Annotated in this window: 54 protein-coding genes and 6 tRNA genes (1 of these 60 running past the window's edge); 45 read left to right on the forward strand and 15 right to left on the reverse strand. The window is 35.6% G+C overall.

Annotated features, from left to right (window positions below; genetic code table 11):
• Nucleotides 1-235: 235 nt before the first annotated feature.
• The 3 genes from FFS26_RS14830 to FFS26_RS14840 form a co-directional block, all read right to left on the reverse strand.
• Nucleotides 236-309 (reverse strand) — tRNA-Arg (locus FFS26_RS14830).
• 42 nt (nt 310-351) lie between these two features.
• A tRNA-Pro gene (locus tag FFS26_RS14835) sits at nt 352-426 on the reverse strand.
• A 14-nt stretch (nt 427-440) separates the two neighbouring features.
• Nucleotides 441-525, reverse strand: a tRNA-Ser gene (locus FFS26_RS14840).
• A 135-nt stretch (nt 526-660) separates the two neighbouring features.
• On the opposite strand from FFS26_RS14840, the gene FFS26_RS14845 reads away from it, so the two are divergent.
• The 4 genes from FFS26_RS14845 (at nt 661) to FFS26_RS14860 (ending at nt 5275) form a co-directional block, all read left to right on the forward strand.
• Nucleotides 661-1686, forward strand: a complete 1026-nt coding sequence (locus FFS26_RS14845) for an N-acetylmuramoyl-L-alanine amidase (protein WP_137905416.1) — start codon at nt 661-663, stop codon at nt 1684-1686.
• A gap of 72 nt (nt 1687-1758) precedes the next feature.
• Nucleotides 1759-3159 carry an aspartate ammonia-lyase gene (gene aspA / locus FFS26_RS14850; RefSeq protein WP_110010803.1) on the forward strand — a complete coding sequence of 467 codons (1401 nt, stop codon included), beginning with the start codon at nt 1759-1761 and terminating at the stop codon, nt 3157-3159.
• Between the two features lie 97 nt (nt 3160-3256).
• On the forward strand, nt 3257-4111 hold the full coding sequence (locus FFS26_RS14855) for a glycosyltransferase (protein WP_137905417.1): 855 nt from the start codon (nt 3257-3259) through the stop codon (nt 4109-4111).
• 123 nt (nt 4112-4234) lie between these two features.
• Complete coding sequence (locus FFS26_RS14860) at nt 4235-5275, forward strand: hypothetical protein (RefSeq protein WP_110010801.1); 1041 nt, start codon at nt 4235-4237, stop codon at nt 5273-5275.
• A gap of 19 nt (nt 5276-5294) precedes the next feature.
• On the opposite strand, the gene FFS26_RS14865 is transcribed toward FFS26_RS14860, so the two are convergent.
• From FFS26_RS14865 to FFS26_RS14875, 3 genes are all read right to left on the reverse strand, one after another.
• Nucleotides 5295-6773 (reverse strand): lipopolysaccharide biosynthesis protein, encoded by a 1479-nt coding sequence (locus FFS26_RS14865; RefSeq protein ID WP_110010800.1) that lies wholly within the window; start codon nt 6771-6773, stop codon nt 5295-5297.
• Nucleotides 6774-6782: 9 nt separating this feature from the next.
• A complete protein-coding gene (locus FFS26_RS14870; protein WP_110010799.1) occupies nt 6783-7577 on the reverse strand; it encodes an FkbM family methyltransferase in 795 nt (264 codons plus the stop codon).
• Nucleotides 7578-7819: 242 nt separating this feature from the next.
• Nucleotides 7820-8485: a DUF2461 domain-containing protein gene (locus tag FFS26_RS14875; protein WP_137905418.1), complete on the reverse strand. Its 666-nt coding sequence runs from the start codon at nt 8483-8485 to the stop codon at nt 7820-7822.
• Nucleotides 8486-8924: 439 nt separating this feature from the next.
• On the opposite strand from FFS26_RS14875, the gene FFS26_RS14880 reads away from it, so the two are divergent.
• The 7 genes from FFS26_RS14880 (at nt 8925) to FFS26_RS14910 (ending at nt 15957) form a co-directional block, all read left to right on the forward strand.
• On the forward strand, nt 8925-10622 hold the full coding sequence (locus FFS26_RS14880) for a DEAD/DEAH box helicase (protein WP_110010797.1): 1698 nt from the start codon (nt 8925-8927) through the stop codon (nt 10620-10622).
• 151 nt (nt 10623-10773) lie between these two features.
• Nucleotides 10774-11412, forward strand: coding sequence for a DUF47 domain-containing protein (locus FFS26_RS14885; RefSeq protein ID WP_027374906.1), 639 nt, complete (start codon nt 10774-10776; stop codon nt 11410-11412).
• A 13-nt stretch (nt 11413-11425) separates the two neighbouring features.
• Entirely contained in the window at nt 11426-12568 is a 1143-nt protein-coding gene (locus tag FFS26_RS14890; protein ID WP_110010796.1) for an inorganic phosphate transporter, read from the forward strand.
• A 102-nt stretch (nt 12569-12670) separates the two neighbouring features.
• A complete protein-coding gene (locus FFS26_RS14895) occupies nt 12671-13642 on the forward strand; it encodes a polyprenyl synthetase family protein (protein WP_110010795.1) in 972 nt (323 codons plus the stop codon).
• Nucleotides 13643-13717: 75 nt separating this feature from the next.
• The gene (locus FFS26_RS14900; RefSeq protein ID WP_137905419.1) at nt 13718-14668 is read left to right on the forward strand and encodes a GSCFA domain-containing protein; all 951 of its coding nucleotides are present in this window, start codon (nt 13718-13720) and stop codon (nt 14666-14668) included.
• Nucleotides 14669-15190, forward strand: coding sequence for a DUF4269 domain-containing protein (locus tag FFS26_RS14905; RefSeq protein WP_137905420.1), 522 nt, complete (start codon nt 14669-14671; stop codon nt 15188-15190).
• Nucleotides 15191-15195: 5 nt separating this feature from the next.
• On the forward strand, nt 15196-15957 hold the full coding sequence (locus tag FFS26_RS14910) for a TatD family hydrolase (protein WP_137905421.1): 762 nt from the start codon (nt 15196-15198) through the stop codon (nt 15955-15957).
• Between the two features lie 220 nt (nt 15958-16177).
• Here FFS26_RS14910 and FFS26_RS14915 read toward each other — a convergent pair whose 3' ends face one another.
• From FFS26_RS14915 to FFS26_RS14940, 6 genes are all read right to left on the reverse strand, one after another.
• Nucleotides 16178-17482, reverse strand: coding sequence for a DEAD/DEAH box helicase (locus tag FFS26_RS14915; protein WP_137905422.1), 1305 nt, complete (start codon nt 17480-17482; stop codon nt 16178-16180).
• Between the two features lie 178 nt (nt 17483-17660).
• Entirely contained in the window at nt 17661-18290 is a 630-nt protein-coding gene (locus tag FFS26_RS14920) for a porin family protein (RefSeq protein WP_137905423.1), read from the reverse strand.
• 94 nt (nt 18291-18384) lie between these two features.
• Nucleotides 18385-18876 (reverse strand): DUF6438 domain-containing protein, encoded by a 492-nt coding sequence (locus FFS26_RS14925; RefSeq protein ID WP_110010789.1) that lies wholly within the window; start codon nt 18874-18876, stop codon nt 18385-18387.
• Between the two features lie 258 nt (nt 18877-19134).
• Nucleotides 19135-20118 carry a GTPase ObgE gene (gene obgE, locus FFS26_RS14930; RefSeq protein WP_137905424.1) on the reverse strand — a complete coding sequence of 328 codons (984 nt, stop codon included), beginning with the start codon at nt 20116-20118 and terminating at the stop codon, nt 19135-19137.
• A gap of 62 nt (nt 20119-20180) precedes the next feature.
• On the reverse strand, nt 20181-20759 hold the full coding sequence (locus FFS26_RS14935; protein ID WP_110010787.1) for an adenylate kinase: 579 nt from the start codon (nt 20757-20759) through the stop codon (nt 20181-20183).
• Between the two features lie 151 nt (nt 20760-20910).
• On the reverse strand, nt 20911-21465 hold the full coding sequence (locus FFS26_RS14940) for a phosphoribosyltransferase (RefSeq protein WP_047374145.1): 555 nt from the start codon (nt 21463-21465) through the stop codon (nt 20911-20913).
• Nucleotides 21466-21862: 397 nt separating this feature from the next.
• On the opposite strand from FFS26_RS14940, the gene FFS26_RS14945 reads away from it, so the two are divergent.
• The gene (locus tag FFS26_RS14945) at nt 21863-23452 is read left to right on the forward strand and encodes an ABC-F family ATP-binding cassette domain-containing protein (RefSeq protein ID WP_137905425.1); all 1590 of its coding nucleotides are present in this window, start codon (nt 21863-21865) and stop codon (nt 23450-23452) included.
• A gap of 140 nt (nt 23453-23592) precedes the next feature.
• Here FFS26_RS14945 and FFS26_RS14950 read toward each other — a convergent pair whose 3' ends face one another.
• Genes FFS26_RS14950 through FFS26_RS14960 form a run of 3 tightly spaced genes read right to left on the reverse strand, consistent with a single transcriptional unit; the run spans nt 23593 to nt 25138 of the window.
• Nucleotides 23593-24540, reverse strand: coding sequence for an alpha/beta fold hydrolase (locus FFS26_RS14950; RefSeq protein WP_137905426.1), 948 nt, complete (start codon nt 24538-24540; stop codon nt 23593-23595).
• Between the two features lie 55 nt (nt 24541-24595).
• Nucleotides 24596-24889 carry a type II toxin-antitoxin system RelE/ParE family toxin gene (locus FFS26_RS14955; RefSeq protein WP_110010784.1) on the reverse strand — a complete coding sequence of 98 codons (294 nt, stop codon included), beginning with the start codon at nt 24887-24889 and terminating at the stop codon, nt 24596-24598.
• Entirely contained in the window at nt 24890-25138 is a 249-nt protein-coding gene (locus tag FFS26_RS14960) for a type II toxin-antitoxin system ParD family antitoxin (protein ID WP_110010783.1), read from the reverse strand.
• A 403-nt stretch (nt 25139-25541) separates the two neighbouring features.
• On the opposite strand from FFS26_RS14960, the gene FFS26_RS14965 reads away from it, so the two are divergent.
• The 33 genes from FFS26_RS14965 to FFS26_RS15125 form a co-directional block, all read left to right on the forward strand.
• Nucleotides 25542-26828: an adenylosuccinate synthase gene (locus tag FFS26_RS14965; protein WP_062676417.1), complete on the forward strand. Its 1287-nt coding sequence runs from the start codon at nt 25542-25544 to the stop codon at nt 26826-26828.
• A 323-nt stretch (nt 26829-27151) separates the two neighbouring features.
• Nucleotides 27152-28000 carry an energy transducer TonB gene (locus FFS26_RS14970; RefSeq protein ID WP_110010781.1) on the forward strand — a complete coding sequence of 283 codons (849 nt, stop codon included), beginning with the start codon at nt 27152-27154 and terminating at the stop codon, nt 27998-28000.
• Between the two features lie 164 nt (nt 28001-28164).
• Entirely contained in the window at nt 28165-28938 is a 774-nt protein-coding gene (locus FFS26_RS14975) for a ParA family protein (protein WP_002981269.1), read from the forward strand.
• A gap of 69 nt (nt 28939-29007) precedes the next feature.
• On the forward strand, nt 29008-29898 hold the full coding sequence (locus FFS26_RS14980; protein WP_110010780.1) for a ParB/RepB/Spo0J family partition protein: 891 nt from the start codon (nt 29008-29010) through the stop codon (nt 29896-29898).
• Nucleotides 29899-30537 (forward strand): DUF5683 domain-containing protein, encoded by a 639-nt coding sequence (locus FFS26_RS14985; protein WP_137905427.1) that lies wholly within the window; start codon nt 29899-29901, stop codon nt 30535-30537. It begins immediately after the preceding gene.
• Between the two features lie 62 nt (nt 30538-30599).
• Nucleotides 30600-31301 (forward strand): 4-hydroxy-tetrahydrodipicolinate reductase, encoded by a 702-nt coding sequence (dapB, locus tag FFS26_RS14990; RefSeq protein WP_137905428.1) that lies wholly within the window; start codon nt 30600-30602, stop codon nt 31299-31301.
• Nucleotides 31302-31436: 135 nt separating this feature from the next.
• Complete coding sequence (gene lepB, locus FFS26_RS14995) at nt 31437-33083, forward strand: signal peptidase I (RefSeq protein ID WP_110010777.1); 1647 nt, start codon at nt 31437-31439, stop codon at nt 33081-33083.
• Nucleotides 33084-33142: 59 nt separating this feature from the next.
• Entirely contained in the window at nt 33143-33766 is a 624-nt protein-coding gene (locus FFS26_RS15000) for a WbqC family protein (RefSeq protein ID WP_410493543.1), read from the forward strand.
• A gap of 78 nt (nt 33767-33844) precedes the next feature.
• The gene (locus tag FFS26_RS15005) at nt 33845-35527 is read left to right on the forward strand and encodes a S8 family serine peptidase (RefSeq protein WP_137905430.1); all 1683 of its coding nucleotides are present in this window, start codon (nt 33845-33847) and stop codon (nt 35525-35527) included.
• A gap of 124 nt (nt 35528-35651) precedes the next feature.
• A complete protein-coding gene (locus FFS26_RS15010; protein ID WP_047433063.1) occupies nt 35652-36143 on the forward strand; it encodes a lipocalin family protein in 492 nt (163 codons plus the stop codon).
• 26 nt (nt 36144-36169) lie between these two features.
• Complete coding sequence (locus FFS26_RS15015; protein WP_137905431.1) at nt 36170-36859, forward strand: OmpA family protein; 690 nt, start codon at nt 36170-36172, stop codon at nt 36857-36859.
• A 107-nt stretch (nt 36860-36966) separates the two neighbouring features.
• On the forward strand, nt 36967-37854 hold the full coding sequence (locus FFS26_RS15020; RefSeq protein WP_110010774.1) for a decaprenyl-phosphate phosphoribosyltransferase: 888 nt from the start codon (nt 36967-36969) through the stop codon (nt 37852-37854).
• Nucleotides 37851-39170 (forward strand): FAD-binding oxidoreductase, encoded by a 1320-nt coding sequence (locus FFS26_RS15025; RefSeq protein WP_137905432.1) that lies wholly within the window; start codon nt 37851-37853, stop codon nt 39168-39170. Before FFS26_RS15020 ends, FFS26_RS15025 begins: the two co-directional genes overlap by 4 nt.
• Entirely contained in the window at nt 39170-39895 is a 726-nt protein-coding gene (locus FFS26_RS15030; protein ID WP_137905433.1) for an SDR family NAD(P)-dependent oxidoreductase, read from the forward strand. Before FFS26_RS15025 ends, FFS26_RS15030 begins: the two co-directional genes overlap by 1 nt.
• Nucleotides 39896-39898: 3 nt before the next feature.
• On the forward strand, nt 39899-40486 hold the full coding sequence (locus FFS26_RS15035) for an HAD family hydrolase (protein WP_137905434.1): 588 nt from the start codon (nt 39899-39901) through the stop codon (nt 40484-40486).
• A 24-nt stretch (nt 40487-40510) separates the two neighbouring features.
• Complete coding sequence (locus FFS26_RS15040) at nt 40511-40978, forward strand: hypothetical protein (protein ID WP_137905435.1); 468 nt, start codon at nt 40511-40513, stop codon at nt 40976-40978.
• 2 nt (nt 40979-40980) lie between these two features.
• Nucleotides 40981-42156 carry a cysteine desulfurase family protein gene (locus tag FFS26_RS15045; protein WP_137905436.1) on the forward strand — a complete coding sequence of 392 codons (1176 nt, stop codon included), beginning with the start codon at nt 40981-40983 and terminating at the stop codon, nt 42154-42156.
• 81 nt (nt 42157-42237) lie between these two features.
• The gene (gene trxA, locus FFS26_RS15050; protein ID WP_027374941.1) at nt 42238-42555 is read left to right on the forward strand and encodes a thioredoxin; all 318 of its coding nucleotides are present in this window, start codon (nt 42238-42240) and stop codon (nt 42553-42555) included.
• A 126-nt stretch (nt 42556-42681) separates the two neighbouring features.
• Nucleotides 42682-42755: transfer RNA gene (locus FFS26_RS15055), tRNA-Asp, on the forward strand.
• Nucleotides 42756-42787: 32 nt separating this feature from the next.
• Nucleotides 42788-42861: transfer RNA gene (locus tag FFS26_RS15060), tRNA-Asp, on the forward strand.
• A gap of 32 nt (nt 42862-42893) precedes the next feature.
• Nucleotides 42894-42967 (forward strand) — tRNA-Asp (locus FFS26_RS15065).
• A gap of 947 nt (nt 42968-43914) precedes the next feature.
• Nucleotides 43915-44625 (forward strand): polysaccharide biosynthesis/export family protein, encoded by a 711-nt coding sequence (locus FFS26_RS15070; protein WP_228406537.1) that lies wholly within the window; start codon nt 43915-43917, stop codon nt 44623-44625.
• Between the two features lie 2 nt (nt 44626-44627).
• Entirely contained in the window at nt 44628-46970 is a 2343-nt protein-coding gene (locus FFS26_RS15075; protein ID WP_110010766.1) for a GumC family protein, read from the forward strand.
• Between the two features lie 54 nt (nt 46971-47024).
• Nucleotides 47025-48320, forward strand: coding sequence for a nucleotide sugar dehydrogenase (locus FFS26_RS15080; RefSeq protein WP_110010765.1), 1296 nt, complete (start codon nt 47025-47027; stop codon nt 48318-48320).
• 11 nt (nt 48321-48331) lie between these two features.
• Nucleotides 48332-49498, forward strand: a complete 1167-nt coding sequence (locus FFS26_RS15085) for a nucleotide sugar dehydrogenase (protein WP_110010764.1) — start codon at nt 48332-48334, stop codon at nt 49496-49498.
• Nucleotides 49499-49525: 27 nt separating this feature from the next.
• On the forward strand, nt 49526-50650 hold the full coding sequence (gene wecB, locus FFS26_RS15090) for a non-hydrolyzing UDP-N-acetylglucosamine 2-epimerase (RefSeq protein ID WP_137905437.1): 1125 nt from the start codon (nt 49526-49528) through the stop codon (nt 50648-50650).
• Between the two features lie 9 nt (nt 50651-50659).
• A complete protein-coding gene (locus FFS26_RS15095; protein ID WP_110010762.1) occupies nt 50660-52129 on the forward strand; it encodes an oligosaccharide flippase family protein in 1470 nt (489 codons plus the stop codon).
• Complete coding sequence (locus tag FFS26_RS22945; protein ID WP_137905438.1) at nt 52126-52680, forward strand: acyltransferase; 555 nt, start codon at nt 52126-52128, stop codon at nt 52678-52680. Before FFS26_RS15095 ends, FFS26_RS22945 begins: the two co-directional genes overlap by 4 nt.
• A complete protein-coding gene (locus FFS26_RS15105; protein ID WP_137905439.1) occupies nt 52670-53806 on the forward strand; it encodes a polysaccharide pyruvyl transferase family protein in 1137 nt (378 codons plus the stop codon). Before FFS26_RS22945 ends, FFS26_RS15105 begins: the two co-directional genes overlap by 11 nt.
• Nucleotides 53807-53812: 6 nt before the next feature.
• On the forward strand, nt 53813-54952 hold the full coding sequence (locus FFS26_RS15110; RefSeq protein ID WP_110010759.1) for a glycosyltransferase family 4 protein: 1140 nt from the start codon (nt 53813-53815) through the stop codon (nt 54950-54952).
• The gene (locus FFS26_RS15115; protein ID WP_110010758.1) at nt 54942-56165 is read left to right on the forward strand and encodes an O-antigen ligase family protein; all 1224 of its coding nucleotides are present in this window, start codon (nt 54942-54944) and stop codon (nt 56163-56165) included. The genes FFS26_RS15110 and FFS26_RS15115 overlap by 11 nt, the downstream gene beginning before the upstream one ends.
• Nucleotides 56119-56928 carry a hypothetical protein gene (locus FFS26_RS15120; protein WP_110010757.1) on the forward strand — a complete coding sequence of 270 codons (810 nt, stop codon included), beginning with the start codon at nt 56119-56121 and terminating at the stop codon, nt 56926-56928. Before FFS26_RS15115 ends, FFS26_RS15120 begins: the two co-directional genes overlap by 47 nt.
• Nucleotides 56925-57671, forward strand: the 5' portion of a protein-coding gene (locus FFS26_RS15125; RefSeq protein ID WP_110010756.1) for a glycosyltransferase. 387 nt of this gene lie beyond the right edge of the window; only the first 747 of its 1134 coding nucleotides appear in the window; the start codon lies at nt 56925-56927; its stop codon lies beyond the right edge, outside the window. The genes FFS26_RS15120 and FFS26_RS15125 overlap by 4 nt, the downstream gene beginning before the upstream one ends.

The following is a 57671-nucleotide window of genomic DNA, read 5'->3' on the forward strand; positions in this document are numbered from 1 at the left end:
TGATTCATTAAAATTGTTGGATTGTAAAATAAAATTGTAAGCTTTTAAAAACAAAAAACCTCACAATAAAAGTTGTGAGGTTTTTTGTGAGCGCGAAAGGATTCGAACCTTTGCCGTCCCGATTGAAATCGGGATGCTCTATCCTGTTTGATTCATTAAAATTGTTGGATTGTAAAATAAAATTGTAAGCTTTTAAAAACAAAAAACCTCACAATAAAAGTTGTGAGGTTTTTTGTGAGCGCGAAAGGATTCGAACCTTTGACCGTCTGCTTAGAAGGCAGATGCTCTATCCAGCTGAGCTACGCACCCTTAAAAGTTGATTCCCGCTTAGTTAATAAGCACATTAAAAAGTCGGGGCGGCAGGATTCGAACCTGCGACCTCCTGGTCCCAAACCAGGCGCGATGACCGGACTACGCTACGCCCCGAATATATAGAAGAGCGGAGGGTAAGGGATTCGAACCCTTGCGACACTTTCGCGTCGACAGTTTAGCAAACTGCTCCGTTAACCACTCCGGCAACCCTCCTTTTTGTTTATTTTTTAATGATCGTTGTTCCGTTATTGCGAGTGCAAATATAGAACAGATTTCTTTATTTACCAAATAAAATTCAAGAAAATTTTGTGTATTTTTGAACTAATAAATCATCCAAAAACCAAACTGATGCGTAAAACATTATATATCATCGGATTAAGCACATTTGTTTTTTCATGTACTTCTCAGCAAAATGTGAAAAAAAATACTTACAAACCGAAAACCCCAATAACACAGGCGAAACCAACAGTTCAGACAAAACCTCCGGTTGCTCCAAAACCCAAAGTTGTATCTGATCATGGAGTAGAATTTTTTACGACCAATATAGCAGATCCAACCAAAAATGATAATACGGCGAGTTATGGTTCTATTGTATCTGCAAAACCGGGCGGATATAAAGTGGTAAAAACTTATTTTCCTGCAGTGGCCCAGAATTTCAGACAGCGTTATCTGATATTACATTATACGGCTCTTGCAGATGATAAATCAATCAGTGTTCTTACCCAACAGGCAGTAAGTGCTCATTATCTGGTAAATAATACCGGAGATAACGAGATCTATCAATTGGTAGATGAAAATAAAAGAGCATACCACGCAGGGATAAGTGCATGGAGAAATGATAAAAATCTTAATGATAATTCTATCGGTATTGAAATTGTAAATACAGGATATACTACAGATAGTACCGGTAAAAGAACTTTTGCACCTTTTAGTGATGAGCAGGTGAAAAAAGTGGCTGCTCTGGTTAAAGATATTGTAACAAGATATCAGATCCAGCCAACAAACGTATTGGGGCATTCAGATATTGCTCCTACAAGAAAACAGGATCCGGGACCGATGTTCCCATGGAAAAAGCTCTATGACGAATATCAGGTTGGAATGTGGTATGATGAAGCTGCTAAACAGACTTATCTTGAACCTGCACAAGCCGACCTGGCAGCAAGATATAATGAGTCCAGCTTTATTTTCCTTATTCAGACTTCATTGCAGAAATTCGGATATGCAATTGATCCTAGCGGACAATGGGATGATGCTACCAAGAAAACAATTGAGGCATTCCAGTACCACTTCCGTCCACAGAATTATGACGGAATCATGGATGCTGAAACATGGGCAATACTCCAGGCTTTAAATCAAAAATATCCAGTAAAATAATTCAAATTAAAACGCATCGGTTAGATGCGTTTTTGCTATCTTTAAACGATCAAAAACAGTAAAATATCTGTAATGGAAAATTTCAGAAAAGAAAGTGATCTATTAGGCGAACTGAATGTGCCTTTAGATGCTTATTATGGGGTTCAGACACAAAGAGCTATCGACAATTTTAAAATCTCAGGACAGCTTTTGTCTTCGTATCCGGATTTCATAAAAGGGTTGGCTTTTGTAAAAAAAGCAGCCGCAAAAACCAATTATGAATTAGGACTTCTGGACGAAAACCTGTATTTTAAAATAGCAGAAGCGTGTGATGAAATTGTAGAAGGGAAATATCATGAGCAATTTCCGGTAGATATGATTCAGGGGGGAGCAGGAACTTCCATCAACATGAATGCGAATGAAGTGATCGCGAACATCGTATTGGAAAAATTAGGGAAAAATAAAGGAGAATACGAATTCTGTTCGCCTAATGATCATATCAACCTTTCTCAGTCTACCAATGACGCTTATCCTACAGCTATCAAAATGGGATTGCTTCAGATGAACATTGGGCTGGTAGAAAAATTAGAAAGAATTATCACTGCTTTCCGTGCAAAAGGACAGGAATTTCAGGATGTAATCAAAATGGGACGTACACAACTTCAGGATGCAGTCCCGATGACTTTAGGACAGGAATTTGAAGCATATGCAGCCACTTTGGAAGAAGACATCTCCAAACTGAATAACAATGCCAGCCTTTTTGTGGAAGTAAATATGGGAGCTACTGCCATCGGAACAGGAATAAATGCTCCGGTAGGCTATGCAGCCCTTTGTGCTAAAAACTTAGCTCAGATAACAGGATTTCCGATTGTTTCAGCACCAGACCTGGTGGAAGCTACCCCTGATACGGGATCTTATGTGATCTACTCATCAGCAATGAAACGCCTTGCTGTGAAACTGTCAAAGATCTGTAACGATTTAAGATTACTTTCATCAGGTCCAAGAGCAGGCCTTTTTGAAATTAATCTTCCGCCAATGCAGCCGGGTTCTTCTATTATGCCGGGGAAAGTAAACCCTGTAATTCCGGAAGTGGTTAACCAGGTATGTTTCAAAGTGATTGGAAACGATCTTACGGTAACTTTTGCAGCGGAAGCAGGACAGTTACAGCTGAATGTAATGGAACCGGTACTTTCTCATGCCATCATGGAAAATATTAACTTCCTTTGCAATGCTTTGGATACACTTCGCGACAAGTGTGTGGTTGGAATTACAGCCAATAAGGAAGTCTGCCTGAATATGGTGAAACACAGCATCGGAATTGTAACCGCATTGAATCCTTACATCGGGTACAAACAGTCTACACAGATTGCAAAAGAAGCTTTGGAAACCGGGAAAAGCGTTTACAATCTTGTTCTGGAAAAAGGAATTCTCTCTCAGGAAAAGCTGGACGAAATTCTTGATCCGAAGAACATGCTGAAACCGCATAACAAGTAAATTTTATAAACGATTAATGATCAGTGATAATAGATGCCCTCAGTGTTTTTTTATCATTGATCATTAATCATTAATCATTCATCAATTTATCATTTCCGTGAGGTTTTTAATCATTATTCCTGCCCATAACGAAGAAAACAACCTTCCATTTACTCTTGATTCTTTACAACAGCAAAGCAGCAAAGATTTTAAAGTAGTGGTAGTGAATGACGGTTCTACAGACAGAACAGCTGAGGTGATTAGGAAATATACGGAAGCTGATTCCCGTTTTGAAACGGTCAACCTTCAGAAATCTGAACATCAGCCGGGATCAAAAGTGGTTCACGCTTTCAAAAACGGACTTCAGACCCAGGCTATGGATGAATTTGATATTATCTGTAAATTTGATGCCGATATCATTCTTCCGGAAAATTATCTATCGGTAGTAGAAACAGCTTTTGCCACGCATCCGGAATTTGGATTGGTAGGAGGTCTTTTGTATATTGAAAGAGACGGAAACTGGGTATATGAGGGAAATTCCAATAAACATCATGTAAGAGGTCCTATGAAGGCCTACCGTAAAGAATGTTTTATTCAGATTGGCGGCATAAGGGAAACACTGGGCTGGGATAATATTGATTCCATTTTACTGGATAATCTTGAATGGAAAGAAGTTGTTCTTCCGGAGCTGCATGTAAAGCTGATTAAAGTAAAAGGAGCCGATTACACGATACGCCCTGCGGATTATTACGGAAAATATTTTTATTTCTTAGGACTGAACAGGTTTCTGGCATACATCGCCTCCTCAAAAGAAGCTGTGAAAAGTAAGTCTGCTTCATTTTTCTTCGATATTATCAGGTCTTATGAAAGCTGCAGATCAAAAAAATTAGAATTGAAAATTACAAAAGAAGAACAAAAAGCCGTTAATGATCAGCGTATGAAAATGTTGAAAAAGAAATGGCTGAAGATGTAAAAGATAAATTATTTTATACATTGTAAATGTGCATCAATAGAAACGGGCTTTAGCCCGTTTAATTAAAAAAAATAAAAATCCATTGGCTGTAGCCAAAACTTAAGATATAACTCCCGTTAACCCGTGAAAAAAATAGCTTACATAGAAATAGACACTCATGCGGAAATTGCTCAGGCTTTCATAGATATTATGGAGGGTTCTAAGGATTTTGCCGTAGACTATTATTTTTCAAAAAGGATAAAAGATCAGATCAGCCATCATGATGAAGCTGTTTTCTTATCAGACAGTTCCATGATTCTGGATCAGTTAAAAGGGAAAGGATATGACCTTGTGGTAATAGGAACTGTTCATCGTTATTTTAATACATTTTTTGCAGTAACAAAAAAGTACAATACAGCAGTTATTACCCATAATCTTAATTTCATAAAATCTTCAAAGCTGGATCTGATAAAAAGCGTTTTCAAAGGAGATGTTATTTTCAGGTTAAAATTGTGGCTGAAAGAAGGATTGTTGTACAAAACCAAAGTGTATCAGACATCCCGGTCACTTTTTGTACTGGATGAAGCAATGACTTCAGATCAATATCAGTATCTGCCACTGTTTTACACCAGAGATTTTGACAGGACAAAAAATGAAAATCTTATGGTCGTAATTCCCGGTGGGGTTTCACAAAAGAGAAGAGATTACGCCTATATTTTTAAAACTATTCAGAATCTCCATACAGACAGGATTTGCCAGTTTGTTTTCCTTGGAAAAGCAGGCGGACACGAGTTAAAACAACTTGAAAATCTGTCCGGAAAATTACCCGAAAACATTAAAATTACCTATTTTTCAGAAAGGGTGCCCTCCGGGGATTTTGAAAAATGGATGCAGAAAGCAGACGTTTTGTGGTGTCCGATTCAGCAGGATACAGAATTCTTCAGCATGAAAGAAACCTATGGGCTGACTAAAATGACAGGAAACCTGGGCGATGCCATAGCTTATGGGAAACTGGCTGTTTTTCCAGGAAATTATCCCTCAAAATTAGACTTTATTATTGCTGAAAAAGAAAATGTTCTTGAACAATTAAGCACTGTTTCGGAAACTCCATTTGACTTTTATACAACTTATGGCAGGAAAGAAGTTCAGAATAGACTGGAACAATTTCTAACATCTTTAATCTAAAAAAGTCTGAATTGTTCTCTTATTTTATCTTAAATACACTCTTGATAAACCTCATATTCAGATAGTCTTCAACCGGGAAAATCTTGGTGAAGTAATTTCCGATATAGATCAGTACCAAAACAACTGCAGGTTTGTAAACAAGATTAATCAGATTGCTGTTGAAATTAGGAAGAACAATGGCTACTGTAATGGCTAAAGTACAGATAATAGACACGAAAATCATTTCAATACTTAAAGGCGAAACTTTAAATACAATATAATTGAAAACAATTTTCACCACATTATAAATCGTAAGTGAAATAGCTGTAGATAAAGCAATTCCAATCAGTTTCAGAGATGTGTTTTTAATAAAATAATAATTCAGTCCGATCGTTAATCCGGCCAGTAAAAGCATGATCAGAATATTGAATCTGTAATATTTTGAGAGTGAAATAATATTTCCATTAAATCCCGTTGCAAGGTCGATCAATACGGCAGAGCCCCAGATCCATACTACCGGCTCGTACTCTCTCAGCATGGTTCCGTTCTTTGGCATAAACTGCGTCAGATATGGGAATCCCACCATAATACACGAGAACAACACAGCGCCCAGGAAATAGAGTGTTAAAGACGTCTTCTTATGGAATCTGTCCAGTTCTACCATATCTCCGTCTGCCAGATTTTTACTGATAATCGGAGCTGAAATATTGAATAGTCCCAATTGGGGGATAGAGATCAGAGAAATCAAAGCATAGAGAACGGAATATATCCCGTTTTCTTCCATTCCCATAAATTCGCCAATCATAAAACTGTTGATTGCCAGATAATTTCCAAACGTTCCCAGAAATCCAAAGAAACTGTAGTTCAGGAATTCCTTCCAGAAATTATTTTTTTTGAAATAATCTGTGCTGATGTCGAACTTTATTTTTTCCAGCTTATTGGTATAATAAATATACCCGAACAGCATGAGCGCAAATATTCCGAAGAAAAAAGCCAATGCAATATTCTGGGACAAAGAAAAATAGAAAAAAAGACAGAAAGCCCCTAGATTTGCTATTTTAGGGAAAAGATTGTCAAAGATATTCGAGACGACAATTCTTTTATAATTTGAAGTGTATTTATTGAAAATAGCACAGAGTGATAAAATTAAAATTAAGGGTAAAATAATTTTTTTAATTTTCCACGCTTCTGAATGTACAAATTTCGGATAAAAATAGGGGAGGATAAAAAATACAGTAACAAAAATGAGAAAATTGATCAGAACTGTCACAAGAGATAGTGAAAGCATATTCTGGTTTTTTCCTTCTTTCTGCAAAGCATTAAAAAATTTTACATTCGCATAAGAAATACCAAAAACAACAAAAGGAACAAGCATTTCAGCGGTTTGCATACTGTAGCGCAGCTTTCCGTAAAATTCAAAATCATTCGGAAATATGAATATTGCGGAAACGGTGCCCAGCAAAAAACCAATATAACCGATAATGGAATATTTGAAGCCTTGTCTCGCTACTACACTCATAAAGTTGTTTTAAATGTTTTTAGGTATAAAAATAATATTGTTGATGTACTGAGTTTTATTTTTTTCGTCGTTTGTATTTTGTGTAATAATATCTTCTGTAAGATCCTCCAGCGTAAAACTGTTTCTGTTCAGATATTTGGCGTCATATCCCCAGCTCATCACTTCGGATATCTCATTCCAGATCGGCGTTTCATGGTGTCTTTGTTCCATCTCAACCATCAGGGTTGGTTTGAACTGTCTGATAGTTTCTCTCGCTCCGGAAAGGGTCTTTATTTCATTTCCTTCAACGTCTATTTTGATAAAATCAAGTCTGTTGAAATGTTCAAGTGCTGCCCATTCATCCAGCTTGATCACTTTTACTTTCTCTGTATAACTTTTCTCTTCTCCCTTTTCTTTGTAAGCCGTGTTTAAAGTACCGCGGGAAGCAACCGTTTTTCCGTTTATAATAGGTACTTTGAACTCAGCAATTCTGTTTTCGTCAGAAAGAGCAAGAGGAAAGATATGCATGGCCGGAAACAGTCTTTTCAATCGTGTGCAAAGCTTTTTGTTAGGCTCAAAACCATAAATATGGTCATGATTTAACGTTTTTTCCAACTGATAAAGGAAAGTTCCTACATTCGCACCAATATCAAGGATTACAGCATTTTTAGAAAGGTATTCTTTGATCCATACCAGTTCCGGTTCTACATTACGTTCCGAAAAGTTGTTTTTATTAAGATTATTTAACGTTTTAAAATATCTTTTTTTGTAAAAATTCGGGCTTATGTATTGTAGTTTCTCTGCAATTTTTTGGTATAAAGACATTGTTGGCTTTTTGGCGAACAGCAAAGATACATAAAAATGTAAAACTTTTCTTAAAAAATGTTAATTGTAATAGCTTGATTTTCAGTACTGAATTTTAAAATTTATTTTTGTAACCCATTGAATTTTAAGATATTCTCAATTTGTCACAGAGACATCTTTATCTCTGCAACACATGTTTTAAACATCGTGGCCAGCGAGAATACACGCAGTTGTCTGTTGAATCTGCGATTTATGATCAGAAATTAAAGCAGAGGCGTATTCAGGAAATCATTGAAAGGTTTCATCAGCTTGAAAACTTGGGTCATATTTTTTACCGCATTTTTGTCCAGTACTTCCTCATCTTTCAGAGAGTATATCACAATAAAGTTTTTAAGCTTGAGGTATTCTGCCATAGGGTCTTCCTTTTCAAAACCTTGAGGGACTTTCTTCAGTTTATCGTCCTGATCAAGCTCCGGAAAATGTTTTTTAAAATCTTTATTATTGAGAATTTTCAGGAAATCATCTCCATACAAAGAAATTTCCTTACGGACTTCTTTCAGGACAGAAGATTCCGGCATATAGATTCCTCCGGCTAAAAAGGATTTCCCAGGTTCCAGGTGAAGATAATAACCTCCTTTCTGATTTCCTTTTCCCATTCCCAGGGACGCTCCGAAATTGGTTTTATAAGGTGACTTGTCTTTCGAAAAACGGGTATCCCTGTAAATCCTGAACAGGGCTTTTTTACTGTCTATTCTGGCAAGTTCTTCATCAAAACCGGACATCTCTCTGATGAGCTCATCCAGAAAGGAAACCACATTTTGCTGCGATTCTGTGTACAAGTTTTTATTTTCATTAAACCACTCGCGGTTATTGTTTTTGTTTAACTTTTTTAAAAAATCAAATGTTTGGGAAGAAATACTTGAAGACATATTGTAATAGGTGTTTTTTTGTTATTAAGTGAGATTCAAAATCTATCCTTAATCCTGGATTTCGTACCCAGGATCCCGAATCAAAGTCTCGATGTCGAATCTCGCAACCCGAACCCCGAATCCCACAACTCAAATGTACAAAAACTATTAACTTCGGGACAATGTTCAATAGCGATAAATAAGAATATGAAAAACAAAAATTTGCATTTCATGGCTTTATTTTTGAAAATTCATAAATAACACGGAAAAAATTAATCCAATTTAATAAAAAAAAATAATGTTTAACAACTTTTTAAACCAAGGCTTCTTTTTTTAGATTTAATTTTCCAAAAATCAAAGATATATTACAGGATTGTGAATTTAAGTTTGCATATTTAAAAATTTATTCAAAAACAAATCAAATATTTATTGTATCTTTGCAAAAATTTTAAAATAGTTAATGAATTTATTTACGGAAACCAATTTAAGTCCTGATATCCTTAAGGCAATTGGCGAACTGGGTTACGAAAGCCCAACAGAAATCCAAAAACAGACTATCCCTTTTATTCTTTCAGATATTCGCGACTTGATCGCACTTGCGCAGACAGGGACAGGCAAAACAGCAGCGTTTTCGCTTCCGATTTTGGATATGATTGACGATACGAGTCGCAAAATCCAATTATTGGTGCTTTGTCCGACACGGGAATTATGTCTTCAGATTTCGAAGGACATAAAGAATTACTCTAAGTATATGAAAGACATCAAGACAACTGCGGTTTATGGTGGAAGTAGTATTGTAGAGCAGATGAGATCTTTGAAGGATAAACCACAAATTATCGTGGGAACTCCGGGAAGAGTAATTGATCTTATCAACAGAAAAGCATTAGATTTTTCTGCTATTCATTGGTTAGTATTAGACGAAGCTGATGAAATGCTTTCTATGGGATTCAAGGACGAATTGGAAACCATTCTAAGCGAAACTCCGGAAACAAAACAAACTTTCTTATTCTCTGCAACGATGAATAAAGAAGTGGAAAGAATTTCCAAAAATTATCTTACAAAACCACATCGTATTTCAGTAGGTTCTATCAACGAAGTGAAGAAGAACATTACACACGAATACTATGTTGTAGGATACCGTCAGAAAAAAGAAGCATTGAAGAGACTTATCGATGCAAATCCAAACCAGTATTCCATTATCTTCTGCAGAACGAGAATGGAAACTCAGGAGGTTGCTGATTTCTTAATGCAGAACGGATATGCAGCTGATGCTCTTCACGGTGATCTTTCTCAGGCGCAGAGAGATACGGTAATGAAGAAATTCAGATTGAAAAACATCGATATTCTTGTAGCGACAGACGTTGCAGCAAGAGGATTGGATGTAAACTCTCTTACACACGTTATTCACTTCTCTTTACCAGATGATCCTGAAGTATTCGTTCACAGAAGCGGAAGAACAGGTAGAGCTGGAAAAGATGGTATTTCTATGGCTTTAATCAAGCCTGAAGAAAGCAGAAAGCTGAAACAGATCAAATCTGCAACGAAAATTGAAATCCACGAAAGATTTATCCCTACAGGTGATGATATTATCAAAGCTCAGGTAGGAGGTGTATTTGAAAAATTATTGACAGAGCACGAAGATCTTTTCGAATTTGATGATAGCTTGATCCCGGATCTGAGCAACTTTACAAAAGAAGAACTGGTACACCAGCTTCTACAGTTCCAGTTGAGAGATCTTGCTTTATACTACAAAGACAAGCACGACCTTGTTGAGCAGAAATTAAGCAGTAGAGATGACGATTACTCAAGAAGAGACCGTGGACGTGACAGAGACAGAGATAGAGGTCGCGACAGAGATCGTGGACGTGACAGAGATAGAGATCGTGGCGGAAAACCAAGAAGAAGAGATGAAAACATGGTAAGATTCTTCTTCAACCTTGGTAAAAAAGACCACCTGAAGAAACTTGATGTTTTAGATATTATCAACAAAGCTACTGCTGGAGGAAAAACCAAAAAAAGAGCGGAAATCGGTGATATTGAAATCTTAGAGAAATTCTCTTTCTTCGAAGTTGAAAAATCGTTCAAAGACAATGTATTGAGTAATATTCAATCTATGAAGTTCAAAGGAAAAGATATGCGAGCTGAAGTAGCTAACTAATCTCATCCTATACCATACAAAACCGGCATTAATGCCGGTTTTTTTGTTTGATAATCAGTAGTTAAGCGAATGTTAACAAAACTTAATGTTATATAGTTTCACGTGCAATCCTTTTTTAAGAAATTTGCACACGAATTATAAATACTAAAAAATGGGAATTGGTAATATTTTCCACGCTTTTCAACCAAAAGATAAAATCTTCTTTGTACTTTTCGAAAAAGTAACTGAAAATCTAGTTGCAATGTCAGAAGAATTCAACACTGGAATCAAGGATTTCGATCTTAATGACGATTCAATGTTGAAGAAAATGAGCGACTTCGAACACAAGAATGATGAACTTACTCACGAAATTTTCGTAGAATTAGGGAAAAACTTCATTACACCTTTTGACCGTGAGGATATCCACACATTGGCAACAGGACTGGATGATATCGCTGATTATATCTACGCTTCCACAAAATATATTTTCCTTTACAAATCACCGGAGATGAAGGCGTATTCAGACTTCTCTTTATTGATCCACAAAGCATGTCTTGAAATTCAGAATGCGATGAAAAACCTTAAAGGTTTCAAAAACATGGAGCAGGTGAAAGAAGCTTGTATTAAGGTGAACTCTATTGAGAATATTGCTGACGATTTGCTTTCCAACTCAATGGTAGAATTATTCGAAACCAATGATGCTATCAACATTATTAAAGTTTCATCCGTATTAAACTACCTTGAAATTGTAACAGACAAAGCAGAAGATGTTGCCAATACGATTGAGAACATCATGATTAAATACGCCTAATACATAGCAAAAAATGGAATTTCCGATTTTACTTGTAGTTATTATTGCGCTGGCCCTGATTTTCGATTATATCAATGGTTTTCATGATGCTGCCAACTCAATTGCAACTATAGTTTCTACAAAAGTTTTAACTCCATTCCAGGCTGTACTTTGGGCGGCGCTTTGGAACTTTGCCGCATTCTTTATTGCTGCTTATATTATTGGAGAATTCAAAATTGGTAACACGATTGCCAAAACAGTTAACGAGAATTTTATCACCCTTGAAGTTATATTTTCCGGCCTTGTGGCCGCTATTGCCTGGAACCTGCTTACATGGTGGTTCGGGATCCCTTCATCATCATCACACACGCTGATCGGAGGATTCCTGGGAGCGGCTCTTATGCATGCTTTCATGATGGATTATCATGATGTGGCAGCAGCGCAGCCGGATCTGGGAATGTGGGGTACTGTTAAAGAAGCTTTCAATCAGGTTACCCACCAGAGTGTAGTGAAATTTGATAAAGTAATTCCTATCTTCCTGTTCATTTTTATGGCTCCGATTATAGGGATGATTATTTCAATCATCATTACCCTGATCATTGTACACCTTTATAAAAGATCAAACCCGCACAAGGCAGACCAGTCTTTCAAAAGATTACAGCTGGCTTCATCCGCTTTATTCAGCTTGGGGCACGGTTTGAACGATGCACAGAAAGTAATGGGAATCATTGGTGCAGCAGTAATCTATTACCACGTTAATATGCTTCAGGATGTTCAGTATCTGAATATTCCTTCTGCAGAACGTTTTGATTATTTTGCGCAGCATTATATCTGGGTTCCTCTGGTTTCGTTCCTTGCTATTGGTTTAGGTACCATGAGCGGTGGTTGGAAGATCATCAAAACAATGGGTACCAAAATTACTAAAGTAACTTCATTAGAAGGGGTAAGTGCAGAAACTGCAGGTGCTATTACTTTATTCATCACAGACCACTTTGGTATTCCTGTATCTACAACCCATACGATTACAGGTTCTATCATCGGGGTAGGATTAACAAAAAGAATTTCAGCGGTAAGATGGGGAATCACTGTAAGCTTACTTTGGGCCTGGGTTCTTACCATTCCAATCTCTGCAATTGTTGCAGGAATTACCTATCTTGTGGTAACCTTCGTTTTCTAGAAAAACAAATCATATAATTATACAAACTTTGTCCTTTTGGGCAAAGTTTTTTGTTTTATAAAGCCTTGAAAAATCGTATTTTTGTTCAAATTATAAGATTTTATGGAATTTTTAGACAGATACCAGCAGATTGTTGCAGATGCCATCACTAAATATACTTTTAAAGATAAACCTTCGGAGCTCTACGAGCCGATGAATTATATTATTTCCCATGGTGGAAAACGTCTTCGTCCTATTATGGTGCTGATGGCATGTGAGATGTTCGGTGGAGATCTTAAACAGGCCATCAAGCCGGCGTTGGCTATCGAGTTTTTCCATAACTTCACCCTGATCCATGATGATATTATGGACGAAGCTCCTTTGAGAAGAAACAAGCCAACTATTCATACTTTACATGGTCTTAACGTAGGAATTCTTTCCGGAGACGGACTGATGCTGAAAGCCTATAAATTTTTTGAAGATCTTGAACCTGAAATTTTCAAGGCATGTATCAGAATATTTACCCACACAGGACTTTTGTTATGTGAAGGACAGCAGTATGATATCAACTTTGAAACTCAGAAGGATGTTACTTTTGATGATTATATCAGAATGATTACCTACAAAACCGGAGTGTTGAGTGCTTCTTCATTTGAAATCGGAGCTTTGATTGCAAAAGCAGATTTTAAAGATGCGAAAGCTATTTTCAATTTCGGAAAACATATCGGAATTGCCTTCCAGATTATGGATGATTATCTTGATGTATTCGGAGATCAGGCACAGTTTGGAAAAAAACATGCCGGAGATATTTATGAAAATAAAAAAACCGTTCTGTATCTGTTAGCAAGAGAACATGCTACCGATGAAGAAAGAAAAGAACTGGATTACTGGTATTCTAAAAAGACTGAAAATGTTGATAAAGTCTACGGAGTTGAAAAGATTTTCAGAAGAACAAAAGTGGATGAAAAAGCATTACGTCTGATTGAAAAGCATAATGAAATCGGACAAAGCTACCTTCAGAAAATAGATGTTCCTGAAGAAAAGAAAAAACCTTTTATCGAACTGGCCAATTATTTGTTGAGAAGAGAAAGTTAATATAGGTAACAGATGGCAGGCCGCAGGTAGCAGCAATTACCTGCAGCCTGTTTCCTGCAGCCTAACCCTTATACAATGAAATTCAGAACAGAAGTTGACATTCCCGCATCAGAAAAGAAGATTGAAATTGAAGATAAAATATTTTCAATAGGCTCATGTTTTGCCTCTGAAATGACAGATTTATTGCAGGACGGACAGCTTCAGACCCTCAATAATCCTTTCGGGACGATTTTTAATCCTTATTCCATCAATCATGCTATCAACAGATTACATGATTCTGCATTTTATGAAGAAGAGGAACTGATCACTTACAATGAAGAATATATCTCTCTGGATCATCATACCAGTTTTGATACCCGTTATATTCATCAGACCCTGGATAAGATTAACGGAGCTATTGAAGCGGGAAATGCCTTTCTTCAGGAAGCCGATTGGATTATTATCACCTACGGATCTTCATTTATCTATGAATTTCTTCCCAAGAAAAAGCTGGTAGCCAACTGTCACAAAATTCCGCAAAAGTTTTTTGAAAAAAGGCTGCTTTCCCATCAGGAGCTTACCAGCTCAATTTACCACACCATTCTGGATCTTAAAGATATTTGCAAAGAAGGAGTACAGATCCTGTTTACAGTTTCACCTGTAAGACATACAAAAGATGGAATGGTAGAAAATCAGTTAAGCAAATCGAAACTGATTACAGCCATTCATGAGTCAATCTCAATGTTTGAAGACTGTCATTATCTGCCTGTATATGAAATTTTAATGGATGACCTTCGGGATTACCGTTTCTATAAGGAAGATATGATCCATCCCAGCACACAGGCGGTTAATTATATTTTTGAAAAATTCGGAAGGTCTTATTTTTCAGAAGAAACCCAGAATTTTATCAAAGAAAACTTTAAGATTATCAAAGCTCTTGAACATAAAACCAGTGACAAGAAAGATCCAAAGTTTATAGAATTCAGAGAAAAACTGGATCAAAGAATTGAAGCCCAGCGCAAAAAGGTTAAACATAAAATATTTTAAATGCCTGATTTCACCAAGATTGATTATCTCAAAAATGGCAATGAAAGACAGAAAAGGGTTTACGAACTTCTTACAAAGCATCGCTTTTTTGAGAAATTAAAAGAGTATTCACCTATTTTAGCAGGAACTGTTCCTATAGAAATTGATATCAAAGGAAGTGATCTGGATCTTATTTTCGAGGTGGATTTAAAATTTGAACAAGACTTTCTGGATGATTTACTATTTTGTCAGCTCATTCCTCAAGACGCAGAAGTGGAATATCCTATCGTAAACGGTGAAAAATGCATTACATTAAATTTTATGCTTGATGGTTTCCCCATCGAGATTTTCGGACAGAATAAACCTACAATAGAGCAAAACGCTTATCTTCATATGGTTGCCGAATACAAAATATTACAGGAAAAAGGAGAAGAATTTAAACAGAAAATAATAGAACTTAAAAAACAGGGAATAAAAACAGAACCCGCTTTCGGATTATTGCTGGGACTTGAAAACCCTTATGAAGATCTATTGAAATTGTAAATAAAATGATTGATACACATACACATCTATACGCAGAAGAATTTGATGAAGACAGAAAAGAAGCTATTCAGAGAGCTTTAGATAAAGGAATTACAGAATTCTACCTTCCGGCTATTGACTCAGGGTCTCATGAGAAAATGCTGCAGCTGGAAACAGAATATCCGGGGCAGATTTTTTCTATGATGGGATTACATCCTTGTTATGTAAAACAGGAATCCTGGGAAAAAGAACTTGAAATCGTAAAAAATTATCTTGATCAAAGACATTTTCCTGCGATAGGAGAGATCGGAATAGATCTGTACTGGGATAAAACAACACTCGATATTCAGGTGAAAGCCTTTGAGCAGCAGATCGACTGGGCCATAGAAAAAGATCTTCCAATTGTCATTCATACAAGAGAAAGTTTTGATGAGACATTTGAGGTTTTAGAAAGAAAAAAACATCCTAAATTAAGAGGAATTTTCCATTGTTTTTCAGGGAATCTGGAACAGGCACAACATGCTATTGATCTTAATTTTATCTTAGGAATCGGTGGAGTAGTCACTTTTAAAAATGGAAAAATAGATCAGTTTCTGAACGAAGTTCCATTGGATAAAATTGTTCTGGAAACAGATTCTCCTTATCTCGCACCGGTTCCTCACAGAGGCAAAAGAAATGAAAGTTCTTATCTTGATCTGGTAGCCGGAAAACTGGTGAATATTTATGGAAAAGACTTTACAGAGATAGACCGTATCACAACAGAGAATGCAAAAAATCTTTTTAAGTAAAGCGGCTGGAAGCTGGAAGACAGAAGCTGGAGGTTACTGTTAGTCTTATAATTTCTGGCAGTTATTGTTATAACCTCAATAACTTCCCTCTTCCAGCTCCCAGCTTCCAGACTCTATTAAAACCTGCTATTCTTATCCCGAATTCAGCCAAGTTAAGCAGTATAAGCTTTAATAATAAGATAAATAAACCCCTTTTCAACACTGAAAAGGGGTTTGTTTTTTATTTTTTTCTTGTGAAATTCTTATTCTTAGGCTTTTTAAAACCTAGAGAAGCTCCCGCAGAAGGCTTTTTACGGTTATTATTAGACCTTGAATTATTGCTGTTTTCTGTTTTAGGCTTTCCACCGCCGGCAGGAACAGGTTTGTTATTCGAATCCCTCTTCTGTGCCACCAGATCATCTGTATGGAACGGATGATCCTTGATCACAGGAATTTTTTTGCCGATCAGCTTTTCTGTATTCTTTAAATTCAGAAGATCAAGTCCGTCTACAAAAGAAATAGAGGTTCCTTCAGCTCCGGCTCTTCCTGTTCTTCCGATTCTGTGTACATAGGTTTCAGAAACATCAGACAGTTCAAAATTGATTACGAACTTCAATTCATCAATATCAATTCCTCTGGCTGCAATATCTGTCGCCACAAGAACCCTTGTTTTTCCGGATTTGAAATTGTTCAACGCATTTTGTCGTGCATTCTGAGATTTGTTACCGTGAATCGCTTCTGCAGAGATATTATCTTTCTGAAGTTTTCTTGAAATCTTATCCGCGCCATGCTTCGTTCTGGCAAAAACCAGTACAGAATCTGAAATATCATTTTGAAGAATGTGAGAAAGCAAATTCAGTTTGTTATCTTTTTCTACGAAATATACAGATTGTTTGATGGTATCTGCTGTAGAAGAAACCGGAGTTACCTCCACTTTCACAGGATTATTCAGGATAGAATTAGCCAGTTTTTGGATCTCGCCGGGCATTGTTGCTGAAAAGAATAAAGTTTGTCTTTTCTGAGGTAAAAGTTTAATAACTCTTTTTACATCATGTACAAATCCCATATCCAGCATTCTGTCTGCTTCATCAAGAACAAAGATTTCAAGATTTTTCAGGCTGATGATTCCCTGAGCAATAAAGTCCAGAAGTCTTCCTGGTGTTGCTACCAGAATGTCAACTCCTTTTCTCAAAGCAGCTTCCTGATTTCCTTGTTTTACACCTCCGAAAATAACAAGCTGCTTTAACGGAAGATATTTACCGTAAGCATTAATGTTTTCCTCAATCTGGATAGCCAGTTCTCTGGTGGGGGTAAGGATTAAGGCTTTTATATGTTTATTGGGAATTTTATTTTTGGATAAATTCTGTAGGATAGGGATGGAAAAAGCGGCTGTTTTTCCTGTTCCTGTCTGCGCACAACCTAAAAAGTCTCTGCCTTCTAAAATGTCAGGAATAGATCTTTCCTGGATAGGAGTTGGAGTCGTGTAACCCTGCTCCTGGATTGCTTTTGCAATAGGTTCTATTAAGTTTAAGTCTGTAAAATTCAAATGAATTATTTTAAAATTTAAATAAAAATTCCTTCAGTCTGAAAGAATTACATTCTGCAAAGGTAGTCTAAATATTTTTAAGTATCTTTTTCCACTTTTTTAGACTTATTGCCTATTGAAAAACAGAAATGGCCACCCGAATATGAGCCGCCATTTTTTTCTGTTAGATATCTGTAGTTTATTTAAATCTATATCCTACGCCAGCCTGAAGAAATCCCATTTTAATGGGAACTGCATTGCTTTTATTCATTTCTATAAAATTGAAATTGTATCTGGCGTCAACAAAAAACTTTTGATTAATCTTATATTCTGCACCCAGAAAAGGAAATAAATTCAAGGTTTTTAAAGATTCGTAATTGTGCGTTTCAGCCTCATCAAAAACAGTATTCATTTTTACTTTGGATGATATATTAAATCCTAAGTTCATCCCTACAGAAGCAGAAAGCTCCGAAACAATATAATATTTTACTGAAATGGGAACCTGTATCTGGTTGAATTTATAATTAAAGTTCATGTTACCCATGTTTACCACTTCGTTGCCTACCAGCTCATACCAGGGATAAGCGTCTTTACCACCCAGTTGTGTATATAATACTTCAGCCTGCAAGCCAAATTTAGAGGACAAAGGTTGCTCGGCCAGGATTCCGGCGTAGAAATAAGATTTTGAATCGAGTTGTGTGTTAAAGAATTTCATGCTGGATAAGGTATATCCTCCTTTTACTCCAAAGCTCATCGATTCGGAAGTTGTTTGTGCATTACTTATTGTTGATAAAACAAATGCCAGAGCGATAAAAATGTTCTTCTTCATGTTTTTTTGAATGGTTAATAGTTCTGTAAAATAATAATTCCTCCCAAAAGAAGGAATTATTGCGGTAAAGATAGTTTAAATATTTTTATAAGGCTTATTTCACTTTAGTCCATTCCTGGTTTTTTCTCAGATTTTCAAAAAACTGGTACACTTCTGAGAGTTTCTCGCTTCCACGTTTTCCATAATCTTCTACATTTTTTGAAGTTCCGTCAGCAAATTTGATTCTTAAATAGGAAGTTGGAAGATCGGTAATATTGTGTTCACCGTATTTATCATTCAAACCTTTTACATTTAATCCGTCCAGTAAAGTGATTAATTTATTGTAATCCTCTTCCTTAATGGTTCCTTTAAAAGTTCCTTCACGTGGCTTTGAAAACTCATCTTTCGAAGGTTTATCATTAAAATTAAAATGTTCTGCTTCAAAAACCGCAGTTCTGTCCGGATTGATCGTCATTTTAAAAACAGGACAGAATCCAAAACATGGAGTCGCCTCATATTCAATGGCAGCATATTTTGAATTTACTTTTTGAGAAGTTGTACAGGATGTCAAAAACACAAATGCACAAATGGCTAGCAAATATTTCATAGTTTTTTCAATTTCAGAGGATCTCCCAATAATTGTTCCAAAAGAGAAAATTTCTTTTGTTTTTATGTTAAATCAGTTTAAATTTTTATTGAACAATTAAGATCCAATGAAAATGTTAAGAAAAATCCATTCTTAATGGTTTAAAATGTAGAAAAATATCAGAATTATATACAGAAAAATAGCCTCAGGAAAACCTAAGACTATTTTGTATGTTGCAGTTTTATTTTATGAAAAAACAGAACTGATGAATCAATATTTCTATCCGTGCAATTGTTTCCAGATGGCATCCTTAAGTTCCATAAGGCCTTCTCCGGTAACACCTGAAAAGAATAAAGGCTTCTTGTTCTCCGGGAACTCTGCTGCAATTTCCTTTTTCAGTTCATCATCCAGAAGGTCAGATTTTGAAATAGAAACAATGAAGTCTTTATCCAGAAGTTCAGGATTGTACTCCTTCAGTTCATTTTCAAGTATCTTAAACTCGTTGAAATGATCTTCGGAATCAGCCGGAATTAAGAATAAAAGGATGGAATTTCTTTCAATATGTCTCAGGAATCTGTGTCCTAAACCTTTTCCTTCCGCTGCTCCTTCAATAATTCCCGGAATATCAGCCATTACAAATGATTTGTAATTTCTGTAATCAACAATTCCGAGGTTAGGAGTCAGTGTCGTAAAGGCATAATTGGCAATTTTTGGTTTTGCCGCAGAAACAGATGCTAAAAGTGTAGATTTTCCGGCATTCGGAAACCCAACCAGACCTACATCTGCCAAAATTTTAAGTTCGAAAACGATATACCCTTCTTCTCCCGGAAGACCTGGCTGTGCATATCTGGGGGTCTGATTCGTAGAAGACTTGAAGTGCTCGTTTCCTAGACCTCCTTTACCACCATGCATCAGGATGATTTCCTGTCCGTCTTCTAAAATTTCACCAATAATTTCGCCTTCTTCATTTTTGGCAATAGTTCCCACTGGAACCTCAATATAAACATCAGCTCCGTAGGCTCCGGTAAGCTGGTTTTTTCCTCCGTTTTCACCACGTTCTGCTTTTACGTGACGGGTGTATCGGAGTGGAAGCAAAGTCCATTCATTGGCATTTCCTTTCATAATGATATGACCTCCGCGACCTCCGTCGCCTCCGTCAGGACCACCTTTAGGAATATACTTTTCACGGCGAAGGTGGGCAGAACCAGCACCTCCGTGTCCGCTTTTACAATGGATCTTTACGTAATCTACAAAATTAGACATATAGTTTGTGTTGCGGGCTGAGGATTACAGGATGAAATTTCAATCCCGTACCCATATCCCGATTATTTAATTTTCTCTACCTCAGCGAAAAGTTTTTGGGAAATCTCATCAATTTCTCCAACACCGTTTACCTCTACATATTTTCCCTGCTTCTTATAAAGCTCGGCAACTTCTGCTGTTTTGGTATAATATTCTTTAATTCTGTTTTCGATGATCTCTACATTGCTGTCGTCTGATCTTCCGCTGGTTTCACCTCTTTTCAGAAGTCTTTCCACCAAAATTTTGTCCTCTACTACCAATGAAAGACAGATATCAATCTCGTCATTCAGTACTTCTTTAACGATCATTTCCAAAGCTTCTGTCTGCGCAGTTGTTCTTGGATATCCGTCAAAAATAAAACCGTTGGTATCAGTAGGTTTTTTGATCTCATCGATCAGCATATCTGTTGTTACCTGATCCGGAACCAATTCTCCCTTATCGATGTATGATTTAGCCAGTTTTCCAAGTTCAGTGTCATTTTTCATGTTGTATCTGAAAAGATCACCTGTTGAAACCTGTTTTAAATTGAATTTTTCGATCAGATTCTGAGCTTGTGTTCCTTTTCCACTTCCTGGAGGGCCGAACAGAACAATGTTTATCATAATGTTGATTCGCTTTAGGCAACTGGCATTTTGCTTCTGGCTTTTAGCTTTTGGCGGTTTGCTCTTTGCTTTCAGCTTTTTTAAGTTATTATTAAATTTATTTCTTTATATAATTTTAAGCTAAAAGCTATCAGCTAATAGCCAACAGCGTTTAATGGTTGATTTGTCCGTCTTCCAGCTGATATAAATTCGGAAGGTTTCTACCCAATTCGTCATAATCCAGTCCATATCCAAGCACAAACTTGTTAGGAATTTCCTTTCCGATATAATCCAGTTTGAAATCTTTCTTGTAAATCTCCGGTTTCAGCAGGAAACTAGCCAGTTTTACAGATTTAGGACGTTGTGTTTCTTTGAAATATTTGAAAAGACTTTCAACGGTATTTCCTGTATCTACAATATCTTCAACAAGAATAATATGACGGTCTCTTACATCTTTGGTAAGCTCCATTTTCTGATAAACGATCCCTGTAGACTCAGTTCCTACGTAAGAACTCATTTGAATGAAGGCAATTTCGCATTCTCCCGGGTAATATTTTAAAAGATCTGAGAAGAACATCACCACCCCATTTAAAACCCCAATGAAAACAGGAACTTCGTCCTTGTAATCTTCATAAATTCTTAACGCTGTCTCTTTTACAATTTCCTGAATTTCGGCATCCTTTAAATAAGGAACGAAAGTTTTGTCGTGAACTTTAATGCTTTCCATAAAATTTTTAGTAGTTGGCAAAGTTACGGATTTTTGATTAAAATACTTTCCTGTTTTTGTCAGTTCGAAAGTTAAAAGGTATTGCAACAACAAAATTGAATATTACAGCGAAGTATGTTTAAATAGTAAGAATGATAAGATTTTTAATTAGATAGAATGATATAGCCTTAAAAAAAGGATTTTTAAAGGGATTAAAAAAAGGTGTTTGAAATAAGGCAGAACAATATGATGATAAATGTCTTGTGTTTTTTGTGAAGAATTATATATTCCGGAAAATGAGTATCTTTGTACTTTCAAAACCTAAAATACAGACATGTAGGATATAATTTCTTTCAGATTCAATAAATGGCAACGCCAGTGTTGCAGGTGTTTAATTATACTATTTAAGAAAGAAATCATGATTTTACTGCAAAATATATCCTTTGGGTTTCCGGGAGGAAATCTTCTATTTAATCATATCAATGTAACAATACAGGCTCATACCAGATCTGCTTTGCTAGGCAGTAACGGCATGGGGAAATCAACTCTGCTGAAAATAATCGCAGACGAAATACAACCTTCAGAAGGCAGCGTTAATATCCAGGGCGATATTTTTTATGTGCCTCAGATGTTTGGAAATTGTAATCATCTTACCATCGCGGAATGTCTGAAAATAGATCAGAAATTATATGCCCTCCAGAAAATTACCAATGGAGAGGTGGATGAAATTTATTTTGAAATGCTCAATGATGACTGGGACATTGAAGATCGGTGTAAGCAGGCTCTGGAGCATTGGGGACTCGCGAATTTTGATTTAACTCAAAAGCTTGAAGGCTTGAGTGGCGGCCAGAAGACGAAAGTTTTTCTTGCCGGAATTCAGATCAATCAACCTGATATTATCATATTGGATGAACCGACCAATCACCTGGATAGGGAAGGAAGAAAACTCTTGTATGACCTTATTGACAAAACAGATTCAACAGTAGTTATCGTAAGCCACGACCGTACTTTGCTCAATCTTGTGGATACAATATTTGAGTTAAGTAATCAGGGAATTGCAACTTATGGTGGAAACTATGACTTTTATGTCGAACAGAAAGAAGTGCAGGAGGAAGCATTGCAAAATGATATCCATTCCAAAGAGCGGGCTTTAAAAAAAGCAAAAGAAAAAGAACGGGAAACCCTGGAAAGAAAACAAAAGCTGGATGCACGAGGTAAAGGCAAGCAGGAAAAATCCGGAGTAGCAAGGATTATGATGAATACCCTTCGGAATAATGCGGAAAAAAACAGTTCAAAACTGAAAAATGTCCATGCTGAGAAAATAAGTGGTATTTCCGGTGACTTAAGAGATCTGCGTTCCTCCTTAAAGAATTCTGATCAGATGAAAGTTAATTTTAATGATTCCAATCTACATTCAGGAAAGATCCTTGTTACCGTTGAAGATATTAATTTCACTTACGGAAAAGAAAAACTCTGGAAAGAAAACATCAGTATGGAGGTGCGAAGCGGAGACCGAATATCAGTGAAAGGCTCAAACGGTTCCGGAAAAACTACCCTGATAAAGCTTCTGTTGGAAAATATTAAACCTTCGGAAGGAAAAATAAATAAGACAGAATTCAACAGTATCTATATTGACCAGGAATATTCTCTGATTGATAATAACTCAACGTTGTATGATTTTGTACAGACTTTCAATGACAGTGCCATGCAGGAATCAGAAGTCAAAACATTACTGTCCAGATTTTTGTTCGGAAAAGATACCTGGGATAAAAAATGCGGTATGCTGAGTGGAGGAGAGCGTTTACGGTTACTTCTCTGCGGGCTTTCCATCAGCAATAAAGCACCGGATATGATCATCCTTGATGAGCCTACCAATAATCTTGATCTGCAGAATGTAGAAATTCTCACCCATTCTATCAAAGATTATCATGGAACCCTGCTGGTGATTTCCCACGATGAAGTTTTTCTTCAGGAGATTGGAATTGACAGAGAATTGATGCTGGGGTAATTATTATATTTCTTACAAATCATACAAAATCCTTTAGGTATTCAAGAGAGGCGGGCTTTATCCCGTCTATCAATAAGATTAGAATCCATCGGCTTTAGCCGAAACTTATACAGAAATTCCAGATAATTGCTATCTGGAATTTATTCTTTGTGATTATTGATTTTAAATATCCACTTATAAATTTCCGTCAGAACCTTTTCTCTTATGGATTCGTTCAAAATCTCATGACGCATTTCCGGATACATCTTTACGTCTACATTTTCAAAACCATCAGCTTTTAAGTTGTCAACCGTATGCATGACTCCTTTTCCAAAATCGCCAATCGGATCATTCTGTCCGCTTACAAATAAAAAAGGAAATGATTTAGAAATAGGTGCAGCCCAGTTTCTTGCAGTCGCCTTTTTATAAACGGTAAATAAAGTATAAAAAGCATTATGGGTGAACGGAATTCCGCAAAGTTCATCCTGTTCAAAAGCCTTTCTGTTTTCAGGATTAATACTGAGCCAGCTGGTATCACCGAAGTCTTTATCTTTTTTAAAATGCTTGTTATTGACACTCGTAAAAACAGAATTCAAAAAAGTACGGTGACGAGGAGCGATAGCTGTGGCTAATGACAAATAACCTCTCAATATATCGATTCCCGGTAAAGGTCCGCCGGTTCCTGTAATGATAGCCCCGGAAAATTTACTGCTTGCTTTTTGAAGAAGACATCGTGTAATAAAAGATCCCATAGAATGGCCCAGAATAAAATGGGGGACATCCGGATATTGTTCTACAAGATAATCAGCCATCATTTCGGCATCGGCTACAAGCCTTTCATCCGGTTTTTCAAGCTGGAAGAAACCAATATCTTTTTTCTCTTTTACCGATTTTCCATGTCCCAGGTGATCATAGGTCAATACAGCAATTCCATGAGCCGCAAAATATTCTGCAATCTCTGCATATCTTCCGCTGTGTTCCTGCATTCCGTGAACAATAAGTAGCGTGGCTTTCACAGAAGCTGCATACGGATAAAATAAAGTGTAAAAGAGTTGGGTTTGATCGTTTGTGGTTGCAGGTAGATAACCTGATTTTTGGAGTGATCTCATGGGGGATTCTCTTTTGGGTTAGAGGGTAATTAAAGATACAGAATTAATGATTTTTCTATTCATTTAATATTGATGAAATATCCATTTGTTGGTGAAGAATTCTTATGATTTCAATTTCCTCACTTTTGATTTTGTAAAATATAAAATGAGATTTCACCCTTGAACGGAAATATCCTTTCCTGATTTCACCGTAATCTTTTCCAGATTTTGGATTCTCAGATAAGTACTCAATTTCATTCATGAGCAAATCAAAATAATGATCTGCCTGTTTTACTGACCAAGTTTCGAAGGTGTAAAGCCAGATTTTTTGTAAATCATGGGACGCTTCTTTACTTATTTTGTATTTCATCTAGTCAGCAGAATGTTTTTGATGAAGATTTTTCAAAAATTCTTTACGGTCAAAATTTTCAACAAAACCAGATTTTTCCCCTTTTTTTAGTTCGTTGATTAATTCTGTTTTTTTAGATTCTTCATATTCGAACATTCTTAAAGCTGTTCTTACAACTTCACTGGCGGAAGAAAATTTTCCAGATTTAATTTGTTGGCTGATAAAGTTGTCAAAATAATCGCCTAATAATATGGATGTGTTTTTTGCCATTGTGTTAATTTTAATCAAAGATACCAATTTTTGGTATTTTATCAAAAAAATTAAACTAAGTTATTGAATAATATTTCTTTGTATTCATCTAATCATCTTCACCAAAATCTATTATCCTTAAGAATGTAAAAATGAGAAGAAGAAGAAAAGAAATTTCCTTTTTGCTTAAATCTTTTTGTTTTTACATTAAATATTTTAAATTGTTCATTTTCATTTGCAAATCCTTTAAGATAAAATACGGTTAAAAAAAGATGTTTTTGAGATAATTGTAATAAATCAAATATAAAAATTATTCCGTTCAACCTCATGATTTTCACCCCACCCCAAAATAAAATTCCTCTCAAATTTGCTCACCCAATTTTTTAAAAGTAATTTTGCACGAATCTAAAAACAAAAGTAAAATATGTCAACTTATGTAGTTGTAGGTCTTCAGTACGGAGATGAAGGCAAAGGAAAAATCACGGATGTTTTATCAGCAAAATCGGATTATGTAGTACGTTTCCAGGGTGGAGACAATGCTGGTCACACGGTTTATGTAGGTGATGAGAAATTCGTTCTACACCTTCTTCCTTCAGGAGTTCTTCAATGCAAAGGGAAATGTATCATTGCGAACGGAGTAGTGGTAAACCCTAAGTCTTTCATTAAAGAAGTTGGTCAGATCGAGAGCAAAGGCTTAAGAACAGATCACATCTTTATCAGCAGAAGAGCGCATGTTATTATGCCTTACCACATCCTTTTGGATACTTACCGTGAAGAGGAACACGGAGGAACTCAGATCGGAACTACCAAAAAAGGAATCGGACCTTGTTATGAAGATAAAATTGCAAGAGTCGGGATCAGAATGGTAGACCTTTTAAATCCAGAAATTTTAAGAGATAAAATTGAGAAAAACTTAAAAGTTAAGAACTCTCTTTTTGAAAAATATTACGGAAAACCAACGTTAGACGTTGAAGAAATCTACAACGAATATTTAGCGATCGGAAAGCAGCTTCAGGACAGAATCGTTGATACTGAATTAGAGCTGAACGAAGCAATCAGAGACGGTAAAAACGTTTTATTCGAAGGTGCACAGGCATTAATGCTTGACATTGACTTTGGAACGTATCCATACGTAACTTCATCTTCTCCATCTACAGGAGGTGTTTGTTCAGGAGCTGGTGTTCCGCCAACTTCACTTCAGAACCTTATTGGAGTAGCAAAAGCTTACTGTACAAGAGTAGGAAACGGACCTTTCCCTTCTGAATTGGATAACGAACTGGGTGAGAAAATCAGACAGATCGGTGGTGAATTCGGAGCAACTACAGGTAGACCAAGAAGAACAGGTTGGTTAGACCTTGTTTCCTTAAAGCATGCTTGTATGATCAACGGAATCAACAACCTTGTGATCACTAAGCTTGACGTTCTTACAGGAATTGAGAACCTGAAAGTAGTAACACATTACAAAACTGAAGACGGAAAAATCATCGATTATTTCACTTCGTCAACAGAAAAGCTATACAACTACGAGCCAATCTATCAGGATTTACCAGGTTGGAGCGAAGATATTACTAAAGCAAGAAGCTATGATGAACTTCCTGATACTGCTCAAAAATACATCGAGTTTATTGAGAAATACTTAGGAATCAACGTATACTTAGTTTCTGTAGGTCCTGAAAGAAGTCAGAACATCATCAGAAAAGAATTATTCTAATATTCGTAAAGATAAAAATAAAAGAGAGATCATCATGGGATGGTCTCTTTTTTTGTTTTATGACCCTTGTCAAGGTTTTAAACCTTGGCAAGGGGTAAGAAGTCATTGAGTTTATTTCTCATTTACTTGAGAAGAAATAACTCCTTTTTCTTCTATAAACTTTTTACTTGTAAATGTTAAAATTCAAACATTATCATAAAATTTTCTAATATTATGTTGTTTTGATAAAATTTTGGCAGATGTTTTGATATTGAAACAGTACTTATCGATAAGAATAATAAAACTAATAATCAAAATTTTTAACAGTTTAAATAGTAGTAGTGATGAAACAACATAACCAAAACCAGGAATTTCGGTTCAACGAAGTCCTGTTCGAGCACCGCAATAAAGACTATGGTGCCTATGTATTAAGAAACGAATCAGATAGAATATTAACCAAAGCGCTTTTTATCGGAGCAAGTTTAATGGCTGCAGTATCCATCACGCCATTTGTGATTTCTGCATTGAAACCTGTAGAAGTTATAACAGATGGAGGGTATGTACTTCCTCCACCAGTATTAATTCCTGATGATCCTGTTGCTCCGCCGGTAAAAATTACTCTGGTAAAGCCTGAGGTCGCACCCAATACAAAAACATTTGACAGTACAGTGCCTACACCATCAAGTACAGCTCAGGATAATGTGAAAAAAGATCCCATTCCTGATGATGCTGTAGCAGGATTTAAAGACAATTTTAAAGGAGATCCTGTTGCGCCGAAGACACCCAATGTTCCGACACTAACAGTGGGAACAGGTCCTGTAATGACAACACCTCCGCCTGTGATTGCTGATCCGGTGGACAAAAGTAAAATTGCTGAAGCAGGAGAACTTGGGGTAGAAGCCAATTTTGCGGGAGGAATAGACTCCTTCAGAAATAAAGTAATGAACAGCTTCGACAGTTCAGGATTTGAATCCGAAGATGTTGTAAAGACGACAGTTACCTTTATTGTAGAAATGGACGGAACCATCTCAGGGGTAAAAGCTAACGGAACCAACGCCGATTTTAACAATGAGGCAATGAGAACTATTAAATCAATTTCCAACAAAGGAAAATGGATCCCGGCCAAAAACAAAAAAGGAGAATTCGTAAGAAGTTATTTCAAATTTCCCATCTCTATGAAATTTGATAATTAATACGGAAAAGTAAATTTCAAATAGTTATCCACAAAGAATTTTTTTTGTGGATAATTTTTTTTATCGTTAAATTGCTTATTAACAATATTTTAACTCAATTTTGATTTTCTCCACTCACCGAGAGCAAAGAAAAAAGTGTATTTTTGAAGCTTAAAGTTCTAATAATGGCAAAAATCATAGGTATTGCTAATCAAAAAGGAGGTGTTGGTAAAACTACCACCGCTGTAAATTTGGCAGCAGCATTAGGAGTATTGGAAAAAAGAATATTAATTATTGATGCTGACCCTCAGGCGAATGCAACATCCGGCTTGGGTGTTGAGGATGTTCAGTATTCTACCTATAATCTTCTTGAGCATAGTGCAGATACAAGAGTCTGTATCAAAAGAACGGCAACTCCCAACCTGGATATTATTCCGTCACATATCGATCTGGTAGCAGCGGAAATTGAATTGGTAGACAAGGAAGACCGTGAGTATATGCTGAAAAAAGCATTGGCAAGTGTAAGGGATGATTATGATTATATTATCATCGACTGTGCACCGAGTTTAGGTCTTATTACGGTAAATGCTCTTACAGCAGCAGATTCTGTAATCATTCCGATCCAGTGTGAGTATTTTGCATTAGAAGGACTTGGGAAATTGTTGAACACTGTTAAAAATGTTCAGAAAATCCATAATAAAGATCTTGGAATTGAAGGTCTTCTTTTAACCATGTACGACAGCAGATTGAGACTATCCAATCAGGTTGTGGAAGAAGTAAATTTACATTTCCCTGAGATGGTTTTTGAAACCATTATCAGCAGAAACGTAAGATTGAGTGAAGCACCAAGTTTCGGGGAAAGTATCCTGAACTATGATGCGGAAAGTAAGGGAGCTGTTCAGTATATTCAGTTAGCTGAAGAAGTTCTTTTGAAGAATGAAAACTTAATAAAGAATTAAATTAATAATAAATGGGCAATAAGTGAATGCTGGTCATCACTTCTCAAACATCATTTATCAATTATATCTATGAAGGACAAAAAAAGAGCTATGGGACGCGGCCTGGGCGCCATTTTAAGTGCAGAATCCAAAGCAACGATCAATTCCGCTACTGATGAAGGAGCAGATAAGTTTGTGGGAAATATTGTGGAAGTTGCGCTTGAAGATATCTATCCGAACCCAACGCAGCCGAGAACTTATTTTGATGAAAAAGCATTAAACGAACTTGCACAGTCTATTAAAAACTTAGGCGTAATCCAGCCGATTACCCTGAGAAAAGACGGGGAGAAGTTTGAAATCATTTCCGGGGAAAGACGTTACAGGGCAACTAAAATTGCCGGATTAACGACTATTCCTGCCTATATCCGTTTAGTCAATGACCAGGAGCTTCTTGAAATGGCTCTTGTTGAAAATATCCAGAGGGAAGACCTTGATGCTATTGAAATTGCATTAACTTATCACAGGCTTTTGGAGGAAATCGGTCTTACTCAGGAAAACCTGAGCCAGAGAATAGGAAAGGACAGAAGTACAATTACCAATTCTATCAGACTGCTAAGATTAAATCCGGATATTCAGAATGCTATCAGAAGCGGTGAGATTTCTGCAGGACACGGAAGAGCGATTATTAGTCTTGAAAGTGAAGAAGATCAGCAGATTTTATTTGATCTTATTATCAAAGAAAAATTAAACGTTCGTCAGGCTGAACAGGCTGCTGCTGCATTGAAGAACCCGAAGTCTCCTGCTGCCAAAAAAGCAAAAGTAGAACTTTCCAATAACTATAAAAAAGCCCAGAAGACCATTGCAGATATCTTAGACGTAAAAGTAGAGATCAAAGCTTCTGGAAATGGTAAAAAAGGTAAAATTGTTCTGGACTTCAAAAATGAAGAAGAGCTGGAATATATTTTATCTCATATTAAATAAATGAAGAAAATATTTTTCACATTTTTCTTGTGTATCGCTGCACTGGCTTACTCACAAGTAAAACCTATCGATACCGTTCGGATGCAGACTCCTCCGAAAGAAGAAACCCGTGTCGTAAAGCCTGGTAAAACCGAAGCCAAAATCATTGAAGATCTTGAAAAAGCAAACGGTCCCACAGCAAAAACCTTAAAGCTTAATCCTACCAGAGCAGGATTGTACTCTGCAGTTTTACCCGGATTAGGACAGTTTTATAACAAAAAATACTGGAAAATTCCTATTGTCTGGGGAGCAGTAGGTGCTGGGGTTGGTATTGCCGTATGGAATGATAACCAATACAAAAAATATCGTGAATATTACGTGGCAAAGCTGAACGGAACTCCCAATGAATTCGTAGACAGCCACCCATGGCTGGACAAAAGAGCGTTGGGTAATGCACAGGACAGAGCCAAGAGGCAAAGGGATTATGCCATTGCCATTACAGGTTTGATTTATATTCTGAATATTGTAGATGCTGTAGTAGACGCTCATCTTTATGAAAGCCGTCATGATCCGGATCTGGTGTTTAAGCCGTCGGTTATTCAGGACCAGTATGGCTACAGCACACCAAAAACAGGTTTCAGTTTAAGTTACAGATTTTAAAATACAACATATCTGCAGAAGGTCTGAAGATTGAATGCAGCATTAAAAATAAATAAGATTATATGAAAATAGCATTAGTTGGTTACGGTAAAATGGGTAAGATCATTGATGAGATCGCACAGAAGAGAGGTCATGAAGTAGTTGCCCGTCTGAAGGAAACCCCGACTGCTGAGAATCTTAATAATCCGGATGTTGTGATTGAATTTTCACTGCCGGAAGTAGCTTTTGAAAACATCAAAGCTTGCCTTGAAAATAAAATTCCCGTGATCTGTGGAACAACAGGATGGCTTGATCAAAAAGCTGAAATTGAAAAATTAGCGGTGGATAACGATACCGCTTTCCTATACGGTTCCAATTTTAGTTTGGGAGTCAACTTATTTTTTGCTCTGAACGAAAAGCTTGCGGACCTGATGAAAAACGTAGATGAATACTCTTGCCAGCTGGAAGAAATTCATCACATCCATAAAAAAGATGCTCCAAGTGGGACTGCAATTTCTATCGCTGAGGGAATCATTCAGAACAATCCTAAATTTGATGCCTGGAAACTGGAAGAAACAAAAGGGAAGCAGCTTGGAATTTTTGCCATACGTGAAGATGAAGTTCCGGGAACACACAGCGTGTATTACAGAAGTGAAGTGGACGAAATCGAAATCAAGCATACCGCTTTCAATAGAAACGGTTTTGCACTGGGAGCGGTAGTAGCTGCTGAGTGGATTAAAGATAAAAAAGGAAACTTCGCAATGAAAGACGTTTTGGGGCTTTAATTTGTAACAAATTCTGTAAATTGCAGACCAATAAGCAGAAAATGATGAATAGTGAATTGTAAACAGCGGACTGCTTTTATCATTTATTACTCATCATTTTTATTATTTATATCTTAAGAATAGGCACAAAAATTTATGAATTATTTTTTAACTTATACAGTGTATGTCCTCATACTATCCGTACTGATGGGGATTTCATCTTGGAAACTGTTCAAGAAAATGGGATATAGCCCTCTGTTTGCTTTTATCCCTTTCTACAACTATTTCATTATTCTCAAAGAAACAAAACATCCGAAATGGTGGGCAATCATGTCTTATCTTCCGATAGTAGGCCCCATTATGATGTCGGTTTTCCACCTTTATTTAGTGAAAAAGTTTGGGAAAACACTTTTCAAAGATCAGATTCTTACCGTGATTCTGCCGTTTATTTATATGGCGGTCATCAACTATTCGAAAGATGTAGAGTTAGAAGATGAAAATGCAAACGACCTGTTTCTTACAGAAGAAGAGAAAAACGATAAAAAGAAAGATACATTCATTGGTTCCATTACCTTTGCGGTAGTTTTTGCCACTATTATCCATGTTTTTGTAACACAGCCTTTCGGGATTCCTACAGGATCTATGGAAAGAACATTATTGGTGGGTGACTTCCTTTTTGTAAACAAATGGAGCTATGGATACAGACTTCCAATGCGTCCTGTGGCGATTCCTTTCCTTCAGGGAACTATTATGGATACAGGACAGAAAGGAAACCCGAAAGATGATCCAAAGTCTTACGTAGATGCAGTGAAGCTTCCTTACACAAGAATCTTACAATTCAACAAGCCACAGAAAAATGATGTGGTGGTTTTCAACTATCCTCAGGATTCCGTCCATACTGCTATTGACAGAAAAGATCCTTACGTAAAAAGATGTGTGGCTACAGCAGGAGATACTTTTGAAATGAGAGCCGGAAGACTTTTCGTTAACGGAAAGCCGGAGACTGTTTTAGGAGATCAGGAAGTACAGCACAGATATATTGTAACGACTGATGCGCAATTGGATATTCCTACTTTATACAAAGCGTACGGATTTTTACCGGTTCAGGAAGTACAGCAGGATAACGGAGGTTTCCTTTATGGATTCCAGGGTTTAACGGATAAAACTGCCAAAGAAATTAAAGAGCTTCCTCATGTTATTGATATGAAGGAAGAAGTTTCACCAAAAGGAGAAGCTGCAGTATATTACAGAGACGAAGCTAAAACTAAAATTGATACCACACAATCTATTTTCCCGATCAACAAACCTTGGAATCAGGATTGGTACGGCCCGGTTAGAATTCCTAAAAAAGGAGATGTGGTAGCGATCAATCAGGAGACACTTCCAATGTACCAATGGATCATTTCTGAATATGAACACAACAGTTTAGAAAAGAAAAACGGAAAGATCTTCATTAATGGTAAAGAAGCGAATCAGTATACCATTCAACAGGATTATTATATGATGATCGGGGACAACAGAGATGCGTCATTGGATGCAAGATTCTTTGGTTTCGTTCCGGAAGAAAATATTGTTGGAAAACCAATGTTTACATGGATGAGCGTACAGGGAGTATTCCCGGATGCAAGTTCAACGTATCAGGCCCCTAAGAAAATCCGTTGGGAAAGAATGTTCAAAGCAACTAATACAGGAGAAGCCAATAAAACCTCTTACTGGTGGATTGCAGCAATGATCCTGATCTTGTTCTTCGGATGGGAGTATTTCATGAAATTATTCAGAAAGAAAAAAACTGAAGACAATTAATAAAAAAATTAAACGTAAAATAGAATGAAGTATTTGAAAAAATACTTCATTTTTGCATTATGAATATGAAGAATGTATTATTACCGGCATTTTATATGCCCCCAATTTCATGGTTTTCAGTGTTTTTAAATCCTGAAAATGAAATTGTATTTGAACAGTTTGAAAACTTTCCGAAGCAGACGTATAGAAACAGGGCCAATATTTATGGTGCCAACGGAAAATTATCATTAATAATTCCCATCAATCATAATGGGAAAAGAGAATTCAAAGATGTTGAAATTTCTTACCGCGAAGACTGGAGAACGCTTCATTGGAAATCTATTAAGACCGCATATCAAAGCTCTCCTTATTTTGAGTATTATGAAGATAAGTTCAGGAAAATATTTGACCTTAAAGAAAAATTCCTTTTGGATTTTAACCTTAAAGGGATAGAAGTCATCCAACAGATACTTAAAACAGAAAAGGCACACTCTTTGAATAAAGAATATATCAAAAATCCGGAGAGTATCAATTTCAGGGAAAAGTTTTCGGCAAAACTTCCTTCAGAATTTCAGATGGAAGACTATTACCAGACATTCTCTGATAAATTCGGATTTTTGGAAGACCTGTCGGTTCTTGACCTTATTTGTAATAAAGGCCCGGAATCACTCGTATATATAAAAAATATAAAACAACAATATTAGTACAATCACTGTTGGTAAAGTATAAAACAGATGATGATGGTGATTGGCATATCTCTTTAAAAAATTAAATATCAACATATGAAAAAGGTATTATTAGCTGCAGTTTTTTTTGCAGGTTTTAGTTTCTCTTTTGCACAGGAATCTAAAGCTAAAAGTATTGATCCCAACGAAGATAAAGATCTGATGACATGGTATCATAAAGATTTTGCAACTTCAAAAGTATACGGGGTAAATACAGCAAATGCTTATAAATACCTGGAATCTAAAGGTCTGAAGCCTAAAACCGTCGTGGTGGGTGTATTAGACAGTGGAGTACAGGTAGATCATCCGGGATTGGTAAAAAACCTATGGTCAAATCCAAACGAAGTTCCCGGAAATGGAAAAGATGACGATGGAAACGGATATATTGATGACGTACACGGATGGAACTTTATAGGAGGTAAAAACGGTGATATTGATATCGATAACATGGAGGTGACAAGAGTAGTTGCCAAATATAAACCTGTCTTCGAAGGTGATGATTCCACAAAAAATAAAGCCAACCAGGCTAAGATGAAGGAAGAGTTTGAGATGTATATGAAAGCCAAAGATATGTTCAATAAAAAAAGTATCGAGGCAAAACAAAACTTTCAGACTTATTCTATGCTGAACGAACTGATTCCTAATATGGTAAAACTGCTTGCAGGTAAGCCTGTAACCGCTGAAACTATTGCTGCGATCAAAGCTCCGACAGATCAGAGAGATGCCATTGCGAAGGAATTTTTAGGCCAGATCTCCCAAAATCCGGAATTTAAAGGAAAATCAGCCGCGGAATTTGAAAAAAAGATGAAGGAGGAAATGAAAGAAGCCATCGATCATTTTGCTCCTGCAGCAAAACAATATGACCTTTCCTATGATCCGAGAAAAGAAATTGTAGGGGATAACTATGATGACTATTCTGAAAAAATCTATGGAAATAATCATTATGAAGGACCGGATGCAGAACATGGAACTCACGTGGCAGGTATTATTGCCGGACTTCCGCAAGGAAAAGAAGTTCAGTACGGAGTAGCTTCCAAAGTGGCTAAAATTATGTCTGTAAGAACAGTTCCGAATGGTGATGAAAGAGATAAAGACGTTGCCAATGCCATCAGATATGCTGTAGATAATGGTGCAAAAGTTTTAAATATGAGCTTTGGAAAACCTGTTTCTCCAGGTAAAAATGTGGTTTGGGATGCCTTCAAATATGCTGAAGATAAAGGCGTTCTTTTAGTGAAAGCTGCAGGTAACGAAAATGAAGATGTAGCAGAGCACTTGGCATATCCTACCAATTTTAAAAATGTTACAGATGAGAAACCATTTGTAAGCAACGTTCTTGTGGTAGGGGCAAGTACCAATAAAAATAATGCGCTGAGAGCAGATTTTTCCAATTACAATAAAAAGATGGTCAATGTTTTTGCTCCGGGAGAAGAAATCTATTCTACCGTTCCTAAAAACGAATATAAATACCTTCAGGGTACTTCAATGGCTTCCCCTGTAGTAGCGGGAGGAGCTGCTGTTTTGCTGGCTTACATGCCGGATCTGAAACCTTATCAGATTATTGAAGCCCTTGTGAAAAGCAGCAACCCGAGTACAGCAGATGGTTTTGGTGACCAATCTCAGGCAGGTGGAGTTATCGACCTGAAAAAAGCTGCAGAATATGCTTATACCAACTTTTATAAAGGAAAAACTACAGGCACAGCCAAGCCTTCGAAATCCGTAAAAAAGGTTGTTAAAAAATAATTTATCTCCCTGTGTTTAAGGAGAAACCATAAAAAGTCCGAATTTTTTCGGACTTTTTATTTTTTATTTTAAATTTTGGCACGGTTTTTTGTAACTTTATAGTAACAAAATAATAAACAACAAAATGAAAAAGTTACTACTTGCAGGGATGTTGGGAACATCACTTTTTGCAGTTTCGTGTTCCTCTGTTAACAAAGCAGCTACATCTCAAAATCAAAGAGCCGACTTCCTGAAAATGAAAGGAGACTGGCAGATTGTAAGCATAGATTATGATAAAGGTTATAAAATTAAGCCTTTTGATGAAGGTGCAGACGCACAGTGCTTCGTAGGAAGCCACTGGAGATTGATTCCCAATAACTGGACAGGAGCGTATACTTTAAACGGCGGTGGAGATTGCCCGGCAATTACACAGCCTATCAAATTTGAAGTAAAAGGCGGTAATACGTTTATGTTTAAGAAAATTGCTTCAGGTACAAAAGCTAAACAAAATACAGCAGGTTACAGCCTGACAATGATCAATCAATCTACAGATCAGTTTTCACTTGAGCAAGATGTTCCATTTGAAGGAGGTAATGTAAAAGTAGTTTACAACTTCCAGAGAACAGGAATGAAATAATTTATCAACATAAAAGATCAAAAAAAATGAAATTTACAAAAACATACGTAGGAGCCCTTTTCCTGTCATCAGCATTATTATTGACAAGTTGTGAAGCGGTTCAGAATTCAAACCACCAACAAAGAGGTACAGCGGTAGGTGCTGCTTCAGGAGCAGTACTTGGAGGTATCCTTGGAAATAATGTAGGTAGAGGAGGAAATGGTGCTATCGGAGCTGTATTAGGAGGTATTATCGGAGGTGTTGCGGGTAACGTTATCGGTAACAAAATGGATAAGCAGGCGAAAGATATTAAAGAAACTTTACCAGGTGCTCAGGTAGAAAGAGTAGGAGATGGTATTAAGGTAACTATGAATGAAAGTATCGTTAACTTTGCTTTCGACTCTTCAAACCTTACTTCTGTTGCACAGACCAACCTTGATAAATTAGCTGAAGTACTGGCTAATAATCCGGATACAAACATCAACATCTATGGTCACACAGACAGCAAAGGTGCAGATGCTTACAACCTTAAACTTTCTCAAAGAAGAGCAGACGCTGTGAAAGCCTATTTATCAGGAAAAGGAATTGCATCAAGCAGAATGTTTACAAAAGGTGAAGGTGAAGCAATGCCTGTAGCTAGCAATGATACTGAAGAAGGAAGAGCTAAAAACAGAAGAGTAGAGTTTGCAATTACTGCCAATGAAAAAATGATTAACGATGCCAAACAAGGGCAATAGTTAATTTAATATATAAATATTTTCGTAAAAGACCGCCCCGGCGGTTTTTTTTGTATTTTTATGCTAGAAATTTTGAATTTATTATTTTTGTATTTGAAATAACATAAATGAAGAAATATTTAAAACTGCTCCGTGTGGAGCAATGGGTGAAAAACCTTTTTGTATTTGTCCCTCTGTTCTTTTCAGGTAATATTACCAATACAGATCTGCTTCTCAAAAGCATTTTTGCATTTGTCATATTTTCACTTGCAGCAAGTGTTGTTTATATCCTGAATGATTATAATGATATTGAAGCAGACAGAAAACACCCTGAGAAAAGGAGAAGACCTTTGGCGAGTGGAGCTATTTCAAAATCAAAAGCGATAGGAATTCTTATAGGTCTTATCATTGCTGATATTGGTCTTGTATTTTTTACTCAACTTTATTTCCATGAATTTCTTTGGAAATTTGCAATCATCATAGGATTTTATGTAGTTATGAATCTTGCCTATACTTTCAGGCTTAAACACGTTCCTATTATTGATATTTTTATTATTGCCATAGGATTTGTCCTGCGTGTACTGGCTGGAGGTTATATTACCGGAATCAGCATTTCGCAATGGGCGATTCTGCTGACCTTTGTATTGGCTTTGGTACTGGCTATAGGAAAAAGAAGGGGAGAGCTTATCAATGCCCAGGTTTCAGGAAAAACAAGAAAAGCACTGGATGGCTATAACGTTCAGTTTGCAGATATTGCTTTATCCATTTCTATTACACTGGCTATTGTCTGCTACCTGATGTTTACGCTCTCTCCGGAAGTTCAGGAAAGATTTCATGAAAGAGTTTTTTATACCGTGATTTTCGTTGTATTTGCATTGTTAAGATATCTTCAGCAGACCCTTGTTTACAACAGAACGGAATCTCCTACAAAAATTGTCTACAGGGACCGTTACATACAGGCTACTTTATTGCTTTGGGTTGTTGCATTTTTAATTCAAATTTATTTTAAGAAATGAAGCCGAATTTCATACAGAAAGTTACCAACTGGGGAAATTTCCCAATAGTAGAGAAGGAAATGAGATCTGAGGACAGTTTCAGAAAAATAAAAGAATTTGTACTCAATCACAACGAAGTCATAGCGAGAGGAAATGGGAGATGTTATGGAGATGCTTCATTGGGAGAAGCTATATTTTCAACAAAAAAATTAAATAAGTTCATCAATTTTGACCGTCTGAACGGGATCATAGAATGTGAATCCGGAGTGCTGCTTTCAGATGTACTGGAAATAGCGGTTCCGCAGGGATATTTTCTATACGTTACTCCCGGGACAAAATTTGTATCGGTAGGAGGTGCTATAGCATCCGATGTTCATGGAAAAAATCATCATGCAGAAGGGTGCTTTTCAGAATATGTGATTGAATTTAAGCTCATGACTGAGAAAGGGGAGATCATTACCTGTTCCAGGGAGGAAAATACAGAAAAGTTCTGGGCTACCATTGGTGGAATGGGACTTACCGGTATTATTCTCACAGCAAAATTTAAACTTAAAAATATAGAGTCCGCATACATTCGTCAGGAAAGTATCAAAGCAGACAATCTGGATGAGATCTTTAAGCTGTTCGATGAAAGTGAAAACTGGACCTACACGGTTGCCTGGATTGATTGTCTTCAGAAAGGAAAAAATATCGGAAGAAGTATTCTCATGAGAGGAGAACATGCTTTCCAGCATGAACTTCCCCAGAGTTTTTCCAAAACACCATTGAGATTGAAGAAGAAATTTTCTCCTACAGTTCCTTTTTATTTTCCGGGATTTGTACTGAATGCCCTTACTGTAAAAATTTTCAATTGGTTATACTATAAAAAGCAGTCTAAAAAAGAAGTGAAAAACTTTATCGATTATGAAACGTTTTTCTATCCTTTGGATGCGATCACAGATTGGAATAAGATCTATGGGAAGTCCGGTTTTATACAGTATCAGATGGTAATTCCTAAAGAAACAGGAAAAGAAGGAATGAAAAGAATCCTTGAAACGATCGCCAAAAGCAGAAACGGATCATTCTTAGCAGTTTTAAAACTTTTTGGAAAAAACAATCCTCAGGCTTACAACTCATTCCCTGTGGAAGGGTATACATTGGCGCTGGATTTTAAAGTCAATTCAAAACTGAAAAAACTGGTAGATCAGCTGGATGCTATTGTTCAGGAGTTTGGAGGAAGAATATATCTTACCAAAGACAGCATGAGCAGATCATCGCTTACCAACTACCTGAAAAATATTCAAAATCCTAAATTTGTGTCTTTACAGCACAAAAGAATCATAAATAACAATTCGTAATGATAGTTCTGGGAAGTACATCTGAAGTAGCACAGGCTTTTGTGGAAAAAGCACTTCAGGAAGGAGAAAAGTTTGAAAAAATCTATCTTTTTACCTCAAATAAAGAAACTACAGAGCGTTTTGCAAGACATCTTGATGTAAAGTTTCTGCAGCAGGCGGAAGTCATTGAATTGGATCTGACAAAAGAAATTGATTACAATAGATTTGATAATATCAATTCAAATGTATTATTTTGTGCCGTAGGATATTTGGGTGAAGGAACAGAAGAAGGATTATATGATAATAGAAATACAGAGCGTATCATTGATATCAATTATTCAAAACTGGTGCCTGTCATGAATTATTTTGCTCAAAAATTTGAAAGCAGAAGATCCGGAACGATTATCGGTCTTTCATCAGTGGCAGGAGACCGGGGAAGACAGAGTAACTTTATCTATGGAAGTGCAAAAGCAGCTTTTACGGCTTATCTGAGTGGTTTGAGAAATTATCTTTTTGATAAAAAAGTGCACGTTCTTACGATAAAACCAGGGTTTATGGCAACCAAAATGACAGAAGGCCTGCCTTTAAATCCGAAACTGACAGCAACGCCAAAACAGGCAGCTTCCTGTATTTATAAAGCCTTCAAAAAACAGAGAAATGTGGCATATGTTTTGCCGGTTTGGAGTATTATTATGATGATTATCAGGAATATTCCTGAGTTTATATTCAAGAAATTAAAGCTTTAAAAAATGAAAAAATTGTATTGTTTTGATTTTGACGGAACCCTGACATATAAGGATACCATGTTTATGTATCTTAAATTTTACGATTCAACAAAATACCGTATACAATTTTTGAGACACGTACCTCTTTTTATCCTGTTGAAGCTAAAACTGGCTGAAACGGAAAAAGTGAAAAAAAGCTTTATCGGTTCTATTTTAAGAGGACAGACCCAGGAGAAAATTGAACAGAAGTCTAAACAGTTTTTTGAACAGCACTACCCTAAAATAGTAAGGGAGAATGCATTGGATTTTATAAAAAATATCGATAGGAATAATACACAGAGTTTATTGGTAACCGCTTCATTGGATATCTGGGTAAAACCATTCGCTGAAGAACTGAAAATGGAGCTTGTTTCTACGCGAGCAGAGTTTAAAAACGGTATTTTCACCGGAAACTTTGTAGGAAAAAATTGTAACGGAAAGGAAAAATTGATAAGAATCAAAGAGGAAATTAACGATTCCAAGTACGATAAAATTATTGCATTTGGTGATACTTCCGGAGATCGGCCAATGTTGAAATGGGCAAATGAGGGACATTACCAATTTTTTCACTAATTTTGGGAGATAAAATTGTAAAAAATGAAAAGCCTGATCATTGCATGTGCAGTACTCTTTATGGGCTGTGCCAGCACTTCATCTCAGAAGTCTTCTGTTATGCAGCAAAGTACGGAGCTCCTCGTTTCTGAAAATCAGGGAGGAACCGATGCTCCCGGCTTTAAGATCATTAAAGACGAAAAGGATTTTCGTAATATTATCAGCGGAAGTTTTGGTATTTCAGAACCGGGAAAAGAATCTTATATTAAATATCCACAATTTCCGAAAAATAAAAAAGTTGTTGTATACAATTTGGGAACCTTCAGATCTGGAAGTCACAAAATTGAAGAAATTAAAAATATATCTGTGAAAAATAAGATTCTGTATGTAGAAGTTCCTGCCGGAGAGCCTTCCGGTGGAATGGAAATTCAGGTAATTTCAAACCCGTGGTTTATTTTTACTGTTCCCGCAGATTATCAGTTTAACTCCGTAGAATTAAAATATTCAAAATAACAATGGATAAAGTATATTTAGATAATGCCGCAACCACTCCGCTTGCAGAAGAAGTTATAGATGCAATGGTGGGCACAATGAAGATGAATTTCGGAAACCCCTCTTCAACGCACAGCTTTGGCCAGGAAGCAAAAATCCTTATTGAAAATGTAAGACGACAGGTTGCAGACTATCTTCATGTAACTCCTGCTGAAATCATTTTCACTTCCTGTGGTACCGAATCAAATAATATGATCATCAAATCCTCGGTAGAACACCTTGGGGTAGAAAGAATCATCAGTTCTCCTCTGGAACATAAATGCGTTTCTGAAAGTATTCTGGATATGAAAAACATAAAAGGAGTAGAGGTAAACTACATCCGTCCGAATGAAAAAGGAGATATTGATCTTGCTAAATTAGAAGAACTTTTAAAAGCTTCAGATAAAAAAACACTGGTAAGCTTAATGCATGCCAACAACGAAATCGGAAATATCATTAACCTTAAACAGGTTGCCCAGCTTTGCAAACAGTATCAGGCACTTTTCCACTCAGATACCGTGCAGACAATGGCTCATATGAACCTTGACTTCTCTGATATCCCTGTGGACTTTGCATCGTGTAGTGCCCACAAGTTTCATGGTCCGAAAGGAGCTGGATTTGCATTTATCAGAAAAGCAACAGGTTTAAAAGGAATTATTACCGGAGGACCTCAGGAAAGAAGCCTTAGAGCGGGAACTGAAAATGTTTGTGGTATCGTAGGATTAGGAAAAGCATTAGAACTTTCTCTGAATCATATGGAGGAATACACCCGTCATATGCAGGATATCAAGGATTATGCAATTGAAAGACTTTCTGCCGAAATTGAAGGAATTAAATTCAACGGAAGAAGTGCAGAAAAGGAAAATAGCCTTTATACAGTTTTAAGCGCATTACTGCCTTATAAAAATCCATTGATAGGACTTCAGCTGGATATGAAAGGAATTGCAATTTCTCAGGGAAGTGCATGCTCATCAGGAGCATCAAAGCCTTCAATGGTGATGATGATGGTGCTTTCTGAGGATGAAATGGATCACTGCACCCCATTACGTATCTCTTTCAGCCATATGACGACTAAAGCGGAGATTGACACACTGGTGAACGCATTAAAGGAAATCTCAAGCGATTACACTATAGAAAAAACTAATGTTGAGCATAGATAGTCTTGTGCTTTAAATATCGTAATTTTGAATATCCAAAAGGATTAAAAGAAAATAATATTAATTAAAATAAAAGAAACAAAAATGGCTTTAGAAATTACAGACAGCTCATTTCAGGATACGGTTTTAAAATCAGATAAACCGGTATTAGTAGACTTCTGGGCAGTATGGTGCGGACCTTGCAGAACTTTAGGACCAATCATCGAAGAAGTTGCATCAGATTTTGAAGGTAAAGCAGTAGTAGGGAAAGTAGATGTAGACAACAACCAGGAGATTTCTATGCAGTACGGTATCAGAAATATTCCTACAGTTCTTATTTTTAAGAATGGAGAAGTAGTAGACAAATTAGTAGGTGTAGCTCCAAAAGAGGTAATCGCTGAAAAATTAAGCGCTCACTTATAAAAAAAATAAGTTTGATAATGAACGCCTTCCAGTATTGGGAGGCATTTTTTTTAAAATAATTTGCAGGTAACAAAAAAAGTTGTAATTTTGCAACCACGAAAAAGAAACGACGTTCTTTAAAATAATGATCCGGTAGTTCAGCTGGTTAGAATGCCGCCCTGTCACGGCGGAGGTCGCGGGTTCGAGTCCCGTCCGGATCGCAGAAGTTTTCTCAATTTCTTTTTAAAAAATTGATCCGGTAGTTCAGCTGGTTAGAATGCCGCCCTGTCACGGCGGAGGTCGCGGGTTCGAGTCCCGTCCGGATCGCGGAAGTTTTCTCAATTTCTTTTTAAAAAATTGATCCGGTAGTTCAGCTGGTTAGAATGCCGCCCTGTCACGGCGGAGGTCGCGGGTTCGAGTCCCGTCCGGATCGCAAAAAAGTCTTCTATTTCTAGAAGACTTTTTTATTTTCCATTTGTAAGCGGAATGATATAAGGAGAGTCGGTTTATATAAGTAGATCGCCTGAATAAGATGTAAGTTTTCTGCAATATTCGATATAAATTTTATGTTTTAAACAAAAATTAATATTAAAAATATTAATAATAATTGTTACCTTCGTTCAATAAAAACCACTAGCTGATGAATTAATGAGAATGAAATTTAGATTTATTGTATATGGGAAATATTTTTAAGATCAGAGGCTTAATGTATATGTCTGAATGGTTGGTTTTTCCTGTTTATATTTTAGCTGTTTTTTTTCTTGCTGTGGTTTTATATTTTCACCCGATTAGTCCGAACTTACCAATTACTTTTAATGGATATCAGGATAAAAAAATATTTTCGCTGATAGAGATTACTATTCTGTTTTTATTTTTCCTTGTTTTTCTAATATTCAAAATGGCCGCCACATTTCTTAATAATGAATGTGTCAGAAAAATTCCTCATGACATAAACATGATGATGTCAGGATTGAATTGAGGAAATTGAGTTGATGAATTGTAAAAAGAAAATGTCGTCAAAAATTTACAAACAATATAGAATATCTGAAAATGAAGCATATAATTAAAATTAAAGAATTAAATAAATAAAAAAGTTCATATTAAAATAATAATTTCATCATTTTGTTTTTAAACGGAATGAAAATTGCTAGAGAAAGAAGTGATTTTAACATGAGAATTTAAAGCACGCTTTAAAATATTTAAATAGTATAGTCGTTTTATTACAATATGTATTTAAATATAGTTGAAATTAGTTCGATAAACCTAAATAATAACACAAGTAGATAAGAATAATAACATATGAATAAAACTATTATTGCATATATAGTACTGTTATCGGTTACTTTATTATCATGCAGACCGAAGCAGAATATGGTATATATGTCAAAGCATAATATGGAAGAAGAGGTTGCAAAAGCTAAGTTTCAGGGCTTACATATTCAGGAAGGAGATGCTCTCATGATTCTTGTATCTGCACTTGACGAAATAGCAGTGAAGCCTTTTAACCTTAATACTGCAAATAAGGTAGGGGGTGACGCTAGCAGGGGAATTAACCAATATGTAGAACCAAGTCAATACCTTGTCAATGAAGAAGGCTATATCTCTTTTCCGGTTTTAGGAAATGTGTATGTTAAAGGAATGACACAGGTACAGCTAAAACAGGAGCTTGAATCACGTCTTAAGAGATATCTGACAGATCCATTGGTGACCATTACCCTTAAAAATTTCAATGTAAGTGTTTTAGGAGAGGTGAAGGAACCGGGGCAGAAAGAAAGTGTTTCTCAAAAAATCAATATTTTTCAGGCACTTGGGCTTGCAGGTGATATGACGGATTTCGGAGACCGTACCAATGTTAAGCTTATCCGTGCCGATGATAGCGGGACAGATCAGATTGTTAATATCGATCTTACAAGATCTGATATTGTCAGTTCACCCTATTATTATATGAAGCAGAATGACATATTATATGTACAGCCGGACAAAAACAAACAGGTTCAGGCTAACTCGAATCCGAACAGAGCCCTTACATTCCAGATTATTGGTGCTTTACTGACAGCTGGTACACTTATTATTGCTTTAACTCGTAAATAAATATGCAGCAGATAGAATTTCAGGAAAGTGAAGAATCTTTGAATTTAAGAAAGATCATTGGGAAATATTTAGTCAAATGGCCTTGGTTTATAGCATCTGTCCTATTATTTGTTATTGTGGCCTTTATATATCTGAGATACGCTGTACCTCAGTATCAATCAACTACTACATTAAAATTTGATAAAAAACAGTCTGATTTAACAGGTGCATTAATTGATCTCGATAACTTAGGACTTGGTTTAGGAAATGCAGATGAACTAAAGAGCGAAGTAGCTGTAGTAAACTCAAGACCCATCCTGATGAAGGTTGTTGAAAATCTAAATCTTAATATACAATATTATAATTCGGGTGAGATAAGGGATTCCGAATTGTTTACCAAGGTACCCATTGTTGCAGAAATTATTTCTTATAAAAATGTCAAGAAATTTGTTTCTTCCGAATATGAAGTAAAAGAAGTAAATGGAAATGAATTTGTTCTGGAGGATAAGGAAAACAAAAAAGTAAAGGGAACTTTTGGTAAAAACCTGATACTAGATTTTGGAACTGTAGTTCTTCAAAAAGTTCCGGGCCTTACCTTTAAAAATAAGTATAAAATTGTTTTCTGGAATCCAATAGAGAAGGTAAAATCTTTAGAAAAGAAAATCCAGGTTGATCTTCCGGACCAGAAAGCGATGCTTATGGACATCAGCATCGTGGGAACTGTTCCCGAAAAATCAGAAGCTATTCTTAATGAAGTAACCAAACAGTATAATCTGGATGGACTAAGAGATAAAAACTTACAGGCTCAGAATACACAGGAGTTTATCGATAAACGATTAGAAGTTATTTCACGGGATCTTTCCGGAGTTGAGAATCAGAAAGAAGACTTCCAGAACCGTAACCAAATCGTCGACTTAGAGGCTCAGGCTCAATTGGCGCTTCAAAATACAAACGAGAACACAAAGCAGCTTCTTCAGCAGCAAACACAGCTGGATCTTCTTAATTCCCTTCAAAATGAAGCTTCAAAAGGAGATAATCAGCTTATGCCTTCAAATTTAGGATTAAATCCTTCTTTGGAACAGGCAATTTCACAATATAATACGCTGGTTATTACCAGAAATAAAACTTTGAAGCAGGCAACCAATGAAAACCCTGCAGTGATAGAAATGAATAAAGAAATTTCTTCACTAAAAGAAATCGTAAGAGATAACATCCGTCAGCAGAAAGCAACAATCCAGGCATCTATTGCGCAGATAAACAGTCAGATTTCCACCAGTACTGGAATGATTGAAAAAGTTCCGGGACAGTCGAAAATCTACAGAGGTATCGAGCGTCAACAGAACCTTAAAGAACAGCTTTTCCTTTTCCTTTTACAAAAAAGGGAAGAAAATGCAATCAATCTATCTGTTAATGTTCCGAAAGCTAAAATTGTAAACCCTGCTTATACTGATGATGCTCCTGTTTCACCTAAGAAAAATATCATTCTTTTAGCTGCAGTTCTATTAGGATTGATGTTGCCGTTTGGAGTGTTCTATCTTTTCTTTATGTGGGATGATAAAATCTACAACCGTTCTGATATTTCAGAAAATTCAGCACTTGGGGTACTGGCAGATATTCCTTCTCTTAAAGATAATCAGAATCACCTTGTACAGAAAAACGATTTCTCAGAGTTGGCTGAAGCATTTAGAATATTGGTTTCCAATCTTAAATTTCTACTCCCTAAGAAAGATTCTGCGAAAGTCATACTGGTAACTTCTTCTGTGAAAGGAGAAGGAAAAACACTGGTTTCTGTGAATCTTGCTCTGACATTGGGAAGCAAAAACGGAAGATCATTACTCATTGGTTCGGATGTCAGAAATCCGCAGATCCAGAGATATGATGATGAACGTGTTAAGAATGCCGGTCTTACAGAATATTTATATGATGAAACGACAGATGTAGAAGATATTATCCATACTTCAGATACCAATCCTGAATGTGATGTGATTTATGCGGGGTCTATCCCTCCAAATCCTCAAGAACTTCTTTCCAACGGTCGTTATCAGAAGCTTATCAGTGAAATGTCGTCCCGTTACGAATATATTGTGATCGATTCTGCTCCGCTGATGCTTGTTTCAGATACATTGAGTATTTCTGATACAGCCGACGCTTCATTATACGTGGTAAGATCGGGAGTATCAAGAAAAATATTAATAGATTTTGCCAATAAACTGGTTAAAGAATCAAAAATATCAAACGTTTCTTTCGTAATCAATGATGTTTCTAAAAATGTTGGTGGTTATGGCTACGGATACAACTATGGCTACGGTTACGGATATACAGCTGATAAGAAGAAAAACTGGTGGCAGAAGCTTTTTAATAAATAAATCAAATTATCTTCAAAATAAACATTAAAATAAAGTAAGAACATCACATTTAATATGAATATACATAATAAAATTGGGGTAATCGGATTGGGATATGTAGGATTACCACTGGCCCGTTTATTTGCAACAAAATATGCCGTAGTAGGTTTTGATATCAACCAGGCCAGAATTGCAGAACTGAATAGCGGAAAAGATTCCACTTTGGAAGTAGAAGATGAGGTACTGCAGCCGGTTTTAGTGAAAGATAATCCGTTTTCAAACTCATCAAAAGGATTGCTTTGCTCATCTGATCTGGAAGATATTAAAGAGGCTAACATCTATATCGTAACTGTTCCTACACCGGTAGACAGACATAATCGTCCGGACCTGACACCTTTATATAAAGCATCTGAAACAGTAGGAAAAGTATTGAAAAAAGGGGATATTGTTATTTATGAATCTACTGTTTATCCCGGTGTTACAGAAGAAGAATGTATCCCTGTGCTGGAAAAAGTTTCGGGATTAAAGTTTAACGAGGACTTCTTTGCAGGATATTCTCCTGAAAGAATCAACCCGGGAGATAAAGAACGTACCGTAGAGAAAATTTTAAAGGTAACTTCAGGTTCTACACCGGAAATTGGTAAAAAAGTTGACGAATTATATAAATCTGTAATTGCAGCAGGTACCCATTTGGCACCTACCATCAAAGTAGCTGAAGCATCAAAAGTTATTGAAAATTCACAACGTGATATCAATATTGCTTTTGTGAATGAGCTTGCCAAAATATTTAATCTCCTGGATATTGATACACATGCAGTTCTGGAGGCAGCAGGAACGAAATGGAATTTCCTGAAATTCAAGCCCGGATTGGTAGGAGGACACTGTATCGGGGTAGATCCTTTCTATCTTGCCCAAAAAGCGCAGGACGTGGGATATTATTCTGAGCTTATCCTTACAGCAAGAAGACTGAATGATTCCATGGGGCAGTTTGTAGCTTCCGAGGTGGTAAAAACAATGATTAAGAAAAGAATCAACATTACGGATGCCAAAGTACTGAATCTTGGAATCACTTTTAAAGAAAACTGTCCGGATGTAAGAAATACGAAAGCTGCAGATGTTATCAATGCTCTGGAAGACTATTCTGTAGAAGTCACAACGTATGATCCGTGGGCAAATCCAGAAGAAGTAATGCATGAATATGGTATACAATCTACCAATTCTCTTGAAGATGTGAAGGGGCAGTTTGATGCAATTGTTCTTACAGTTTCTCATGATGAATTCCTGAATATTGATCTTTCCCGCTATCTGAAGGAAGGAGGAGTTTTATATGATGTTAAAGGAATTTTAGAGAAATACGATAATCGTTTATAAAAAAATAGAGAATGAAAATAGCAGTCGTAGGAACAGGGTATGTAGGTTTGTCTAATGCCGTCTTATTGGCCCAACATAATGAAGTTGTAGCTTTAGATATTGTTCAGGAGAGAGTAGAATTGCTTAATTCTAAAAAATCTCCTATTGAAGATGGAGAAATCAGTACGTTTCTAAGTACTAAACCCCTTAATTTCAAAGCCACTTTAGATAAGAAGGAAGCTTACGATAAGGCTGAATATATTATTGTCGCCACTCCAACAGATTATGACCCCACTACCAATTATTTCGACACAAGCAGTGTTGAGAATGTAATTAAGGAAATTACAGAGTATAATTCTGAGGCTGTAATTATTATTAAATCTACAGTTCCGGTGGGATATACTGTAGAGTTAAAAAGCAGAATGCATTTAGATAATGTAATGTTTTCTCCGGAATTTTTGAGAGAAGGCAAAGCTTTATATGATAATTTATATCCTTCGAGAATTATTGTCGGGGAGCAGAGCGAGCGGGCAAGGATTTTTGCAGAATTACTGAAAGAAGGTGCGGTAAAAAAGGATATTCCGGTTTTGTTTACTAATCCTACCGAAGCAGAAGCCATTAAATTGTTTTCAAATACCTATCTGGCATTGAGGGTAGCTTATTTTAACGAATTAGACAGCTACGCACAGATTCATGAACTGGATACCCGCCAGATTGTAGAAGGTGTTGGACTGGACCCAAGAATTGGTTCACATTATAATAATCCGTCTTTTGGATACGGAGGATACTGCCTGCCTAAAGATACCAAACAGCTTTTGGCAAATTATAACGCTGTTCCTAATAATATTATCCAGGCAATTGTAGATGCCAACAGGACCCGTAAGGACTTTATAGCAGATTCTGTACTTGCCAGAAAACCAAAAAAGGTAGGTGTTTACCGTCTGATCATGAAAGCAGGCTCCGACAATTTCAGAGCATCTGCCATACAGGGAGTAATGAAAAGGATTAAAGCTAAGGGAGTAGAAGTGGAAGTGTTTGAGCCGGCCCTTAATGAAGAGTCTTTTTTCGGTTCCAGAGTAGTAAAAGATTTAGAACTTTTCAAGAAAGAATGCGATGTCATTATTTCTAACCGCAATGCACCGGAGCTTGCTGATGTACAGGAAAAAGTGTACACAAGGGATCTATTTGGTAATGATTAAAAGTATAACTGCATTATAATTAATTTAATGATTAAGACAAAACATCTAATTATATTTGGAACTCGTCCAGAAGCTATAAAGATGGCTCCCTTAGTAAAGGAATTTTTAAAAAGTGACGATTTTGAAGCAAAGGTCTGTGTGACTGCTCAGCATAGAGAAATGTTGGATCAAGTACTTGATTTTTTTGAAATAAAGCCTGATTATGATTTGAACTTAATGAAGCCTAATCAAAATCTATACACTCTTACAGCTGATATTATTACAGGACTTCGTCCTATTCTAGAGGAATTTAAACCTGATTTTGTTTATGTTCATGGAGACACAACAACTACAATGGCAGCAAGTATCGCATCTTTTTATGCAGGAGCTAAAGTTTGCCATGTAGAAGCAGGATTAAGAACGCATAATAAAAGATCACCATTTCCAGAGGAAATAAATCGTCAGGTTGCAGGACGTATATCAGATTACCATTTTGCACCAACCGAACAATCGAAACAAAATTTGTTAAATGAGAATATAAAAAACGAAAATATTCTTGTAACCGGTAATACTGTTATCGATGCATTATTGGATAGTACTGAAAGAGTCAGCACACTATCCGATAATAATGAAATTGATTATTTGAAAAGTATTGTTGATTCCTCAAAGAGACTTATATTGGTAACTGGTCATCGACGCGAAAATCACGGAGAAGGATTTATAAATATTTGTGAAGCACTTAAAGAAATTGCCATTAACAATCCAGATGTACAGGTGATATATCCTGTTCATTTAAATCCAAATGTAAAAGAACCTGTTTATAAAATTTTATCAGGAATTGATAATATTCATCTAATATCTCCTCTAGCTTATCCTGCATTTGTTTGGCTTATGAATAAATCTTATATGATCATTACGGACTCAGGAGGGGTTCAAGAAGAAGCTCCAAGTTTGGGTAAGCCCGTTTTGGTAATGAGGGATACAACGGAGCGACCCGAAGCAGTAGATGCCGGAACAGTCATTTTAGTAGGAACAGATAAAAATAAAATTGTTTCAGAAACACAAAGTTTACTCGATAATGGTGAACGTTATCAATCAATGAGTGAGCTTCATAACCCGTATGGAGATGGGAAGGCGTGTAAAAGAATCGTAGACTTTATATCATCCAAATAATTTTGAAAGGTGAATATAAAATCATTATATAAGAAAGTCTTAGGGACGGGAAACCAACAAAAGATCATTAAAGGAGTATTCTGGTCCTTTTTGGGAACTCTTATATCTAAAGGATTTGTTTTTATAGCTCTTTTTTTAGTTGCAAGAATACTGACAGTAGACGAGTACGGAAAGCTGGGATTATTGCAATCATACATTAATACATTTACTACATTCAGCCTTGCAAGTTTTGGTGTAACTGCTACAAAATATCTTGCTTTATACGCTGAGAGTGATAAGAAAAAGGCCAGTGAGATTTATTCTTTAACAAGATTGTCTGTATTCTTTTTAGCAGTGGCGATACTTGTTCTTTCATTGGTATTTAATAAACAGGTAGGTGAGTATATTGTGGGAAATCAAAATATGTCTAAGGAGGTATTACTTTGTGCTTTTGCTATTTTTTTCTCATCCCTTAACGGATTGCAAACAGGTGCTCTTGCTGGTCTTGAAAACTTTAAAAGCATATCATTTGTCAATATGGTAAATGGGATCCTTTCATTACCGCTGATATTGTTTTCTGCATACAAATTTGGAATTTACGGTGTAGTTGTTTCTCTTGTCATAATTAATTTCTCTATTTGGCTCTGTTCAGCAATATTATTACAAAGAGAATTAAACCTTAAACAAATAAAGTTTACAATAAAAGGCCAGAAGAAGCATTTAGAAACAGTGTATAATTTCACTTTACCATCTTTTATAAGCAGTATGATGCTAAGCCCGGTGGTACTGATTTGTAATTCTATGTTGATAAAAAGTCATATAAATGGATATTATCAATTAGGAATTTATAATGCTACCTTTAATTTTTCTCAGGTTGGCACTCTGTTACTTGGAATAATTGGACAAGTGACTTATCCACTTACAATGAAGAATTTTGGTAAAAATAACAAAAGATTTGACTTCTTTAATATTAACCAATCATATGTGATAGGAGTTGTGCTTTTTCTGCCAATCTTAGTGTTGCCAGATTTGTTTTCCCAACTGTATGGAAGCAAATATCAGAATAGTGATATGCACTTAACACTACTATTTGTTTCTTTATCAACGATTATTATAGCGCAAAGACAGGGGATCGCCAGAAATTTTGCAGCAGGAAATTTTATGTGGTTCAGTGTTTTCTCTAATATGACCTGGGCTGTAACTACAATAATTGTATGCAATTTTTTAATAGATTATGGAGCAATAGGAAGAGCTGTAGGATTTTTAATAGGGTATTTTGTGAATACTGTTATTTTTATTCCTTTCTATTTGAAAAAAAAGCTAATCAGTAAAAAACTGATTCTTAGCAAGGAACATTTTGTTTTGATCATTATTATTTCATTAGGTTGTTTGTCTTTTATCTGTGTTGATAATATTGTTTTAAGAGCCTTAATCGCTGTTCTTTTATTAACAGCAAGTCTCTTTACTTTTTATAAATGGTATAAAGTATATATAAAATGATAGGTAAAATTTTATTTCACATAAAGAATTTTGTAGACGGAAAAATACATAATTATAAAATTCAACAGATACTAAGTAGTAGTAATATAAGTAAAAAATGTAAAATTTCTACGGGCTTTAAATTTACGAATATTAAAAATGTATATATAGAAGACTATGTATACATGGGGCGTGATTCATTTTTATCAAGTTTTGGAAAAATTATAATAAAAAGAGGTACTATCATAGGCCCCAGAGTAGTAATTTATACGGCAAATCATAATTATATTAATGATATTAAGGCAATACCTTATGACAAGGAATTACTTATAAAGGATGTTGTGATTGAAGAAAACGTATGGATTGGTGATAGCGTGATTATTGTACCTGGAGTTACTATTGGAGAAGGTTCAGTCATTGCAGCAGGAAGTGTGGTTGTTAAAGATGTTCCGAAGTTTTCGATTATGGGAGGAAATCCTGCAAAAATAATAAAGGAGAGATCTAATATAAGCGATTATTTAAAGAATAAGGAATTAGATAATATTTATTTAAAACAAAAAAATGGAAACTAATATAGTTATAAGAGGTGGTTATGGTTTCGGCAATTTTGGTGATGATGCCTTAATGTATACTATCGTAAAGGAATTGAATGAAGTTTCCACTGATATTGTACTTCTTTGCCAGTCAGCTTCTTATATTAATAATATTTTACCTGGTGTTAAAGTTATGGATTATCATAAACTTAAAGAACCTGTAAATTCAAAATTATTAGTATATGGAGGGGGAACACAATTTTATCACTTTAAAAAAAATACTTTCAGCAAAGGGTTAAAAGATAAAATATTTAATCTCAGCCATATTAAAAACTATATTGACAAAAGAATAGTAAAGAAAAACTTTATTGAAAACAAATTCCAGATCAGCAATTATGCCTCACACATTGCATTGGTTGGTGTAGGTGTAGGACCTTTTGATATAGAAAATTCAACTATAGAGAAAAAAACGGGAGAGTTGTTTGCTAAAGCAGAATTTGTAGGTGTGAGAGATGAATTTGCTTTAAGAAAATCAAGAGAATGGGGTGTTAAAAAACCGATTCTTTCACCGGATATTTGTTATTCTTTTAAAAGTCATTTTTTAGATTCATATACAAATGAGGCTAAGGAAATAAAGAAGATCGGAGTTATTGTAAGAGACTGGAATTATGCAAATGGAGGAGGAGAATACTATGAGAAATTGCAGCATGCTACAGAAAAACTTAAGAAAGACGGATACGAGATAAAGTATATCCTTTTTGATGCCGAATCTGATTCATATTGGTATAGCAAAAAAGATAAATTGGATATGATCATCTGGAATCCTGAAAAGGATAAATTTGACTCTTTTTTGGAAGATATTTCAAAGTGCGATTTATTTATTACAGCTCGTTTTCACGGGGCTATCTTTGCTTCATTATTGAATACACCATTTATAACAATTGAAGTTGAACAGAAATTAAAGTTTATTTCAGAAACCTATTCTGAAAGTTCATACAGCTGGGGAAATCCCTTCGATCTGGAAGATTTGTATTCCAAGATTTCTTTACTCAATGAAAACTATGTACAACGAAAAACATATTTGACACAGAAGATGCTTGAATTTAAAACATTATCTGATCAAATGTTTTTAAAATTAAAAGAATATTATAATCAATTACAATAATATCAGATGAAAATACATATTTTTTATTTAGCGGTAATGGATCGTTTGGGTAAGCAGATTACGGTTGGAGGTATTCAGAATTATTTAATAGGTCTAGGTACAGCTTTAAAAAATGCAGGATACGAGGTAGTAATTTACCAGGGCGCAGACGAAAACTTTGTGTCAGAATATAAAGGAATAACTATTATAGGTAAGAAAAACAATCTGAAAGAATCATTAAAAAAACAAACGAAAGATGTTTTTAACCAGGTTAACGATAAAATTTCAGTTGATGATATAATTGTTTTTGGTACAGATAAGATCGCGTTTAAGTTAAAAGGATATTCAAAAACGATTTCTATTCAACATGGGATTTCATTTGATTATATTTCATATAATGCCTTTCCCGGATTTTTTAAAAAGAACATAGTAGGTATATTCTATAAACTCTTACAATGTTACAAAAATGCAAAAGACTTTCTTATTTGTAAAAACGTTGTATGTGTAGATTATAATTTTACAAACTGGATAAGAACAATTTTACCTCGAAATTATTCAGAAAATACGGTAGTAATACCTAATTATGCTACTATTTCTAAAGAAACCAGCATCAATCAGATTTCTGGTGATAAAATTAAAATTCTTTTTGCAAGAAGGTTCGAGATGATGAGAGGTGTGCATATTTTGATAGATATAGTAAAAAATATTACAGCAAAATATGATAATGTAGAATTTACAATTTGTGGAGAAGGACCGTTAAAAAATGAATTAATAAAAGAAATTGGTTCTTTCGCAAATGTCAACATTACTAAATATGGTATCGGAGAATCCGAGCAGTTCAATGTACAACATCATATTACTTTAGTGCCGACTTATGGAAGTGAAGGGACTTCATTCTCATTATTAGAAGGAATGGCTGCGGGGGCTGTACCTATCGTTTCAAATGTTGGGGGAATGACCAATATTATTCTGGACGATTATAATGGATATATTATGAATCCTGATAGCAAAGCTTTTATTGAAAAAATAAGTTTTTTGATTGAAAACCCTGATACTTTAAAAAGAATTTCAGAAAAAGCAAAAGAAACGGTAGAGTATTCTTTCAATGAACAAAAATGGAGAATAAATTGGATAAATTTTATTAATAAAGTGCATAATGCAAATTAAAAAAAAGTTTTATAATTTTTATGTAATCTTTTGTTTAGCTGGCTTTTTAATATCTAGCTTCCTACCTTCTATTTTGAAAATACAAGGGCAGGGTATTAATATAATCTATCGTGTACTTGTGCTGGCTTTTAGCCTTATCATTATCAGTAGCAATATTTTTTCTAAAAAATTTAATTTTAAAATTTTTAGCTTTTACACCCTATTCTTAATTTTTTGGGGAATCTATTCCCTATTCTTATTGAAAGATATTTATTTTGAGCCTATAAGACTTACTTCCAATAAAACTTACTCAGAATATGTACAGTTTGCATTTGGAGTTGTTTTAATACCTTGTTTCGCTTTTATGGTATTAGACTTTAAGAAATTAAACTTTAAGGGAATACTCAACATAATTTACTATACCATATACGCTTTACTCTTTGTATCATTATTATCAAGAAATAATAGTAATGTTACCGGAAGAGATGTTGGAGATCTTGAAATAGGTGTCCTTGTATATGGACAATATGGAACTATGTTAGCATTATTATCGATTTATAAACTAGCAAATGAGAAAAAGGGAATTTTTTCTATTCTTTATATAGCCGGTATAATTTTAGGGGCGCTGATTATCTTCGTATCAGCAAGTAGAAGTCCCTTTATAGCTTTGATTTTGTCGACAGTTTTTTATTTTGTTATTAAAAAAGGAACGAAAGGAGTTTTTTATTTGAGCATACCTGCTGTTTTTATTTCCGTTTTCTTTTTTCAGATTATGGAATTGTTTGGAAGTCTGTTTAAGAGTAATTTCTTAGACAGATTGGTTTCAACTTTTGAAAAGGATAATGAGCGTGAAAAATTATTTAAGGTCGCTCTAAGAGAATTTATTGACAATCCTATTTTTGGAAAGAACTTTTTAATACAAACAAAACCATACATAGGCTCTTATCCCCATAACCTTTTTGTCGAAGCTTTTATGGCAACAGGTTTTTTTATCGGAATGATACTTGTAGTACTATTTATTAGAACTCTTTTTATAAAAGGAAAGTATGTTATACAAAATGATCATTCAACAGGTTGGATTCCGATGATCTTTTGCCAGTTTTTTATTTTCAGTATGTTTTCAAATAATATTTATTCCAACAATTTGCTATGGTATTTATTGATTTTAACAATTATTACTTTCAGATATGAAAAATATTTTAATGCTCATCGTACTCCTGTGCTTAATGCCTAGTTGGTTTAATGGACAAGAATTTTATGTGTATACACAAAGTAAAAGGTATAATATACAATGTAAAAATTGTATAAAAAATTATTATTTTTTTGGCCAGCATTACATTGACGGTAATAAAAAAAATATCATTGACCTTAATACCTTAACTCAGGGTATTAATACGATCATACCTAATAAACAAAGTACCGATTTAATAGTACTGGATATTGAAAATAAAGTTTATCAGGATGTTAAACAGAAAAGCAGATTTGATGTCAATTACGCTTCAAACATAAAGAAACTGGTAGATATGGTAAATCTGGTAAAAAAAATGAGGCCTAATGCAAAAGTTGTATTGTATGGTGTTCCGTTTAACTTCAATTATGATTTTCAAAAGAAATTTAATGATTTTGAAAAATTAAAACCATTACTAAAAAGTGTAGATTACCTTGCTCCTTCATTATATCTGATGTATTCTAATTTTGAAAAAGGCGATAGTTATTTTAAAAACTATATCACAAATAATTTAGATCTGAACTTTCAAATGGCAGAAAAAGTTCAAAAACCTGTATTACCATTTGTTTGGTATAAAGTTCATCCTTATAATAAAATTTCTGGTGGTAGTGTAGTTAATGAAAATTTATATGATACTTATTTAAAACTGATAAAAGATTATAGCTACAAAGGAAGGAAAGTAAGCGGTATTATTTATTGGGAACCCTCGAAAGAAACAATTAATATTAATCAGAAGCTGAATAGTACATTAAAAATTTTAGATAAATGATACTCCACATTACAAACGATTACTCAGGATCCACAGTTTATAAAAATTTAGTGAGGGAGCTGGATAATAACGGGGTGGAGCAGATTGTATACAATCCATTTCGGGAGGCTTCCAGAATAGGAAAAAATAAAATAAATTTTAAAAATAACCGCTCTCAGATTATCTACAGCCATATTTTATCAAAATATGCAGATCGGGTTTTGTATAAGAGAAAAATTAAAAAAATTGTACGGGACATTGAAGCAAAAATAGATCTCAAGACTGTCAAATTTATTCATGCTCACACATGGTACAGCGATGGCGGAGCGGCCTATGAACTTCATAAAAAATATAATATTCCCTACATAGTAGCAGTGCGTAATACTGATCTTAATGTGTTTTTGAAATATTTTCTGCACGAAAGAGGCTACGGAAAAAAAATTCTTCAGAATGCGAATAAGATCATAACTATTTCGGCAGTCTATAAAAAAAGAATGCTTGAAGATTCAAGACTGTCTCATATCCTGGAGAATGTACAGCAAAAACTCACAGTGGTCCCAAATGGTGTAGATCCTTACTGGATCGAATCAAAGGTGATGAAAAGGAATGTTGTTAAGAATGAAAAAAGCATTCAGTTGCTTTATATAGGGAAATTTAATAAGGGAAAAAATGTCTTTAACCTTATTAATGCTGTTAAGAATTATAATCACAAGGTTCAGAATAAGATAAAATTAACACTGATTGGAGGAGGAGGAAATGACGAG

Origin of the sequence: Chryseobacterium sp. 2VB (assembly GCF_005503635.1) — a bacterium.
In the GTDB taxonomy this organism is placed as follows: domain Bacteria; phylum Bacteroidota; class Bacteroidia; order Flavobacteriales; family Weeksellaceae; genus Chryseobacterium; species Chryseobacterium cupriresistens.

What these genes read in the sequence shown, in the direction of transcription:
- FFS26_RS14845 (WP_137905416.1), top strand. Translation starts at nt 661, where the DNA reads ATGCGTAAAACATTATATATCATCGGATTAAGCACATTTGTTTTTTCA.
- aspA (WP_110010803.1), top strand. Translation starts at nt 1,759, where the DNA reads ATGGAAAATTTCAGAAAAGAAAGTGATCTATTAGGCGAACTGAATGTG.
- FFS26_RS14865 (WP_110010800.1), bottom strand. Translation starts at nt 6,773, where the DNA reads ATGAGTGTAGTAGCGAGACAAGGCTTCAAATATTCCATTATCGGTTAT.
- FFS26_RS14870 (WP_110010799.1), bottom strand. Translation starts at nt 7,577, where the DNA reads ATGTCTTTATACCAAAAAATTGCAGAGAAACTACAATACATAAGCCCG.
- FFS26_RS14875 (WP_137905418.1), bottom strand. Translation starts at nt 8,485, where the DNA reads ATGTCTTCAAGTATTTCTTCCCAAACATTTGATTTTTTAAAAAAGTTA.
- FFS26_RS14880 (WP_110010797.1), top strand. Translation starts at nt 8,925, where the DNA reads ATGAATTTATTTACGGAAACCAATTTAAGTCCTGATATCCTTAAGGCA.
- FFS26_RS14885 (WP_027374906.1), top strand. Translation starts at nt 10,774, where the DNA reads ATGGGAATTGGTAATATTTTCCACGCTTTTCAACCAAAAGATAAAATC.
- FFS26_RS14890 (WP_110010796.1), top strand. Translation starts at nt 11,426, where the DNA reads ATGGAATTTCCGATTTTACTTGTAGTTATTATTGCGCTGGCCCTGATT.
- FFS26_RS14895 (WP_110010795.1), top strand. Translation starts at nt 12,671, where the DNA reads ATGGAATTTTTAGACAGATACCAGCAGATTGTTGCAGATGCCATCACT.
- FFS26_RS14900 (WP_137905419.1), top strand. Translation starts at nt 13,718, where the DNA reads ATGAAATTCAGAACAGAAGTTGACATTCCCGCATCAGAAAAGAAGATT.
- FFS26_RS14905 (WP_137905420.1), top strand. Translation starts at nt 14,669, where the DNA reads ATGCCTGATTTCACCAAGATTGATTATCTCAAAAATGGCAATGAAAGA.
- FFS26_RS14910 (WP_137905421.1), top strand. Translation starts at nt 15,196, where the DNA reads ATGATTGATACACATACACATCTATACGCAGAAGAATTTGATGAAGAC.
- FFS26_RS14920 (WP_137905423.1), bottom strand. Translation starts at nt 18,290, where the DNA reads ATGAAGAAGAACATTTTTATCGCTCTGGCATTTGTTTTATCAACAATA.
- FFS26_RS14925 (WP_110010789.1), bottom strand. Translation starts at nt 18,876, where the DNA reads ATGAAATATTTGCTAGCCATTTGTGCATTTGTGTTTTTGACATCCTGT.
- obgE (WP_137905424.1), bottom strand. Translation starts at nt 20,118, where the DNA reads ATGTCTAATTTTGTAGATTACGTAAAGATCCATTGTAAAAGCGGACAC.
- FFS26_RS14935 (WP_110010787.1), bottom strand. Translation starts at nt 20,759, where the DNA reads ATGATAAACATTGTTCTGTTCGGCCCTCCAGGAAGTGGAAAAGGAACA.
- FFS26_RS14940 (WP_047374145.1), bottom strand. Translation starts at nt 21,465, where the DNA reads ATGGAAAGCATTAAAGTTCACGACAAAACTTTCGTTCCTTATTTAAAG.
- FFS26_RS14945 (WP_137905425.1), top strand. Translation starts at nt 21,863, where the DNA reads ATGATTTTACTGCAAAATATATCCTTTGGGTTTCCGGGAGGAAATCTT.
- FFS26_RS14950 (WP_137905426.1), bottom strand. Translation starts at nt 24,540, where the DNA reads ATGAGATCACTCCAAAAATCAGGTTATCTACCTGCAACCACAAACGAT.
- FFS26_RS14955 (WP_110010784.1), bottom strand. Translation starts at nt 24,889, where the DNA reads ATGAAATACAAAATAAGTAAAGAAGCGTCCCATGATTTACAAAAAATC.
- FFS26_RS14960 (WP_110010783.1), bottom strand. Translation starts at nt 25,138, where the DNA reads ATGGCAAAAAACACATCCATATTATTAGGCGATTATTTTGACAACTTT.
- FFS26_RS14965 (WP_062676417.1), top strand. Translation starts at nt 25,542, where the DNA reads ATGTCAACTTATGTAGTTGTAGGTCTTCAGTACGGAGATGAAGGCAAA.
- FFS26_RS14970 (WP_110010781.1), top strand. Translation starts at nt 27,152, where the DNA reads ATGAAACAACATAACCAAAACCAGGAATTTCGGTTCAACGAAGTCCTG.
- FFS26_RS14975 (WP_002981269.1), top strand. Translation starts at nt 28,165, where the DNA reads ATGGCAAAAATCATAGGTATTGCTAATCAAAAAGGAGGTGTTGGTAAA.
- FFS26_RS14980 (WP_110010780.1), top strand. Translation starts at nt 29,008, where the DNA reads ATGAAGGACAAAAAAAGAGCTATGGGACGCGGCCTGGGCGCCATTTTA.
- FFS26_RS14985 (WP_137905427.1), top strand. Translation starts at nt 29,899, where the DNA reads ATGAAGAAAATATTTTTCACATTTTTCTTGTGTATCGCTGCACTGGCT.
- dapB (WP_137905428.1), top strand. Translation starts at nt 30,600, where the DNA reads ATGAAAATAGCATTAGTTGGTTACGGTAAAATGGGTAAGATCATTGAT.
- lepB (WP_110010777.1), top strand. Translation starts at nt 31,437, where the DNA reads ATGAATTATTTTTTAACTTATACAGTGTATGTCCTCATACTATCCGTA.
- FFS26_RS15000 (WP_410493543.1), top strand. Translation starts at nt 33,143, where the DNA reads ATGAATATGAAGAATGTATTATTACCGGCATTTTATATGCCCCCAATT.
- FFS26_RS15005 (WP_137905430.1), top strand. Translation starts at nt 33,845, where the DNA reads ATGAAAAAGGTATTATTAGCTGCAGTTTTTTTTGCAGGTTTTAGTTTC.
- FFS26_RS15010 (WP_047433063.1), top strand. Translation starts at nt 35,652, where the DNA reads ATGAAAAAGTTACTACTTGCAGGGATGTTGGGAACATCACTTTTTGCA.
- FFS26_RS15015 (WP_137905431.1), top strand. Translation starts at nt 36,170, where the DNA reads ATGAAATTTACAAAAACATACGTAGGAGCCCTTTTCCTGTCATCAGCA.
- FFS26_RS15020 (WP_110010774.1), top strand. Translation starts at nt 36,967, where the DNA reads ATGAAGAAATATTTAAAACTGCTCCGTGTGGAGCAATGGGTGAAAAAC.
- FFS26_RS15025 (WP_137905432.1), top strand. Translation starts at nt 37,851, where the DNA reads ATGAAGCCGAATTTCATACAGAAAGTTACCAACTGGGGAAATTTCCCA.
- FFS26_RS15030 (WP_137905433.1), top strand. Translation starts at nt 39,170, where the DNA reads ATGATAGTTCTGGGAAGTACATCTGAAGTAGCACAGGCTTTTGTGGAA.
- FFS26_RS15035 (WP_137905434.1), top strand. Translation starts at nt 39,899, where the DNA reads ATGAAAAAATTGTATTGTTTTGATTTTGACGGAACCCTGACATATAAG.
- FFS26_RS15040 (WP_137905435.1), top strand. Translation starts at nt 40,511, where the DNA reads ATGAAAAGCCTGATCATTGCATGTGCAGTACTCTTTATGGGCTGTGCC.
- FFS26_RS15045 (WP_137905436.1), top strand. Translation starts at nt 40,981, where the DNA reads ATGGATAAAGTATATTTAGATAATGCCGCAACCACTCCGCTTGCAGAA.
- trxA (WP_027374941.1), top strand. Translation starts at nt 42,238, where the DNA reads ATGGCTTTAGAAATTACAGACAGCTCATTTCAGGATACGGTTTTAAAA.
- FFS26_RS15070 (WP_228406537.1), top strand. Translation starts at nt 43,915, where the DNA reads ATGTCAAAGCATAATATGGAAGAAGAGGTTGCAAAAGCTAAGTTTCAG.
- FFS26_RS15075 (WP_110010766.1), top strand. Translation starts at nt 44,628, where the DNA reads ATGCAGCAGATAGAATTTCAGGAAAGTGAAGAATCTTTGAATTTAAGA.
- FFS26_RS15080 (WP_110010765.1), top strand. Translation starts at nt 47,025, where the DNA reads ATGAATATACATAATAAAATTGGGGTAATCGGATTGGGATATGTAGGA.
- FFS26_RS15085 (WP_110010764.1), top strand. Translation starts at nt 48,332, where the DNA reads ATGAAAATAGCAGTCGTAGGAACAGGGTATGTAGGTTTGTCTAATGCC.
- wecB (WP_137905437.1), top strand. Translation starts at nt 49,526, where the DNA reads ATGATTAAGACAAAACATCTAATTATATTTGGAACTCGTCCAGAAGCT.
- FFS26_RS22945 (WP_137905438.1), top strand. Translation starts at nt 52,126, where the DNA reads ATGATAGGTAAAATTTTATTTCACATAAAGAATTTTGTAGACGGAAAA.
- FFS26_RS15105 (WP_137905439.1), top strand. Translation starts at nt 52,670, where the DNA reads ATGGAAACTAATATAGTTATAAGAGGTGGTTATGGTTTCGGCAATTTT.
- FFS26_RS15110 (WP_110010759.1), top strand. Translation starts at nt 53,813, where the DNA reads ATGAAAATACATATTTTTTATTTAGCGGTAATGGATCGTTTGGGTAAG.
- FFS26_RS15115 (WP_110010758.1), top strand. Translation starts at nt 54,942, where the DNA reads ATGCAAATTAAAAAAAAGTTTTATAATTTTTATGTAATCTTTTGTTTA.
- FFS26_RS15120 (WP_110010757.1), top strand. Translation starts at nt 56,119, where the DNA reads ATGAAAAATATTTTAATGCTCATCGTACTCCTGTGCTTAATGCCTAGT.